Here is a 49,915-nt window from a genome sequence, read left to right as displayed (position 1 = left end):
AAATCGTCGGAGGGTGCGGGACAGGGTGGACACGGCCGGGGTCTTGCCACGTTTGAAACCCAAGGCATGGGCCAGGGGCACGCCGTGCTGCCGGCCGAAACGGGCGATGCCAATCAGGCTGGTGCGGCCCATCAGCATGGCCAGGGCGACCAGTCCGATCACCGCGGGCAGCGGATGAATCTGTCCGCGAGGACTGCGAGGATCGGGCAATTCCGAGAGGGCTTCCAACAGCGTGCAAGAACTCATGGCCACCGACCGGGTAATTTGGAAGATCACCTCCTCTACCCAAGCAAGCCCAAATCCACAACCTCAAACTGGGAATGGCCCTGTCGACTGTTCCAAATTCGGCCCCATCGCCGCCCGCATTTGTAACAATGCCACTTGGGGCTGTCTTCAGTGATGACGCAACCACCCAACGGGCTAGGGGGCGGGTTCACTTTGTATAGTCCGTAGAAGATTAATCCGATTTTCTCCCGCTCACCACATCGCGGGCAGTGATCGTCAGGCTCGGCCGCCGCCCGCTGCCGGTTATCAGGCAGGAGCATCACGCCGACGGTTATCGATGTCACGACGTATGCGATGCCCGTCGCAAGCGCCCAACGACGTGTGACCATTGGAAAACTTCCCTTTGTTTGGCGCATCAGCTTGCCGCAATTGCGAAGCATTGCCGCTGTTTACGGCTCGCCGGACAGCGTTTCACCACCGGCGAGGGTGACAATTGCCGCCATGACGTTGATGGAGATGGTTTCGCGGAGGAACTTCACCCGGCCGTCCGCGAAGACGGCGTTGGCCCCGCCGGTGTGGAAGGCGTAGACCTCGTGGCCGTTGTTGCAATTGATCGCGCAGGGGCCGAATTCATCAACACCGTCGGGGCTGTAACCATCCAGATTGATCGGCGTCCGGTTATTGACGCTGGCCCAACCGGCCTCGTCGGTGGTTCCGATTTTCACGCCCTTGCGCCACAGTTCGGGCCGGCCGGCGTCTTCGGTGATGAGAAGGGTTTGGGAGGTGCCGTCGGTGATGTCCGCGATGCGATACCCCACGCCGTCAGCCAGCACGCCGGAGGGGTTCCCCTGCCACGGCGCCAGCAGGCCGGTGGCGATCAGGTTGGTGTCGACACCGGTGATCGGGGTGTAGTCGCTGGCCCCGTAAAACTGGACCCCGGAAACGCCGGTCCGGCTTGACGGCGTCGAGGGGCAAATGAACACCGGAACATTGACCGACACCACCGGTTGGTTGGCCGGATCATCCCACGACTTGCTCCAGACATACCGGTCGGCGAGCGGCCCTTGTTCCAGATACGGCAGCACAAAAATCGCCCACGAATGGATGGCGGGGGAGTGGCTGCCGTCGATGGCGGGGGGAAAGCGGTCGTTGGTGTCGTGGTAATGGTGCAGGGCCAGGCCGATTTGCTTGAGGTTGTTCTGGCACTTCATCCGATGGGCGGCCTCGCGCACCTTTTGCACGGCCGGCAGCAACATCCCGATCAGGATGGCGATGATGGCGATGACCACCAGTTGTTCGAGCAGAGAGAACCCGAAACGCCTGTTCATGGCCCATTGTCCTTCGGCGATCCTCATCGACGCCGCCGACCGCGCCCGTCAAGGACAAACGCTGTTGCCCCCGGTTTCGTTGGCGGAATATTTGTTTTGACGAGTGGATTCACGGGCGACACCGCCAGTGACAACGAGCCTGCCACCATCCCACGGTAATGGCCGGTTCGGGGGGAAGCAAGAAAAATCAGCGGCCGGATGAGTCGTTTGGGTTCTCAAGGTTTGTCTTGATCTTGACGAGCCGAGCTCCGTGAGGAGCCGGGTGGCTTCCGGCAGGGAAGGGGCTTCAGCCACGGGTTTAAAGTCCGGCTGAGTAAAGGGGAGGCGGCTCGACCACCGGAAGCCACCCGGCTCCTGACGGAGCTCGGCTCGCCAAGACCAAGAACAAAACTTGAAACCAAGCCTCAAGAAATCGCAACATCAAAACCGCGAGTCAGGCGAAGGCTTCGCATTGTTGGTTCACGACGCCGACTTATTTGCCGACGGCGGCCGGGGTTGGCCATCAACGAAATGATGGTTTTGGCCACCGGCGGGACGAACCCCTTGGCGGCCAAAACCATCAATGAAAACACTCGCGAAGCCGGGCGCCGGCCCGTCGGGTGTTTCGCTTACTCCGTCTCGGCTTCTCTCTTCTGGTTCTTGATGAACTCCTCGTTCTCCGTCAGCTTGGCCTCGGCCCGCAGACGGAGAATGGCGTCCCGCACTTCCTTCTGGCGTTCGTCGCTCAGGGCGTATTGACTGTAAAGCGGGTTTTGCGAGGCCCCGGTGGCGTTGCTCTTGTTGAACACATCCCGGAACTGATCCACCGTGCGTTCGTTTTTCGACATCAGGACGGCCACGTAATATTTTGACCGCGGCGCGTCATGCAGGACGATTGTCGTGCCGAGCGGTTTGTTCCGCTGGTCGATGAGCTTTTCCACGAAGTCCGGCGTCGGGTTGGCGACTTGCTCCTTGGTCAGTTTCGGCGTTTCGTAGTTCATGCTGGCCTGCGTGGCGCCGTGCTGGAACTTCAGTTTGGCGAGGCCCTCCACCGGGAACTGTTTGTACGGGAGTTCGGTGAATTGCTTTTCAACACCCGGCTTGTTCGACTCAATGGCCTTGGCGATGGTCTTCACCTGTTCGGCCACTTTGTCCGCTTCCTTTTGGGCCAGGGCCTTTGCCTTGTCCAGCTTCCAGGCGGCGTCCACCAGCTTGGTCATCTCGCCTTTGGTTTCCTTGTTGGCGATGTCGAAACTGTTGTAGGCCACCGGGGGCAACTCGTCGGTCAGCCACACCATCAGGGTCGGCTTGTCGAGGTCTTCGCCGCTCGCGCGGGCGTTCGGGAAGAACTCCGGGTCGAATTTCATCGTTTGCATCATCGGTGGCATGCGCGGATCTTGCTGCGGGAACATGTCAAAGAACTTCTTCACCAAAGAACTGGCCGGTTCGGCGGGATCTTTGGCGAGGTCCTTCTCGGCGGCTTCCACCAGCGGCTTCAACGCCGGGTCGGTCAGGATGGTCGTCTTGGTGACGGCTTCCTTGTTCCCGCCGATGGTCAGGCCGCGGGCGGCCGCCCAATCGGCGGCGAACTTGTTGGCGGCCTTCTGAGCGGCCTCCGACTTCGCCTTGTCCGGGGCGGGCCCGAACATGTCGCGTGCGGCTTCCAGCATCTTGTTCTGGAATTCATCGGTGTCCTTTTTGAACAGCGAATGAATCTGGTCTTTCTTGAGTTGGGCGACGATGTCCTTCAAATACAAGGCATCGTGAATCGGCTTCGGGTTGTGAGCATAAGCCAGGGCCGGCCAGCCGAAAGCGTTCGCGGCCGACAGATTGAACGGAGCCAGCCACGATTGCAGCACCACGGGCGCCATCGTCTTCAAGTGTTCGATTTCGATGTTCCGCACGGCCAGCGTTTGGGCGGCGTGGAATTTGGCGAAGTCCGGGTGGCCGGAAAGCGAGCCAAGCAGGCTGGCAATCGGCTCGGGGCGGAAGATGCTCGTGTCGCGAGGCCGGAAGAAGAATTGCTCGCCGGGGGCGATGCGGTTGTTCGCCAGCGCGCGACGGTCGTCCAAGTCTCTCTTCACGGGCAGCGTTTCCGCAAGGTGCGGTTGGGCGGCTTGCGTCAGGGCGGCGATGCCGTTGCCACCGACCGACATCGGGCCGGCGATGCCGCTGAGGAACACGCTCGCGGCCGTGACCGGCTTGACGGCGTCGGCAACGCGCTTGGCTTTGGCATCCACCGTCACAAATTCAATCTTCACCTTGCGGGATTCCTTGAAACCGGGCGTGTCCCGGTTCGGGTCCGCTTCCTCGTTGCGATACTTCATGAACAGGAGATTGCGGTCTTTCGCGGTCGGTTCTTCCTTCACCTGCGACACCAGCGAGGCGGTGGGAATTTCAAACAGGGTGTAATTCAACTCCCGGCAGCGATCCTGATAGAACTTGTAAAATTCGTAAGGCGTGACGGCACCGGGGCCGCTGCTCAGCGTGGCCGATTCTCCCTTGGCGAACCGGCCGCCGCCGGAGGACATATTCCCTTGAAGAGTGACCATCACCGCGCGGGCGCGGTATTCGTTGGTCACGGCCTTCATCAGCCAGTCGCCGGAGAAGTTCGGGAATCGGCCGCTCTTGCGGAGCGTCTGTTCGATTTTCCCGTTGTCTGCCGAGGTGAGCCGACCGCCGGTGTCCTTGGTGACCAACTCCTTGATGGCGGCCGGAGAATAGGCGATGCCGAGTTTGTCGGCCTTCTTCAACAACAGGTCGTAATCAAGCAAATCCTTGGTCGTGTCGCCCATCACCGTGCGGAAGAACGGGGACGGCATCCGGGCGTTGATCAGGTCGTGGAAGAGAATGTCCTGCACGTTGTCGAGCGCCTTGACATCGTCCGAATCCGGTTTGGCCGAGGCGCGGGCCTTTTGGATCAACTGAGCCGGCGGGCCGCCGAACATCTGTTGCGTGTAGGTCATGTAGGCGTTAAAGTCTTCGCCGCTCCTGATGGAATCGACCTTGAGGCCGATGAAGCGGTCGATCGCGTCCTTGGTGTCCTTGGTCAGCCGATTGCCTTGCAGGTCTTTCTTCAAGTCCTTGGCGAGGTTCATGAACGAGGCCTCTTCGGCCATCGACATGAAACTATTGGCGGCGAGACGCTCGCGGCGAAGCTCGTCCAATTCGGTTGTGCTAATGTTGTCGCCGTATGCCTCGGCGACGACAGTTCCCCGCTGCGCCCGGCCGAACATATTACCCACCTGACCGAAAAAGTCGGTGGCCCCGCCGGTGCCGGCGGAGAGAACAAAGGTCAACATGACCACGATTCCGAGAACGGCGAAGATGCTCTTGCTACGTTTTCGGAATGATTCAAATGGGTTGAAAGCCATTGCCGCTCCTCGGTTTATGGCGATGATCGCCGCCGGAATCCGTTTACCGACCCTTGACGCCGGACGACGCGGTGTACTATTTGGAAGGGGATGACGGTTCTCCCGAATGACAGATTCTATCGGGTGTGTCCGGAACGGACAGAGTGGCGCGGTGTCACAAGAAGAACTGGGGTTATCAGGGGTTTTTTCAAGTAACATCCGGCAAATGACCGCCGGTGTTCACTCAAACAAGAGCCCCACTGCGTCAGCGGTGGGGGTTGCCCAACACAACAAGAAACCCCCACCGCTGACGCAGTGGGGCTCTTGAGAAACAAGGCGAGTTCTGGTGGAAAAGCATTGGCCTCGCGTGAGCAAGTTCAAAACCCCCTTGAATCGTTTGCCGACCCCGCGCCCTCCTTATTAATGTTGGCGATTGCGAGTTGCGAGTTGTGATCGGTTGTTCGTTCTCCGCCCCCTACCGACCTTGCCGGGTTCGATAAGGTGGTAACAATCGGTTGGTGAGTGAAGATCTTCCACGGAAACAGTTATGCCGAGCAAGAAGCCAGAATCGTCCTCTCCGAAAAAGCCTGCGGCCAAAAAGCCGGCGGCTCCGAAGAAGGCGGCCGCGCCGAAGAAGCCGGCCGCCCTGCGGAAGCCCAAGGCGGCCGAGACCACGGCGGTCACCGCCAAGCCAATGCGCGAGCCGTACACCGGGCCGCGTTCGGGGACGCTCGTCATTGTGGAATCCCCCGCGAAGGCCAAGACCATCGAGAAGTATCTCGGTGGCGGGTATCGGGTTCGGGCGAGCTACGGCCACGTCCGCGATCTCCCCGTCAGCGGCAAGTTGCGCGGCGAAGAAGTTGTCGGCATCACCATTGGCGACGACTGGCGGATGCGTTATCAGGTGATCGAACGCACGGACAAAGGGGGCAAAGGCCGCCGGTCCACACAGGACATCATCGACGAACTTCGCCGCGAATCGGACAAGGCCGAGATGATCTATCTGGCGACTGACCCCGACCGTGAAGGGGAGTCCATCGCCTGGCACATTGAGGAAGAACTTCAACTCGAACCGGAACGCACCCGGCGGATCACGTTCAACGAAATCACGAAAAAAGCGGTGCAAGACGCCATTCGCGGCGCCCGCTCCATCGACCAGCATTTGGTGGACGCCCAGGAAGCCCGCCGGGCGATGGACCGGATCGTCGGTTATCCCCTCAGCAACCTGTTGAGCAAGAAGATCACCCGCGGCCTGAGCGCCGGCCGGGTGCAATCGGTGGCTGTGCGTGTGGTGGTGGACCGCGAACGCGAAATCGAGGCGTTCAAGACCGAGGAATACTGGCGCATCACCGCCCTGCTGGCCGTGCCGACCGGGCCAAAATCCCTCGCTGGATTTGTGTTCCCGACCAAGGTATTGGCCAAGAAAAAAGGGGCGCCCACCGCGAATGCCAAAAAGCTGACCGACGAGCAACAAGCGGACGACCCGGAAGGTGCCGACACCAGCGAACCAGCCGAGGGGGAAACCCCGGAAGCCGCTGAAAAAGCGGAGAAAACCGCCGCCCCGAAGATCCCGACTGGAAGTTTTGTCGCCGAATTGGCCCAATGGCAGGGGAAGGAATTCAACGCCGCCACGGAAGCGGCGACCGATGCCGTGTATGCCGATCTCGACAAGGCTTCGTACACGATCACGAAGGTCGAGCAGAAGGACCGGAACGACCACGCCCCGCCGCCGTTCACCACGTCCAGCCTGCAACAACAAGCCAGCATCCGCCTGCGGATGTCGGCCCAGCGGACGATGCAAACGGCCCAGAAACTTTACGAAGGGGTGACCCTCGGCGCGGACGGCATCACCGCCCTCATCACTTACATGCGTACCGACAGCACCCGTGTGTCGGACGACGCCTTGAAGATGGTGCGGACGCACATTGATGACGTCCACGGAACGAAGTATTTGCCGGAAAAGCCGAACTTCTTCAAGTCCGGCAAGAGCGCCCAAGAAGCCCACGAAGCGGTTCGGCCGACGGATCTGACGTTCACCCCGCAACGGGTGGCCAGCTATCTCGACACCGACCAACTTCGCTTGTACACGCTGATTTACAACCGGTTTGTTGCCAGCCAGATGAAGCCCGCCATCGTGGCCGTCACCTCCGTGGAAATTCAGGCCGGGGAGGGCTTGTTCAAGGCCAAGGGGTCGATTGAAAAGTTCGACGGTTACCGCAAAGTGTGGGCCGCCGGCAAGCAAGAAGACGTGATGTTGCCGATCCTCGCGGAAAAGATGCTGCTCACGAAACTTGGCCTCTCCGCGAGCCAGCACTTCACGCAGCCGCCGAGCCGGTACAACGAAGCCTCGCTGGTGAAGATGCTCGAAAAAGAAGGCATCGGCCGGCCGTCCACGTATGCGACGATCATCTCGACGATCACCAAAAAGGGATACGTCGATTCGGACAATCGCCGATTCAAGGCGACCGAGTTGGGCAAGACCGTCACCGATTTGCTGGTGAAAGGCTTCCCGAGCGTGCTGGATGTGAAGTTCACCTCGCACTTCGAGGAGGAACTGGACGAAATCGCCAACGGCAAGATGAAGTCCGATGCCGTGCTGAACGAGTTTTGGGTTCCCTTCAAGGAAGCCCTCTCCCACGCGGACACGGCATTGCCCAAGGCCAAGGGCCGCGAAACCGGCGAACCCTGCCCCCGTTGCGGCCGGCCGCTGGTGGAGATGTACAGCGCCAAGCTGAAGGGAAGCTTCGTTGGCTGTTCCGGCTGGAACGCGAAGGAAGAGCCATGCAGCTACATCAAGCCCAAGGAAGGCGAGCCGGAGCCTGTTGACATCAAAGTCAATTGCCCGACCTGCGGCCTGCCGATGGTGCAACGCTCCAGCCGATGGGGTGCGTTCCTCAGTTGTACCGGCTACAAAGCCGACGGCACGGGCTGCAACACGATCTGCAATCTCGGCGAAAACAACGAGGTGATTATCACCTGCAAGAAGACGGAATTCCCCTGCCCGAAGTGCGGCAAGCCGTTGCTGTGGCGCAAGGGGAAGAGCGCCCCGTACTTCACCTGTAGCGACTCCACTTGCAAGACGACCTTGGAAGCCGACAAAACCGGCCTCGCCCCGCAACCCCCGATTGAGACGGGAGTGGTGTGCGACAAGTGCGGCTCCGCGATGGTCATCAAGAAAGGCTGGCGCGGTCCGTTCCTTTCGTGCGTCGGCTATCCGAAGTGTCGCAACGCGAAGCCGCTGACGAAGGAATTGAAGGAAAAATTCAAGGACATCCTCCCGCCGCCGCCCGCGAAGAAGCAACTTCCGGCGGTGGAAATCAAGGAAGAATGCCCCGAATGCGGCTCCCCCTTGAAGCTCTGCGAAGCAAGAGGCCGCTACTTCCTCGGCTGCTCGGCTTGGGCCGAGACGAAGTGCAAGGGAACGAAACCGATCTCGCCGGAATTGATGGAGAAGATTAAGGCGGCGAGCCCGCCCCCGGCCGGCGGGTGATGAGACTCGTAAGCATTCGGCGAGGGAGATCACATGGCCAAGTCGAAGGGGACGGGAAAACGAGCCACGAAGAAAGAGGCCACGCCGGAGGCGCCCCCGCCCAAGGAAGCCGCACCCGTGGCTTACAACGATGAGGATGCCGAACGGGAGTTTATTGGCTTGCCGGGGCGGATCGACGAGACAATGGCGGTGGTTCGGTACACTGGCCGCAAACGCGCCTATATCCATTACGGGCGGGCCGGGGACGGGCTGGCGTTCTGGTATCTCATCCGATCGGACGGTCCCCGCCTGCTGAAAGTCTACCCGCCGCATCTGGCCAACGAATGCTATACCAGTTTGCTGGAAATGATGGCCGGCTGGCGGGCAAGCGTTGATTCCAGCCCGATGTCGGATAGCTACTGCGAGATATGCCCGGATGAGTCCGTCGTCGAACTGGTGATCCGGTCCCGCTATCTGACTGATTTCGCGTGAGGCGGCCGGAGAGATCAACCCGTCGAAGAAGGCTTGCCAAAGACCAAGACGGACAAGGGCAAACACCCCTCTTGAACCATTTCCGGTCGATGATCATAATCACATTCGATCTCGCAAACGCCGGAAGCCACACCAGAATTGAGACCATTCAATGCCCGATCAATGGCGCCACCAAACCCATGTCTATGTTCGCGGCCGGGTCGTTTACGGGTGTCCGGGGTGCGGCGCGAGGCGGGGAATCGAGTTCGAGCGGAACATTCGCCTTCAGCCCGGCGTTGACATGACGGACGACTACGTGGCCAAATACGCCCTCGCTGGCCCGGCGGGCGTTCCGCCCGTTTCCCCCTGTCCCCGGTGCGGGGCGAGGCTCCCGCGAGCCATCGGCCAGACCCGGCATTGGTGGGATCAGTGGGCGGCCATCTTCCCCCCGTTCGTTGTGGCGTTTGCCTCGGGGGCGGCCTATGGGGTCAGACAGCCGTGGGCTTATTGGCTGCTCATCATGATCGGCCCGGTGATCGTGACAGCGCAACTGTGGTGGTTCTGTCGGGTCGGCCGGCGGGTGCCATCGTCGGCCGGGTGGCGCGGGCCGGACGGCGAGCCGGCTTTGGCCGATCCGGCCCCGTCGCGGCGATGGGGTTATGCGTTTGCGGCCGTGGCGCTTCTGGCCCTGCTCGCACCCCCGGTTCGCCGGATGGTCTTGCAAACTCCGCTGAATGAGGAATGCGAATACGCGGTGGTGTCGCCCGGCCTGAAAGTCCGGGTCTATCTGGCCAACGATCTGCAGGCCATCAAGGGCGAATGGGGCGGAACCGGCCGGGCGGTTGCCCTCAATGCCGATGAGTTGGGGATTCCCCCGGAACTGCCCGTGGAGACGCCGACTCTGACGAAGACGGACGAGATTTATTTGAAAAAAGACGAGGGCCACAAAACGCCGGACACCCATGTGGCCATCACCCTGCCCGACGACCCCGCCCTCGCCGGAAAGACACTTCGGCTGCGAACAGACTTGACGTTGACCTATCCGAAATCGACGGAACGGAATTTTTTTGAATACCACACGGCCAATCTCTCCGAAGAACGCAACCTCGTCTTGGTGACCGAATCTGAACGGAAAACGGACCTGATCGTTTCGGTGGCGGGCGCCCTGACGGGCTTGTTCTTCTCGTTTTTGGGAGGAGCCCTCATCCTATGGTCCGACCGGCGCCTGCGACTGTCCGGCGCGGAACCCCGAGTGGAGATTGAGGAGATTGAGGAGTGATCGTATCGTTGATTGGCCGCCCGGATTGCCGTGATCGCCCTGACGCGACATCAGGTTCAAAGTCGCCTCCATCGACGTTTTGAAGTGGCGTTTTTGGGTTTTCAATGTTGGTGTTGATGAGTCGGGCTATAAATTGGGCGAGTTCCCTTTCTCAATTTCATCTCCGGGAGACAGCAATGGAAGAACTCATCACGATGGTGGCCCAGAAAACCGGCATCCCGCCGGAGCAAGCCAAGGCCGCTGTCGAAACAGTGCTGGGCTACGTCAAAGGAAAACTTCCTCCGGCCGTCGGCGGGCAGATTGACCAATTCCTGAGCGGAGGAAACGGTACTCTTGACGATCTCAAAAGCAAAATTGGCGGCTTGTTTGGAAAGTGAGTTGGCGGCCACTCCTTCGACATGCGGGCCGATCTGTTTAATGGCGGGGAGTCGCCGCTTATCCCTTGATGGTCATCAGCGGGGTGAGTTCGGCGACCGGCCTCGCAATGCCCGCGTCGGCCAGCGTGTTCACCACCGGGCCGATGCCCTTGTAGGCAAACGGGGCTTCCTGTTTGATTTCTTCCAGTTTCTTTTCCAAGATGTCCGGGCGTTGACGAACATCGGGCCTTCGCAAATCAGTCGGGGTCACGACCCGGAATTCCTCCATGAATTTGCGAAACTCGTCGTCGAAGCCGCGCATGGACTCGCCCCGGCTCAAAAGACGGCCGGCGCCGTGGCTGGCGCTGGCCATCGACTCGGCGTTGCCCTGACCGACCATCACAAAGCTGCTGGCCCCCATCGAACCGGGCACCAACACCGGCTCGCCGTAATAGGCGAACGGCGTTCCGGCCATCGCTTCAAACCCGCGTGCCGGGGTCGCCCCCTTGCGATGGAGAATCACCTCTTCGCCATCCACTTCGTCCCGCCACATAAAATTGTGCGGGGCATCGTAGACGAGATCGCAGCCGACGTGGTCGCCGAACACCCGCCGCATCCCGGCCACCGCCATCACCGCCAAAAACATGCGGTTGGCGTAGGCAAAGTTCGCGGCATTGTGCAGCGCGTCCCAAAATGACTCGGCATGAGATCGGTGGCGGTCACCCTCGGGCAAAACAAAAACGCCGTTCGCCGGGTGCTTGAGTTTGTCCGGGTGGATCTTGCGCACCACGTCCCGGTAGTGGCTGCCGCACAGGTGCCCGATACCCACCGAGCCGGTATGCACCATGACGGTGACTACTCCGGGCTTCAGCCCCCAGGCATGCGCCACGGCCCCGTCGAAGACCTTTTCCACCCGCTGAATTTCAACGAAGTGATTTCCCCCGCCGATGCTGCCAATCTGCCCGTCGCGGCTAAGCCGCCCTTCTTCTCCCATGAAGTCAGACAGCCCGAAGACACGGCCCGCGGGGAGGCTGCCCCGCCGTTCCACGCGGTCCAGTTGGTCCGCGACCCCCAGTTCCCGCACAAGGGGCCATAACCCCTCGTTCAAGTCGGCCGTCGCATCGAGCATTCCCTCCAAGCCGGCGGTGAACATCGCGTGCCGCTGGCCACGGGTCATGGGGATGTCCCGGCCCCCCTCGAAGAATATGCGACGGAACGCGGTGTCAAGGTCATCGACGCGCGAGGCCACTTCCTCCGGCTTGAGAGTCGTGGTGTGCAGCCGCATGCCGCAGTTGATGTCACTGCCGATGGCCTGCGGGACCATGAATCCGCGAGTGGCCAGCACCGTTCCGACGGGGATGCCACGGGCTTTGTGAAAGTCCGGGGTCACCGCCACCCGGCTGATCTCGGGCGGACGGTCGAAGCTGTCAGGGGCCGCCTCGGCGAATTGCCGGGCCGTGGTTTGCAGATCAAGCAATTCAATCAATTCCGTCACGGCGACTGATTCCACCGGCACCTGTTCGCTGGCAAACAACGTGGTCTCAATGCCGTGCGGGTTGTTGATCCGCACACGGGTTTCGTCAAGTCGGGTCAGTCGCGAGTCGGTCTGCAAAGTTGGCTCCGGGATTTTGTCATGGGGTGACGTTTCAAACGGCGGCAAGGTTCGCGCGATCCTTGCCCAAGCGATTGACAAACGCGCTTATTGCCACTTGAGTTTGCTCTGGATTCACAACATTGCGGATCTGCTCCCGTCTTCCCCATTTCGGACAAATCATCACATGGTTTTCAAATCATCCCAATCGGAATAATCGGCGCAATCCTCAAGTCTGATGTCTGCGAAAGCCGATGTAAGAAGCTGAGACATTCCCGTGATCGCCGTGGGGAAAGGATTCGCCATGCGAAGCCCGGTGCTGATTGCCGAAACACCATTCTCGGGAGGCCACGGGCCGCGGTTCCTCGCGCCTCCGGGCCGCGAGATGAACGCCGCCATCGCCCAACATTACCTGGACCATACCCGCGACGAAGAACCGGAGTTCAACGAGATCGAGGGGGAAGACTTCCTCGCCGTTCGCCAGACCCGGACGGACGAACACACCCACGAGCAAGGCGTCGAAACGCTGGTGCTGGCCGGGATTGATGTCGATCAACTCGGCGACGAGGAACGGGATGAAATCATTCTGCAATTGCGGGAACGCCTGGAAGTGCTTCCCGATGCGGTGGCCGCCGTGGATTGGGAGGCGAAAAGCTCCGAGTCCCTGACGGAAATCGCGGAACTCGACGAATGGCACGAAGCCAGTTGGGACACCCTTCCCCGCATGGGCATGTGGGCCACCCTCCCGCGCGGGATCGGCGCCATCGTCAAAACCCCGGCTGAGGAAACGCCCGCGCCGGAACCCGAACCGGTCGCCATCAAACCAGAACCAAAGCCGGAACCAAAACCCGAGCCGAAGCCAGAACCCGTCGTTGTTGCCAAGCCGGAGCCGAAACCCGAGCCGAAGCCGGAACCAATCGTCGTCACGGTCAAGCACGAACCGAAACCGGAGCCGAAGCTCGAGCCGATTGTCATCACCATCAAACACGAACCGGAACCCAAGCCGGAACCGGTGACGATCACCATCAAGCATGAGCCGACGCCCGAGCCGGTGAAGATCGATTTGAAGGCGACGGCTTCAAATCCCACGCCGTCTGTCGTGTTGGAAATCAACAAGCCAAAAGCGCCCGAGCCGAAGCCGGAACCCAAACCGGAGCCGAAGCCCGTCGCCAAGAAGCCGGAGCCGAAACCCGAGCCGAAGGTGGTCATCAAGCCGGTCGAAAAGATCGTCGTCGAACCGGCCGCCGCGCTGGCCCCGGTGGTGAAAACCGAACCGGCGGCGAAGGTCGAACCTGCCAAAACGGAACCGGCTTCGGTGAAAGTCGAGTCGGTGAAACTCGACCCGGTGAAAGTGACCGCTTCTGTCGATCAGGGCCGGTCCCTCACGGAAGTTCCGGTCAACAGCCTCATTACTCCTTCGGAAAACGTCCCCGTGCCGATGGCCCCGCCGCGTCGGCATCGGTCGTATTTTCCGTGGGTCATCATTTGCCTGATGGTTGCCGCCCGCCTTTGGTATCACACGCAAGTGGACACGACGTGGGATCAGCATGTGCGGGAAGTTTACACCGCCCGCCCGGCCGGTGACGACACCCCGCAGATTGTTGAAAAGATCCTTGAGGTTCCCGTCGAGAAGGTGGTCGAAAAGATCGTCGAAAAGCCGGTCGAAAAGATTGTCTACGTGGACAAGCCGGTCGAAAAGATCGTTGAGAAAATTGTCGAAAAGCCGGTGGAGAAGATCGTCGAGAAGGTGGTTGAAAAGCCGGTGGCTGTCGCCGGCGACACCTCGAAGGCCGATCAATGGACGTCGTTCGCCGCCGAATATCGCGCCCGCATGGGCCGGGCCGATGTCGGCGCCGCCGGGGATTGGCTGCAAGGCTGGTCGAACCAACTCAAGGCTTGGAACCCCGCCGAACCGCCGGGCCTTGCCGAACTGCGGGCTGACTTTCGCAAGAATGCCGAGCCGAAGCTGCGGGAATGGACCCTCGCCCGGATCGGGGAACGCCGCTTCACCCAGGCGGAAGACGGTCTGACCCAATTCGGCAACTCGGCCCCGGCGAAGGCCCTGCTTGCCCCGGCCACGCCGGAACAACTGACGGCGAAGAACCGCCAAGATGTTCGGCAGGCCGAGGATGAATTCCGATACGCCCGTCTGCGGGATGCCGTCGCCACATCGACGACCCCGCCGGAAGTGATCGACCGGCATATCGCCGCGTATCTGTCCCTCAACGAACCGCCGGGCAAGATGGCCAGGGAAGTTCACCAACTCGCGGAATACCGCCGATGGGTGCGGGAAGGTTCCCCGGCCAAGGCCGTCGTCAGCGTGCGTTGGGGGGATCGCACCCCCGCGAAGGATCACGAAGTAGAAATGACCCTTGGCCAGCGGCCCGGCCCGGATTCCATCAAGCACAAGACCACCGTTCCCGCCCGGCCCGGCCAGACGTGGACGGAGAGTTTCGCCATCACCGTCGCCGACCTCGCCCCCGGCCTCGCGCTGCCGTACCGCATCAAGACCACGCGGGAAACCTCCCCGGTGGAAGAACTGGCCGAATCAATCCGCGTCAAGAGCGACTTGTTCGTCTGGGAACGCGGACAATCAAAACCGCTGGTGGTCGCCTCCGAACCGGAGAGCGGCACGACGGTGCTGGTGGAAGTCCGGGGGCTTGTTGAACGCCCGACCCTCCCGGCGTGGGGCGGGGCTGTTCCCGCCACGCCTGTTTCGCTGCCAAAGGTGGGACCGTGAACAAAGCATATGTGTTGATGACCGCCGCCGCGCTTGCCATGCTCGGGGTGACCGGTTGGTTCGCCAGCCAGTTGATTCTGGCCAAGCCCTCGTCCGTGCCAACCACTCCGGTTTCCACAGACGTGCGGTCTGAATACGATCTTTGGGCGGCCTCGCTCAAGGTCGATGAAAAGGAAATCCGCGCCGAATTGAACGACCTGATCGCCGGCGCCAAGATCAAATTGGACGAACCCGACAGCGCCCGCGTCGGCAAGCTCACGTTCACTTGTGACGATGCCAACACCTTGCTGGCCATCGGCCATGTGGCGAATTTCGTCAAGACGGCTGCCAACGGGAAAGCGAGGGCCTATGCCTTCGTGACCGCTGAAGAGCGGGCGATACTGGAAGTCTACGCCGGGGAAAATCCCTCCGCGACGAGTGTGCTGAGGCTCCGCAAATCACTGGCGGAACTGGCCGCCGAGTTTGAGGTGCTTCGCCAAAAGCCGGACTGGAGTGTCGAGGTGACCGGCGAGGAAAAAGTGGCCATGCCGATGCTGGACATGCTCCGCGAGGGATACGAGTTCATGCCGTTTTCCAAGCATCCGGCTCTGCGGAAAAACCCGCTGATCCCGGCGTTCGCCTCCGCCGATGCCGAGTTGCTGGCCCAATTGAAAGTCTACTTCAACGGCGCCCGCGCCAAGGCGGCGTTCCCGGTCGCGAAGTTCTCAAACGCCTACGTGAAGGGGGAATTGCCCGCCATCCCCGTCGGCTTGGACCCGTATCGCAAGACGGCCCAAACCGCCATCGACGGAGAGAAAAAGATGCTTCTCCCCGGAGACAAGGAACCACCGGCCGAGGCTGTCGAAGCGGTGGACGACGTGTATCGAAAGCTGGAACGCTTTCTGGATGTGGTGGGGAAGTTCGGGAAGTGAAACCCCGCGAGGTTTTCCGGTCCGTCGGGCAAACGGCGGCCGGAAAACCTTGGTTACTTCAACCCGCTTACTTCTTCTCGGAAATGCAATAAACCCCCGACACGGTGCGGATGTAGATGCAGCCGTTGGCCAGCGCCGGGGTGCCCATGATTTCTTCCTTCAAATCGTTGGTGGCCAGCACGCGGGCTGTGTCGCCGGCTTTTAACACGGTGCAAATCCCCGCGTCATCGAAGGTATAAATCTTGCCGTCCCCGGCGATGGGGGAGGCCCAGAAAGTTCCCTTCCCCTTGCTCACCCGTTCGCTCCAAAGTTCCTTGCCGTCGGACATGTTGGCGGCCAGCAGCGTGCCGGCGCGGCCGACGCTGTAGACTTTGCCGTCGTACACCAATGGCGAGGCATTGCCGGGAGAAAGCTTCTGGGATTTCCAGAGTTCCTTCATCGCCCCCTGTTCGCCGGGTTGCAGACAGACAAGGTTGCCACGGGAGGGAAGCAACACCTTTTCCCCCGAAGTGACGGCCGTCGGGATGCCGCCGCTTTCACCGGCGACGCTCCATGATTTCTTGCCGTCGGTCACGGTATAGGCGATGGTTTCCTTCGGCGTGGCGAAGATCAGTTCGGCCACCTTGCCAACGACTCGCAAGGTTGGCGTCACCCAGTTGATATCCTTCGGCCGATCAATCTTCCAGACGTTCTTGCCATAGGTCGTGTCCACGGCCGCGAGGAACGAATCCCCGGCGGTGTCCATCGGCACAATCAGAAAGTCCTTGTACAACACGGGCGAAGAGGCCATGCCCACCTGATTGGCGATGTTCGGGTAATCCTCTGCCAGCGACCGATACCACTTGAGGTTCCCGTCGAGGTCGTAAGCGACGAGATCGGCGGTGGCGAACAGACAATAAACCCCCTCTGCGTTCACGCACGGGCTGGGGGCGGCCATCGACGACTTGGGATGATGCCCCGTGTTGCCGGTGGCCGCGAGCTGGCGGTGCCAGAGCAGCTTGCCGGTGTCGGCGTCAATGCACTGCACATGAAGCCGGTCGTTGCGAACGCCAGACGACGACGTGACAAACACCTTCTTGCCAAACACGACCGGCGAAGCCACGCTGCGGCCAGGCGTTTCAATCTTCCACTTCACGTTCTCGGTCGGCCCCCAAGTGGTCGGAAGCCCTTTTTCATCGGAAACGCCGGAGGCGTTCGGCCCGCGAAACTGCGGCCAGTCCCCGGCCCCGGCGACGCCGACCGAAAACATCACGGCAAACAGAGCCAGACGCGCGTTCATGCGAAACCCCATCCCTTGGTTGACGGCCACAAGACATCCGAGAAATGATAGGCCGTCAACCAAATAAAGTCTTGCGCCGCGCCAAGTCAGCCCGAATGGCATCCCCAACATCCGCCGGGTATGATGACGAGACCCCGAAGGAGAAAGCGATGAGCATCACCCCCCCCGAGAAATGATGGTTTTTCTATCCTGATCCTCTATTCAGCAACAAGAATTTGGAATCAACGATGACTCGCCGCTGTCAGTATTCTGTGCTGGCTCTCCTGCCAATCGCTCTTATTTGGCCGGCAAACATTCATGCTGCTCCTCGAGAGAAGCCGACCGCTCCGGTTCTTTCGTTTGGAAGTTCTTTATTCCGGCATTCTTCCGCAATCAATTATGCCGCCATGTCAGCGGACGGAACAACCTTCCACACTCTTTCGAGTGCCGGGGTATATTCTTGGAATTTGGACACTGGCGAATCGCAATTTTTGTTCACTGATGGCCGAATTCGCAATTCCCTGAGTCTTTCGCCCGATGGCAAGCACCTGCTTTCGATTTCAAAGGATGAGGTCGCCTGTTGGGATGCGAAGACAGGCAAAGAAGTTCGGCGTTATGAGGACACTTACTTGACCGGCTTTGCCGGGTTTAATGCGAACGGCTCCGGAATCATCATTTTTGGAAATGGCGAAATCACGCACCTTGGCCGAGAAAAAGATCCGGTGAGCATTGGCAAAACGGCAAGATTTACCAATCCGGTGTTCTCGCCTGATCGCAGGTGGTTCATCACCCTTGTTGATGAAGAAGGCAAGAAAGAGTTCGTTATTTATGATGCCGAATCATTTAAAGTACGGGGGACTTTGAAAGCGGGGCCGAGAACGGTCGGGCCATCTCCGAATGACATGGCGATGGTTATCGCCGGTTTCTCGCCCGATGGAAAATTGCTTGCCATCCCAACCGAGAAGGGGGGCATTCGTCTCTGGGACATCAACGCCGCGAAAGAAAGCAAAGACCTTGAATCAGGGGTGAAGAAACTCAAACTGCCCGAAGAGTATTTTTCGATTCTTCGCTTTTCTGATGACGGCAATCAGTTGTTCGCCGGAACATACGGAGGGACAATCCGGCGTTGGGCAATCGAATCGGGGAAGGAACTTGAGCCGTTGCGCGGCCACAAACTTCCCGTTAGTTCATTAAACCTTCGTTTGAAGGGCAGGCAACTTGTTTCTACTTGTCTTGATGGAGTGATTTGCCGCTGGGATACCTTGACGGGCAAAGAAATTGAGCCGCTGAACCATTACACCGGACCGGTGATTTCTTCCGTCTCCGACGACGGCAAATCCGTTGCGATTCTCGATTCTGTTGGCAAGATCGATGTCTGGGATCTTGCCTCGGGGAAAATCAAAGCAAGAAATTTGATTCCCGACCGGGCCAGTGGTGAATCACATCTTAGTTATCCCTTCTTTGGCTTTATGCCGGGCGGGAAAAATCTTTATCTAGCCGAACTGCGCGGACGCATCACGATCTTCGACGCCACATCCGGCGCCATCTCATCCACAATTGAATTGAAGAACTATTCTGACATGAGGGGATTTCAGTTGCTAAGTTGCCTGCCCGCCAAAGACGGGTGCTCTTTCCTTGTTAATCGCAACGGTGCTCGGGGAATGGCGCTGGTTGATGCGACGGAGGGCAAGGAAATTTGGAAGACCACCGATCTCCCGAAAGGCGCATTATGCTCCCCGCCGGTGTTTTCACCGGGCGGCAAGACGATTTCTCTCGGCATTTGGGGAATTGAAGGCGAACCTGACTCCGAAGATCAAAGCCCTTTGGCGGTTGCTCGCTTGGATGCAAGAAATGGCAAGATGATTGACAAATCCAGCATCAAGACCAATTCTCAGGGCAATCTGCAGATGCTTCAGACCTCCCGTGTCAGTCGGGATGGCAAACGATTAATTATCGAGGAACTGGGCGATGAAATGTCTGTGCTCGATGGCCTGATGAATAAAGTTCTGGCCCAGCACCGAATCATCTCTTTTGGTTATGATGTTTCTCCGGACGGCAAATGGATCATTAGCCCGGACATGGAGGACTTGCGAATTTACGACGCCTCTTCCGGTACGTCGATGCACCGATTCTTTCTGGGCCGACACTCAATCAAGGATGTGCATGTCCTGCCGGACGGACAACATGTTTTCCTCTCCGGTCAGGGAATCGCCGGAATATGGAGCCTGAAGCCTGTGTCAAAGGGAGACAAGTTTGATTCCCAAGCAATATGGAAGGACTTAAATGGGACCGAATCCAGTTCGTACCGCGCGATTTGGCGGTTGATTGACGAACCAGCCAGCGCGATCAAATTGCTGTCTGAAAATATCAAGCCTGAGTCGGCGTCAAAAGAACTGGCCTCGCGGGTAACACAGGTTCTTGAACTCATCAACTCGGTCGAATCGCGTCAGTTATTGAAGACATGGGCCGGGCGTGATGCCAACAGTCCTCTTGCGGACGAATCGAAGGCATCCTTAAACCGTCTGGAAGAACCACGCTCGAAAGAGCAGCCTCCTCGAAAGTGAATTCACGGCTGACGGGCGTGCGAATTTCGCATATGCCCCGCCCATCAGCCGTGAATTCATTTCAACGTCAGCGTCTCCACCCCCGCTGTTTCAATCTCTTCAACCGTGAACGGAATAGCGATGCCTTCGCCGATTTGCCATTTCTCAAACAAATCCGTGTAGTGGGGCGAAAACGGGTTGCCGGATTGGCCGCCGGCGAGCTGCCAGCGGCTGGCAGACCAGTTGCCGACGTCGATGATGGCCCGGAGGTTGGGCAGGCTTTTCACCGGGCCGAGCGGGTCGAGGGGCATTGCGGAGGCGTGGTTGGGCGTATGTTCGTCCCCGCCGACGGGGACCGGGCCAACGTCGAACGCCTTTCGCAGCGGCCCCCGGCCCATCATGGTGTGGCTGAGCGTCAGCGGCCGGACCGTGCCCCATTTCCATTCGTAAAGGTCCGGTCCGAGGGCGGCTTGATGGTTGATGATGGTTGCCGTCAACGTATCCGCGATCATCTTCGGCCAGTCGCCGCCGAACCATCCGGCGGGTTGCTCCTTCATCAACTTGATTGCGTGGCCCCAACGGCGGAAGCCGAAAAAGTTGTACGGGTTCAGGACCGCCGGGCCTTCACCCAGCGCCCACTTCCAGGACTTGGGGGCCTTCTCTTTGGCGATTCGGCCGGCGGCCTCAGCCATGAAAAGCTGGAGGATGGTCGCGGCCGGGGAATCGGCGGTGAGGTTTCCGTCCCACTTCCCCAAGATGTCGAGGGCGGTTTTCACGGCCGGTTCAGTTGTTGTCACCTTGAGAATGGTTTCCCGCAGTTCCCGCCACGGGATTGAGCGGACGCTGAGTTGAATCAGGCCGCAATCGGCGAGGTTGATCTTCGGCTTCGCGGCCAAGTCTTCGGTGATGACATCGTGCCGATAGCGGTCGAGCCAGTCGGCGCCGAGGAAGGCCCCGTTCGCTTCGGCTCGCGGGCGGTTGTTGGCCGTCGCCACGAATCCTTGCGATGGGTTCTCCACCCACGGCAGGTCTTCATATGGCAGGCGGTCCGGTTTCCAGTCGGTTCCGGCTTCCCAGCCGGGTTTCGGAAGGAGGCCGTGACCCTTGGAACGGACGGGCAAATTGCCGGTGAACTGCCAGCCAGTGGCGCCGCCGATGTCCGCGTAGACGAGGTTCATCGGGAAGCCGGGCCAGTGTCGGAAGGCTTCCCGGAACTCGGCGAACGATTTCACCTTGGTGGCCCCGAGCCAGCCGTTGACCGGGGCGGGGTCAAGCCAGATGGCCCGCAGGCTCAGGGCTTCCGGCGTGTCCTTTAAGATGGAACTGATGACCGGCCCGCGCGGGGTGGCGACCACTTCCTCGATCACGTCGACGGCTTTCTTCACGCGGATGGTTTCTTTTCGCACCTCGCACGGAAGCCATGAATCGCCTTGGCGATATTCCCAGACGCCGTTGGTCTGGCGAATCTGTTCGAGGAACAAATCCGCGTTGTCCGAGAGACCGGCCGTCACGCCCCAAGCCGAATGGCCGTTGTGCCCGCACGGGAAGGACGGCGAACCGACGAACGAGGCCCCGGTGATCGTCAGCGTCGGGGTGCGGAGGGTGGCGAAATACCACGGGGCCGGAATGGTCGCCCCGAGGTGCGGGTCGTTGCAGAGAATCGGCCGGCCCGTCTCCGAGTGCGACGGGGACACCACCCAATTGTTGGACCCGCCCGCCGGGGGCATCAGCCCGTTCAGCGCCGCCATGTCTTCCTTCAGACGGTCCAGCATGGAGACCGAGCCGGGGGATGGCGTGCCCAGATTGGGGATGGTTTCGCCCGTCACCTCCGCAAGAGCCGGATCAAGCGCCAGCAACGCCTCCGGGCCGTCGGCCAGCAACACCCGCAAACGGGCCAATTCCGAATCCCAATTCGAGGACATGAACCAAGGTTGCAGTTTCAGATACGCCAGCACATCGGCCGGTTCCCACGGGGTCGGCGCTGTCCCGAGGGCGACAAACTCATGCGGCCGCTTTGCCAGCCCGTGGGCGTACCCGGCGTTGATCCCGGCGGTGTAAGCTTTCAGAAGCAGTTTCCCCTCGGCTGACACGACATCCACTTGCTGCTCGGCCGCCCGGCGAAAGCCGACTTTGCGGCAAAGCCGGTCCACCGGCAACGCCATCGGGCCGACGATTTCGCACAGTGCTCCTCGGCCGATGCGCAGCAGAATTTCAAGCTGGGCCGGCCGGTCTTGGGCGTGGCAAAAGCCGAGGGCGAACCAAGCGTCGTGATCGGTGCGGGCCGTGATGACGGGGATGCCGTGCTTGTCCCGCCGGATGGTGACTGGGGCATCAAGGCCGGGTACGGTGAGTTCCCCGGAAGTGGCCGGCAACCGTTTGCCCAGCAATCCCCGGAGGGCGAGACGGAGAAGGTTCATGGTGGAACTCGAACAGAAGAAAGAGTTTCACGCAAAGTACGCAAAGAAGCAAAGTTCGCCAAGGATCGTTGAACAGGAGCATCAATCACCCGAGGCGATCAATCCCGTTGTTCAACGGCCCTTGGCGAACTTTGCTTCTTTGCGTACTTTGCGTGAAACTCTTTCCGGGTTCAATCCACGTACAAGAACTCGTTGCTCGCCAGCAACGCCTGATAGTAACGATCCTTGCGGCTGAGCTTGTTCTTGCCCGCTTCTTCCTTGGATTCGGTCATCGTCAGGTATTTTAGGCCAATATCCACTTCTTCCGGCAGGGCGGGGCGGCCGAAGAGGATCTCATAGGCCCGGCGAATGCGGGCGTCTTCGGTCGGGGCTTCCTTCTCCAGTCGGCCGGAGAGAGCGCGGGCCTGGTTCACCATGAACGGGCTGTTCATCACGAACAGTTGTTGTTGCGGCACCGTTGTTTCCACGCGGCGTTCGCTGGTGATGTTGGCATCCGGGAAGTCGAACAACCGAAGCAGGCCGTTGAGTTCATGGCGGCTGATGCGGGCGTACACCGTGCGGCGGGCGTTCTCGGGCGTGTCGAGGTTGGTGGTCGGGCCGCCAAGTTTCGGATCGAGTTTGCCGGAGGCGGCGAGGAGGGCGTCCCGCCATGATTCCACCGTGAGGCGACGACGGTTGGACCGCCAGAGGAAACGGTTGTCCGCGTCCTTTTGCATGTTCGCCTCGTCCGGCACGCTGGCCCGGCGATAGGTTTCGGAGAGCAAGATTTCGCGGTGCAGTTTCTTCACGCTCCAGCCGTTTTCGATGAAACTTGCGGCCAGATAATCGAGCAGTTCCGGGTGCGTCGGCCGTTCACCCATCGAGCCAAAATTGCTCGGCGTGCCGACGATGCCCCGGCCGAAGTGTTGCTGCCAGACGCGATTGACGAACACGCGGGCCGTCAGCGGATTCTTCGGGTCGGCGACCGCATCAGCCAGTTCCTTGCGGCCGCTGCCTTGCTTGAACTTCACCGGGTCGTCCCCGGCGATGATCTTCAGGAAGCGGCGCGGGGCCAGTTCGCCTTGCTTGGCCGGGTTGCCGCGAATGTAAACTTTGAGGTCAACCGGGTTGGTTTCGCTGATGCCGTGAACCATCGACGGCGTCGGCGGGGCTTCCTTCACCAGTTTGGCGTGTTCGGTTTTCAGCCCGTCGTATTTGGTCTTTTCCTCTGGCGGCATGATGCTCACCGCGTCCCCTTCGGCGAGGATGAAGACCCCCTTGTCGCCGAAGAGGGCATTCATCACTTCGTTGCGGTTCTTGTGTTTGGCATCGGCCATCACGGTTTTCACCGTGTCCCGCCAGGCGGCCGCTAGCGCTTGCACGGTGTCGGGCACATTTTTGTCTCCCTTTTTGGGGAGGTTCTTGGCCCAGTCGGCGAGGCCGGGCATGTTGGCGCCTTTGTTCTTCAACATCTTGCTCATCCGGTCGAGCGTCGGGCCGTCGAGTTTCTCGGCCTTGGCGATCTCGTTGGCCGGGGCGTCGTTTTTCTCCATGCGACGGGCTTCGAGCTTCCACGCGGCCAGCAGATAGGCCGAGAGTTCCTCGGCCTTCTTCACGGCCAGTTTGTCCTTCGCCGTTTGAAGCAGAGCCTTCACCAGTTTGTCCGCTTCCTGGATCTTCTTCTGGGAGGCGGCGATCTTCTCCATCTCGGCCTTCGGGGCAAGCGGAACCTTGTCCAGCTTGGTGCTGGTGAAGATGCCGGCGAGGGAATAGTAATCCTGCGTCGGGATCGGATCGAACTTGTGGTCGTGGCAGCGGGCGCAACTGACGGTGAGGCCGAGAAAGCCGCGGGTCAGCGTGTCCACACGGTCGTCGAGTTCATCGGCGGCGGCCTTGGCGGCATCCGAGTTCTTGTAATACACAGCGCCGAGGCCGAAGAAGCCGAGGGCGGCCCGGTGCTTAATTTCGTCCGGCGTGTCCCCGGTCAGGAAGTCGGCGGCGATCTGCAATTTGGCGAAGCGGTCAAACCGCATGTCTTCGTTGAAAGCGTCAATCACCCAATCACGATAGCGCCAGGCATCCGTGCTGGGGGCGACGCCGAAGGTGTGGGCTTGGTCCTCGGCATAGCGGGCCACGTCCAGCCAGTGCCGGGCTTGGGTTTCGCCATAGGCCGGAGAGTTCAACAGCCGGTCAATCAGTTTCGCATCCGCATCCGGGGAAGAATCGGCCAGATAAGCGGCCACTTCCTCCGGGGTCGGCGGCAGGCCGGTGAGGTCGAAGGTGATCCGGCGGATCAGCATCCGCTTGTCGGCAATCGCCACGGGCTTCAACCCTTGCGCGGCCAGTTTCGCATTGATGAATCGATCAATCGGCGTCGCTCCGGCGACGGCGGGAACGGCCGGTTTCACCACCGGCTGAAACGACCAAAACTTCCGGCCCTTGGCCCAGTCGATGCTGCTCGCCGCTTGGGCGGTCCCGTCCCGCGGATCAACGGCCCCGGTTTCCACCCATTTTGTGAGGTCGGCCACCACGCTCGCGGGGAGCTTCCCCTTGGGCGGCATCTTCAATTCGCCATCTTGCTTGATGGCCTTGATCATCAGGCTCTCAGTCGGTTTCCCTGCGATCAGAGCCGGGCCGGTGTCGCCCCCCTTCAGCACGGCTTGCTTGGTGTCGAGCCGCAAACCGCCGGCTTGCTTTTTCTCTCCGTGGCAGGAGAGGCATTGCTCGACCAGCACGGGCCGAATCTTGTTCTCGAAGAACTCGACATTCGGATCGGCGGCCAGTCCGGCGAACGGAAACAGACCGAGACAACAGAGGGCCAAGCGGGGATTCATGGGAAGAATCGCCTCCGTGCGGGAGGTTAAGGTTCGGCGGGTGGCAACGTGTGGCGGGCGGTTACGGCGGGAGAGACATGTTTATGGTAACACGGACTTGTAAGAGGACAAGGGGACAAGGGGACAAGGGGAAAAGGGGACAAAATCCTTTGAATGGAATCTCGTTCCCCTATCTCCTTGTCTCCCTGTCTCCCCGTCATCTTCCAGAAGGCAACACCAACACCGGGCGGCAGAAGGCTCCCGTGTGCCCCTTTAGATTGATCGGCAGGCACATGAGCTGGCAGGGGTTGGGGGCGGCAAAGGCTTCCGGGGGGAAGCGGAGTTCTTCGACGATCCAGATGCCGGCCGCGAGCAGGGCGGTGTGGGTGGCCGGGTTCACCGGGTCGGTGATGCCGCCGATGGAATAGTGGTCGATGCCCACGCCGCGAACCTCGGCTTCCGCCAGCCACTTGGCCCCGTCAGGTGTGAGGTACGGAGATTCGTAAAGCCATTCTTGGGTTTTGGCCCGCTTCTCTCCCCAGCCGGTGCAGAGGAGCACGATTTCGTCCCGCTCCAATTCCGGCAGTTTCTCCTCCAGCATGTCCGGGGTGATGCCGGTGTTGGCGGCGATGCCCCGCAGATCGGCGATTCTCGCCATGCCGGTGAAGCGGCTCAGCGGAATGTCGTCCAGACTGGCGCCGCTGGCGATCTTGTGCAACGGGGCGTCCACATGCGAACCAGTGTGGTTCGAGAGCGTGAGGAGTTCCACCCGCCAGCCGGCCTCCGGGTGATCGCGGAGCAGAACCGACGACACCGGCGGATGCACCGGACAATTCGGGGCGTCATGATAAACGGGTTGGGAGAGGTCGATGAGTTTCATGGTCATTTGGCGGTTGAGTGTTTGCGAGAGACGAAGACCGGAAGATTGACCGTCACTTCCGTTTCAAAATCCACTCCGTCACCATGTCCAGCACCACCGGGGCGATGGTTTCCTCGATCTGGCCGTATTCGTTGACCATGCCGGTTTTGGCGGTCTGGAACAGGTGGTTCAGTTTCGGGAGTTCCTTGATCGTCACGTCCGGATTGTTGCCGGCTTTCAGGGCTTTTTCGATCTCGGTGAGGTTTTCCTTGGGGATCACCTGAATATCCAGTTCGCCGTTGAAGGCCAGCACCGGGCACTTCACCTGTTGCAGCGTCGGCCGGGGATCGTATTTGATGAACGCCCGGAACCACGGGGTCGTCACCTGGTTCATCCGGGCGACACCACCGATGTTTTTGAATTCCTTTTGTTCCTTCTCCGGGAGGGATTTAACGTATTCATCGACCACCGCCAGCACTTCTTTCTCCTCGGCGTCCTTTTTGATCATCGCAAACATTTTGGTTTGCAATTCCTTTGTTTGGGGGCCGGCCTTCTCCATTTTGGCTCCCTTCAAAATGGCGGCGCTTTGCGCAATGAGTATTTCATCCCCCGGCAGACCCGGCCCGGCCATCATAATGATGAAGCCGATCTCGGGATTTTTGGCCGCCACAATTGGGGCAATCAGGCCCCCTTCGCTGTGACCCATCAGGCCGATCTTGCCAATTTCTTTGCGGGTTTTGAGGAAGGCGACCGCCCCGGCGGCATCCTCGGCGAAGTCCATGCTGGTGGCCTTGGAGTGGTCGCCGGTGGATTTGCCGACGCCCCGGTCGTCGAACCGCAGCACGGCGATGCCCTTGCGGGTGAGGTGGTCGGCGATCACCAAAAACGGCTTGTGCCCCATCAGGGTTTCATCCCGGTCCTGCGGGCCGGACCCGGTGATCATCACCACGGCGGGGAAAGGGCCGTCTCCCTTTGGGGTGGTCAGGGTACCCCCGAGTTTCACCCCGGCGGCCTTGCTGTCGAAGGCTACTTCGGTTTCGTCATACGGGTAGGGCTTCTTCGGGTTCTGCGGCCGGAGAAGGGAGGGCATTTTCTCCACCCGCTTGAGTTCCATCGGTATCTTCAGCCCCTGCTCGAAATCCCCTTTGATGGTCTCGTTGTCCGGTTGCAATTCGCCGGTGTAACCGATCTTGAAGGGAGGCAGTTTCAATGTGAGGACGTTCTTCTCGAACGTGACCGTTTCGACCGGCAGATTCATCGCCCCTTGGTCGAAACTATCCATCTTGGCCGTCAACTTGCCGTCTTTGTCGCTGGTGATGCGGAACCCGAGCCGAAGCTCGATGGGGCCGAATTTCACGGTTCCCAGCCAGTTCCCGATGATTGGATTAGTCGATTCCTTCTTGGGGGCTTCCTTCTTGGGTTCCTCGGCAAACCCCGGAGCAGCCAGCAACAGCAGGCACAAGAACAGACGGCGACATGGCATGAGTGCGACTCGCGGAACGACTTGGGGATGATTGGGTGAACAATCATCTTATTCCGCGACGGAGTATCAGACATGGCGGGCAATCAGACTGCCCGCCGGGGAGTTCATCGAATGATTTCTCGAATCCTACTTTCGCCGGTCGAGCCAGATGAATATCCCAATGACGGCGACAACGATCATCAACCCAACCACCATCAATCCGATCGTGCCGTATTGGGCGTCAACATACCGAAAAGCCCGGCCCGGCAGGGCCACAATATCATCCATTGCCTCGCTCCAAACAATACCCGACGGGTGAAACGGGCATTGAATCATGGATTATTTATGCCAGATGTGCAAATTATTCGGATGAGGAAGACTGATCTGCGTGGGTAATCCCGGCTGTCAGGTTTCCCGGAAGATATGGGGATCCGGCCGTTGGCGCGGCCGAAAATCCAACGTAAGTTCTTGGAGATGAACGCATGTTGACCGTCATCGGACGTTTGTTTTTCGCTTCAACCAGATGCTATTGATGACGATTGTCGACATGGAACCGTTGATGGTTCTCGAACGAGGGATGTTCTGTGACCGCCTATCGAATCGCTTTCGCCCTGATCGTGTCGGCCTGCTTGGGCGGTTCCGCCTTGGCCCGGCCGACGCTGTTTGACGGTCCCTTTGTCGATCTGGACCGCCTGAACCGTTCGCTGCACGGCCGGGTGGACGAATACACCCACAATCACGGGCGCGACAACCGGATTTGCTCGAAGGCTCTGGGCGAGAAGCGGGATTTGTACGTCTATGTTCCCCCTGGCTATGATCCGGAAAAACGCTACCCCATCGTCTATTGGCTGCATGGCTTCGCGCAGGACGAAAAGACTTTTCTGGATCTGATCGAGACGTTTGATTGCATGATTTGGAAGGGCAGGTTCCCCAAATGCGTGCTGGTCTCCGCCGATGGCAGTTCCAAGGGGCGGGCCTCGTACTTCGATGTGGGAACCTTCTACCTGAACTCCCCGCTGGGCAGGTATGAAGATTACATGGTGAATGACATCTGGAACTTCGTTGTGACGCGATACAGCATCCGGGTTGAACGCGAGGCCCATGTGCTGGCCGGCGGTTCGATGGGGGGCTTCGGGGCGTATAACCTCGGCTTCAAGCACCGGGAGCAATTCGGCGTGTTGATCGGCATCATGCCCGCCCTGAACATCCGCTACGCCGACTGTCACGGCCGGACCGACCGGAACTTCGATCCCAACTGCATGGGCTTCGCCACCGAATACCGCCCCCGAGACACGATCGCCAATTTCGCGGGCGGGTTAATCAAGGTCAAGCAACAGCAGGTGATTGCCCCGGTGTTTGGCGAAGGACCGGACACCATCAAGAAAGTGTCGGCCGAGAACCCGGCCGAAATGCTCTTCACCCACGACATCAAACCGGGCGAATTCCAAATGTTCGCCGGATACGGCTCCGACGATGAATTCAACTTCGACGCCGGCGTGCAAAGCTTCGCCTATCTGGCCAAACAGCGCGGCATCGACGTGACCACCTACGAAGTCAAAGGCGGCCGCCACAACCGGGAAACCGGCTACAAGATGATGCAACCGTTCGCCGATTGGGTTCTGCCACGGTTGGGGAAGTACGCCCCGGATTGAGTGTTTCCTTGATGAATCTATTGTGACAAGATTCGGACGGGGCTCAGAAGTGTGAGCCTCATCCGAATCTTGGCGGTTTGCAACTCTTCACAATTAAAATTCTCGACCAACCAAACGCAGTCAGGCTTCGCGTGTTTTGGTGTCATGGCCGAGATTTGCACGATAACTATGCTCATCACACGTGGATGGCGTCGCGATTTTACCGTTGATTTCTCGGCGATCCAGGAGGGTGTTCAATGAGAATACAAATGATGATCCGATGTGTGCCGATGCTATTGATCGGTATTTTCGCCAGCACGGCCTCCGGTCGATTGATTCCAGGCTGGCCTTACGAAAGGCTATTCAAGGAAGCCGATCTGGTTGTCATTGCAGTCCCGGTAAGCGAAAAGAAAACGAATGATCGGTTTGGCGAACCACAGGAAGAACACCTTCAATTGAAAGTCGAAGGAGTTCAAACAAAGTTTGAGGTCCGGCACATCCTCAAAGGAAAGGCAGACGGAAAGCATATCAAAATGTTGCATTTCCAGTTCGCCAAGCCAGAAAAGAATGAAATCGTCGTCATAGAAGACGGCCCAATGTTCGTGGCAATCCGTCTCAAGGGCCTGACGGTGCAAGAAAACAAAGATACCCTTTATCTGCCGCCACCGGAATATCTATTGTTCCTTCGTCGGCAGAAAGACGGGCGGTATGAGCCGGTGTCTGGCAGATACGATCCTGAATTCGCCGTTCGAGAGGTCGCCAAACCTCTTGATGATACGTTTGGGAAACGCAGATAATGTAAACGACCGCCTAACGTTTCAAGCCTCCGGCTTTTTCCCTTCCCGACGTTGAGCCAGCATAAAGTCATACAACCGTTTCGTGGCTGGCTCCCATTCTCCCCGTTTGGTTCTGGCGATCACATCCATCAGGAATACAAACGCTGGTTTCGGCAGCAGCCCCTTTTCAAAATAGCCCTTCAGCCGTTCCTCGCATTGGGTGACCCGTGACGGGTTCTCGCTTCGCACGGCCGTGTACAGGGCGTCCACTGTCTGGAACACCTTGTCGTCCACGCCCATTTGCGGCGGTCGGCGCCACCACGACACCAGCAACACAATGATGACAAGCCCGGCCAACCCGGCCAGCGCCAGCCAAGCGATCCGGTCGCGGGGATTGGCTTGGGTGTCAGTTGCCATTGGTTTCCCCTCCGTCGCGGGTGGAGAGGGCCACCCATGTCAGCGGTTTGGTGAACGTCGAGGCAAACCGGACGGAACCGTCCCCCATGAGGATGTTGCAGCCGTTGCCGTGTTCGCCCCACATTTCATCGGTGTGGCCGAACGGGTCGTTCGGGGCATGGATGATGACCTCCGGGTGGTCGTGGGTGTCCGGCCCGCTGTGGACGCCGACGAGGCAACCGGCCGCGTTGTTTTCGGAGGGCCACGGCCGCAGATCGAGCCTCGGCGGGGTGACCGCTCCGGGAACCACACCCACCCATGTTTTGTTGCTCAGGATTGAACTGTGTTCGCCAAGAAAGACGGTGTTGGAAAGCCCGTCCGTCACGGCAGCCACGGAGGTCTTGGAGTTGCGGTAAAAAGGGCCGTCGATCCGGGCGAGTTTGTTGCCGTTCTCGGGAATCGGTTCCGGGATGTCGAAATCGAACGAGTAAGCCGGTTGCCGCCCCCACGGCTGATGCACCCCGGCGTTGGTGACATAGTGGCTGTGGGCAAACACCACCCGGTTTCCATTCGAGAGGGTAATCGGCACACCGTGTCGAACGTCGGCCCCTTCTTTCTGGACTTCAAAACCGTCGCTGCCGCCGGTCGCGGAGGGGCAGAGGAACGCGGCCACCTTGGTCTTCACGGCATCGGCATTTTGCGGCGCCCAGCACCCGGCGTTCATGTCGAAACGGCGAAAGAGATTGTCCTGTTCCAGATGCGGCAACAACAGCGTGCCCCACCCCCAACCGGGGAGGCCGTTACCGTTGTCGTCCGGGTAAGAGACGCCAAACGCTGATCCGACGGCCCTCGTGTCCGTGGTCTGGTACGCGGGGGGGAATTGGCCGTTGATTCCCTCGTAATTGTGAAGGGCCAGCCCGAGTTGCTTGAGATTGTTGGAGCACTTCATCCGGTTGGCCGACTCCCGGATTTTTTGCACGGCGGGGAGAAGCAGGCCGATGAGAATGGCGATGATCGCGATCACCACCAAGAGTTCAATGAGGGTAAATCCGTTACGCTTCGGCATAGTGAACCATGTGGTTAGTTATCGGCAATAGTTTTATTAGGTTAAGCTAATTGATTTGTTTGTCAAGACTCATAATTCGAGAGATGGTGAGCCGAAAATGCGGAAACGGGAAATTGCCCGGAACCGAACTGTAGTCGTTACGCACATCGGATCACCAAGTTAGTAAGCTGATTTCAGCCAACATCCCCGACGGTTTGCGAGTATCCCATGTCCGACGTGGCGGCCCTGGCCGGCAAAATCATCTCGAACATCGAGAAGGTCATCATCGGCAAGCGGCCGCAGTTGACGCTCGCCTTGGCGGCGTATCTCTGCGAGGGGCACATCCTCCTCGAAGACGTGCCCGGTGTGGCCAAGACGATGTTTGCGCGGGCGCTGGCCGTCACGGTCGGCTGCACCTTCAAGCGGTTGCAATGCACGCCGGACTTGCTGCCGACGGACATCACCGGCGTTTCCATCTTCAACCAGAAGACCACCGAGTTCGAGTTCCGGCCCGGCCCTCTCTTTGCCCAGACCATCCTCACGGACGAAATCAACCGGGCCACCCCCCGCACCCAATCGGCCTTGCTGGAGGCGATGGCCGAACGCCGGGTGAGCGTTGACGGAAAGACCTACACCCTCAAAGCCCCGTTCATGGTGATTGCCACGCAAAACCCCGTCGATCAGGAGGGCACCTTCCCGCTTCCCGAGGCCCAGTTGGACCGTTTTCTGGTGCGGCTCAGTCTTGGCTATCCGACCTTGGAAGAAGAGGCGAAGATGCTCACCCGAATGCGGACCGGCCATCCCATCGACGACCTGCAAGCCGTGGTGAAGGCCGAAGACATCCTCGCGGCCCAATCGGCCATCCGCGAGATTCATGTTGATGACAAAGTGCGAAACTACATCCTGCAAGTGGTTCACGCGACCCGTTCGCATGAAGATGTGCTGCTCGGCGGCAGCCCGCGGGCGTCAATCGCCCTGTACCGCACCGCCCAGGCGATGGCGGCCATCGGCGGCCGTGATTTCGTCCTGCCGGACGATGTGAAACGGATGGCCCAACCGGTGCTGGCCCACCGCGTGATCCTCAAGCCCGAAAGCCGCCTGAGAAAACGAACCCCTTCCTCGGTCGTCACCGAGATCCTCGGCGACACCTCCGTGCCTGTTTTGAAGGAAGCGGAAGCCCTGAAAAAAGATTATTTTTGAGAAGAAGCGAAGAAAGAGAACAAATCAGGGCAGCGGGCCGTGACCGAAGATTAATGTCGAAGATTGGCCGGGATGCTCTGTCAATTCCCGGCCTTGAATTGCTTGAGAACCATCACGCGCGTTCCGTTGCCGGAGGACATCTTCACCAAGCCCGCCGTCGGGGCGAACCAGAGCGTGGTGAGGCTGTCTTTGTCCGCCCCGATTTCCACGCGGATCGTCTTGAACTTTCCCGCCGGAACTGTCACTTCCTCTTCCTTGACGATGGTGTGGGAAGTCTTGCCGTTACCGGACATCACGTCCCACGTCACCCCGGCCTTGGCCGGCAGTTTCAACAGCAACACGGGTTCGGCCAATGTCTCCGGTCCGAGGGCGACCCGGAACAGGCCGTCTTCCCTCACGGCAATGGTGGTCACGAACGGTTCCGATGATTCGTGGTGGCGTTCAACGGTGACCAGCGTAGCCCTCTCCTTCTTCTCCACTTTCGTCACGCGATCCGTGAATTCATTGGTCGCCTTCCCGTCAACCTGCGTCTCGTAAACGCGGGTGTCCCCCATGACCGTGGGAAAGTAAACCGCCGGGTTGTTTTTGGGCGCCGGCGCGGCATAACCGGTGGTCGCCAGCAGCAGAACAAACATGGTGAGGCGCATGATGGCTCCCGAGGGAAAGGGCGGGGATCATCATACCCGAGTGAGAGGAGACATGCGACCTGCTCCGGCAAATTGAACAGAACAAGAGCGGATCGCCCGGCCACGACATGACGTCGTTGGTCAGATACAATTTCAACAGACAACTTGGGGCGAGACCCACTGTGAACACGGGAACGGACCAGTTCATCGGCAACGGAATGTATACCGTCGCGGAAGCGGCGTTGTATGCTGGTGTCCGCACGCGCCATTTGAATCGCTGGATCTTCGGGGACGGCCAGAGCGAGGCCATCCTTCGCCCGCAATTCGATGGCAAACAAAAGTATGTCAGCTTTCTCGATTTCATCCAGGCGCTGGCCATCAAGGAGATCCGGCTTCAGCGAAAGATCCATCCTCGCAAGTTTCGGCAGGCCATCGAACTGGCCGCGAGCCGGGGGGTTGAATATCCGTTCGCCCGAAAGCACTTTACCTATCTGTTTGGGGATGATCTGTTGCTCAAGTTCCCGAATGACGGGATCATCGAAGCATCCGGCCAGAGAATGTTGACGTTTGTTGAAGCCTACATGCACGACCTGAGTTTCGGGCCGGACGGGCTGGCCAACAAATTCATGATTCACGAAAGCAATGGCGTGAAGATCGTGATGGCCCCGGAGGTCCGGTTCGGCGAACCCTTGCTTCCGAGCGGATATTCCGCCCGGACAATTTGGGATTCGATCAAGGCCGAGGGGGGCATCAACGAAGCGGCGCGGGAATACGGGATTCCCGCCGCCGAGGCGCTGGCGGCTTACAAATTCTTCTCGCAACGACTCGGGGCGATTGCGTGAACGCTCCGCCTCGCTTCCTGTTTGACGAGTGCGTCGGCAAGCCACTGATGCTCGCGTTGGAACGGGAGGTTGGCAGTCAATTCGAGTTCGTTCATCTCTGCGATTATTTTCGGGCAGGCATCCCCGACAACGAATGGATTCCCCAGGCGGCCGGCGGGAATTGGATTGTGGTCACCGGCGATTCGGGCAAACACTCGGGCAAGGGAAAGAAACTTCCCGATCTTTGCCGAAATCACTCCATCACGCACATCATTCTCGGACCGAAACTGCATCATCAATCGGGGATGACCAAGCGGATTGTCATTGCCGATTTGTGGCCGCTGATTGAAACGCTGCCGGGGGAGCCCGCCGGATCAAGATACCGAATCGTTTTGCGGACGGTGGCAGGAGTGTCCGGGTATCGATTGGTTCATGAAGTGGCTTGATCTGCGCGAATCAGACGGACGATTGATAACAAAAACATTGAGGTCACTTTCCCGCCTTGAACTCCTTGAGCGCCAACGTGTGCGACCCTTTTAAGGCGGACATTTTCACCATCCCCACCGCCGGGGCGAACCAAAACGTTGAGGGGTCGTCCCGCTCTGTCACCATTTCCACCCGGATCGCCTTGAATTTGCCTGCGGGAACCGTCACCTCCTCTTCCCGGATAACGGTGAATGTTATCTTGGTGGTTTCGGTCTTCCATTCCCAAGTCGTTCCTTCCTTGGGCGGCAGTTTCAGGATGGGCGACGCACTGGTCAGCGAATTCTCGCGGGAAACAACTTGGAACAGGCCGGAGTCCGCCACGGCGATCGTTCTCCTAAATCCTTCCGTTTCTGGATAAATGCGTTGGATGGTGACATAGATGACACCGTCTTTCTTTTCCACGTCCATCACGCGATCTGTGACGTCGCCATATTCCTCTTTGCCGTCGGTCAGCCTCTCGTAAACAAGTTTGTCCCCGACGACGGTGGGGAAATAAGGGGCTGGCTTGTCTTTTGGCGGCGGCGCGGCGACGCTGACGGTCGCCAGCAACAGAACGAGCATGGTGTGGCGCATGGTGTCTCCCAAGAATTGGATGACGTCATCATACCCCGGCGGGCCGGCAAACGCATGCGAGATCACACCCCCGCGTTTCGGTGGCTGATCTCCGGGACGGTCAAAAAGCCCCATTTGAGTTCTTGGTCTTGCGTGTAGTTCTTGCCGAGAGTCAATGCGGTCACGGCCTTGCAGAGTTCGTAGCCGAGGTAGAAGGAGTGAGCGGGGTCGAGCTTGGAGTCGGCCGCCAGCATCTTCTCGAACAACTCGAAGGGGTCGGCGCCGCGAACGTAGATGTCGCCGTTCATGACGTGCAGTTCGCCCCGCTCGGCGAAGAGGCGGTAGTTGCGGTCCTTGATCGTGCTGGCCAAATGCGTCAGGGTTTCCTCGCCTTGCTCGGTTAGCTTGGCTTCACGCAGGATGGTCAGGCCGGCGTCCACGTGTTTCGGGAGCGTCTTTTCGGTCACGGCGTGGTGCATCAATCGGCGGGCCAAATCGAATTCGCGCACAGCCGTGCGGCACCAATTAATCACTTGCGTCGTCAGGATGCTGCGGATGCCGGTCTCCTGACAGAAGCCGGCGAGGAGGGTGTTGATCCCGGCCGAATCGACTTCGGTCAGTTCCGTCAGGTTGCCGACGCCCATCATGATTTCCGTGTCCGGCCAGCGTTTTCTCGCCTCAAGATAGCGGCCTAGCGAGGCGGCGAAGCCGTGGCCGATCGGTTCGAGGATGGGGTCGATGCGGTGAGGCAGGCCGTGCGATTTCAGGAAGCTCACGGTTTCCGCGAGAGATTCGGTGTCCGTCGGCTGGTCGGGGATGGCCACCACTTCGGACCCGTGGCGTTCGTGCCAGCCGATGGCCAGTTCCCGGTTGGAACTGTTCACGCTCAACACCAACTCGGCCCCGGCGGCGAGGGCGGCTTCCACTTCCACCGGGTTGAAACTGTCCACCGAGACGCGATGACCGGCTTCCCGTAGTTTGGCGACGGCGTGGCCGATGTCCGTCCAAGTGGTTCCGGGATCGCAGCCGAGGTCAATGAGGTCGGCCCCGTCCCGACGATAGTCGGCGGCGATGGCGAGCAGCTTTTCCGGGGAGAGTGTCGGGGCGTGGTTGATTTCGGCAAGGATGTCGATGTTGTGTTTCCCGTAGTCGGCCGGGCGTTTTCGGCGTTTGCCAAAGAACTCCGGCAAGTCCCGCAGGTCGCGCGGCCCCCGTTCGATGCTCGTCTCGGCGGGGAGAGATATCTTCCCCAACTCTCCCCGGCAATAGCCCGGCAGAATCACGCGGTTGGTGTTGTCGGCCACATGCAGACGGCGGCCGACCCAATCGGTCGTCAGCAATGCCGCCACCGTGATTGGCATCACCGCCACTTCGGCCTCAAAACCAACCGCCGGGGCGAGATCAGCCAGCACCTTCCGCAAAGAGGCTTCCGCAAGTTTGCCGGTGACAAACAGAATTTTCGGCATGAGTTAGAGAGAAGAAAATATCAAATTCATTGATCGAAAAGTTCTTATGTTTGCCGAAATTTCATGGCAAAAAGGCCGGGCAAAATTGGACACATTGGACACACTAAAAGAAAAAGAAAGCCTCGTTTGGGCGTTTTCACGGCGGGCCAGATGGCCGACGATGTCTTTTTATTCACAATCCGGGCGGGCAAAGGTGGTTTCTCGGATGAACAGTGCCCTGATTCAGCCATCCGCTGATCGCTTGATAAATGCTTCCCCGTTCTTAAACTCATCAATGATGGGGATGGGGTTCCCCCGATAACCGCTTTTTGAAGCTGATGACTCCTACCATTCACAAGTCGTCGCCGCGAAGGCGTCGGCCAATGGGGGAGCTTGCCGTGAATTTCACAACTTGCTTGCTGGTGGCGCTGGGCGGGGCAATCGGGACATTGGCCCGATATGGCGTGGCGTCGTGGGCCTTGCCCGTCAGCAAAGAGTTTCCGTTCGGAACCCTGATTATCAATGTCGCCGGTTCTTTCATCATCGGGTTTTTCGGAACCCTGACGCTGGCTGTCGGCAAGTTCCCGGTCTCGGAAAACACCCGCCTGTTCGTCATGGTGGGGATTTGCGGCGGCTTCACCACCTTCTCCTCGTTCAGCCTGCAAACCCTCGATTTGCTGCGCGGCGGCTCTCCTGTAAAGGCGATACTGAACGCGGTTCTTTCCGTCGTCCTCTGTCTGGGGGCTGTCGCCATCGGCCACTGGTTGGCCACGCGGCTGAACGGCGACACGCCCCAGATTGCTCAATTGGAGATTGAAGAAGAGGCGTGATTAATGCAAAAATCAAACAGCAACATTTGCAAATGATTTCAAGAGCCCCACTGCGTCAGCAGTGGGGGTGGCCGTCACACTCGGAAAACAACCCCCACCGCTGACGCAGTGGGGCTCTTGATGATCTCACACAAGTTGCTCGTTGATTTTGCATTAGGGAGTGTTGGCGGCCTTTGCCTTCAAAATCCGGCCACTGGCGGGTATCCCAACACCTCCGCCTCCACCGCGTCGTCGCCGGTTCCGGCGGTGAGTTTTAGGCCGGTGTCTTGATGGCCCCGGCGCAAATAGCCGATGGCCACGGGGGCTTTCAATCGGGGGGAGATCACCGAACTGGTGACCAAGCCGACTTCCTGCGTGTCGCGGTAGAGCTTGGTTCCGGCGGGGAGGGGGTGGACGCCGTCGGTTTTCACGCCGAAGAAACTGCGGTTCACGAAGCCGGCGCGGTCGCGGGCCATCACGATTGGTTCTTGGCCGAGATAGCAACCCTTCTCATAGCTGACGGCCCGCAGAGGGCGGGGGACTTCCATCACGAAGCGGTCTTCGCCGATGTCGATGCCGTAAACCGGCGTGCCGGCTTCCACGCGGAGGATTTCGTAAGCCTCGTCGCTCGCGGCGGCGGCCCCCGAGTGAAGAAGCAACGTCTTCATCTCTTCGGCCTTTTCCAATGGAAGCACGATGTCGAAGCCCGGCAGGCCAAGCGGGTCGTGACGGCGGATTTGGGCAGTCACGCCATTGGGGAACGTGCGCTCCATGTGCATGAATTCCCCAATGTCCGGCACCGGGGAGCCGAGGGCTTTCCCCAGCACGGCGGCAGCGGTTGGCCCGGCGAGATGGAACTGGGCGAAGTTTTCCGTGTGGTCCATCAGTTCGACGGCCTCGGAAATCAGGTGCTTGTCGAGATGCTCGAACAGCTTGCGGTTGAACCCGGCCGTCACGTCCAGCCAGAAGGCATGTTTGCCGTTCACCAGCACATGATAGATGAAAGCGTGGGCGAGCACCTTGGCAGTGGCCGAGCAGAAATAGGCTTCGCAACCACCGCCGAGGGGAAGATTTTTGATGTCGTTGGTGGACAGGTTGTGGAGGAAACTCGGGGCATCCTTCCCGGTCAGTTCGATCTTGCCCTGCGTGGAGCGATCAAACAGCACGGCGGCCGCGAGGGCGGTTTCGTATTCGGCGGCAAACTTGGTCATGACTGGCTTTCTTCCGTCTTGGGAATCGTGACCCAATTAAGCTGGGCGTCCGGCAGGTGAACGATCTTGCCCGGTTGATCGAGCAATGCTTGAAGTTCCTTCGGGCCGGGCAACGGCGTGGCAAAAACCTGGCTGACGGTATCCGGCCGGATTTCGGAGGCGAGAAACAACTTCGCCCGGCTCGCGGCCATCGCCCAGCCAAGGGCGGCCTGCATGTCAGCGGGCTTTTCTTTGGTCAGCCGTTTGATGGCGTCCACAGAGTGATCGCTTTCCCGCAACAGGAGGAAACCCGGCCCGAGTTCCGGGTCGGCATCGCTGAGAATCACCACCCGGCCGCCGGGTTTTGCCACTCTGGCCCCGGCCATCGCGGCGCGGGCCAGATCCTCGAAGGTGTGCTTCAGCGGGTCGCCGCTCAGGGTGGCGATCACCGTGTCGGCCCGTTCGGGGATTTCACTTCGCCAGAGCGATTCCACCCGTTGGCCGCATTCCACCATCGAATTTGGCAAGCCGGCCGACACTTCCAGCAGGCATTCGCCCGGCCCCTCGAACACATGAATAAACAATGGCAAGCCGAGCAGCCAAATCACTTCCGTGGCGGTCTTGTCCCCGACGTATTCTCCTTGAAGGGCGGCGGCGCTGACGGCCCCTCGGCTGGCTTTCTGATTGTCATCGTCGGACAGGGCGGGATACACCAATCCCTCGGCCCCGGTGATGCCCAACAGCGGATGTTCCCGGCGGGCCGAGAGGACGATCACCTGATCGGCATCCACCAGCGTGCGGTTCATGTATAACCGCCGGCCGTTTTCGGATGTGGCGAGGTAGCTGAGCTTTTTCCGGTCGTCCGGTTGATGGATTTCCGCTTGCAGATCGGCGAATTCATCCCCCAGATGATCGACCCAATCTTGGGCGGACCCGGCCGGGGAAATGACAGTGACCGCTTCCGGGGGAATCCCGGCCGAGGCCAGGTATTTAAGCGTCCCCTGAATCAACTTCGCCAGATCGGGAAGCCGTTCGTCAACGACGAGGGCGATCTTGTCGTCCGGCGTCATCGCGCGCCGCAGCGGCTCAAACTTGATGGGGTGATCCATCGCCCGATAAACAGCCGCCTCCGCATCATTCAGGGGAGCGGCCGTTGGGCCGGGGCGGGTGACGAAATCCGGCTCGCGGACTTCGACATTCCAATGATTCGATCCAATCGGCAATTCCAGGTGCATCGTGCGAAACTCTCGTCCTCTCCGGCTGTAACCGGTAATTTATTGATTGTATCTTTTGAAGACGCACGGGGAACAACCGGGCGAAAGATGACCTGCTCTCTTGAAAGGCAACCTCACCCCCCTCTCCTGACAGCTGACGACCCGACACTTTTTTGAGGAGAGGAAACGAAGGGGCACTCATGAGTTTGTAGACCGGCTTTGCCACAAGTCTGTCCGCGAGGATCTCATGAGTGCCTTCGACGTTTTGCAGGATTGGCGGCGATGTGTCGGGAGCGGGCTGCTGCCCGGTTTTCATGCTCGGCGCACGCCTGACACGGGCCGGGGAGCGGCGACGATTCGATCCCCACCGTCGGCGACGACTCAGTTTCTTCCAACTCGGCCTCATGATGCTCCGGGGCGCCCTCGCCCAGGCACGCTATCATGAACTCCGACTGGACCGGCTCTTCCTCTATCCCACCTAGACACCGAAAAAGTGTCGGGTCCTCAGCTCCTGACAGAGAGGGGGAGCAAGAGGGTGGAAATTTCTGTCAAAGGCTTCCGGTCTTCCCCGGCCGGTTTGGTTCCCCCTCTCCGCGCCGGAGAGGGGGTTAGGGGGTGAGGTTTACGACGGGCACCCCACGCACGCCATCCCATTCCAAACTCCGCTCTCAAACCACCCGCTTTTGACAATCCTTGAAAACTCAATCCCCTGCGGCGCAACTTCAAAACTTGCGCCGCAGGGGATCATCGGTGTGAAAGCGAGGGGGTCACTGAAAGCACGGACTCGAAAACCTCACCAGCGAAACTCCAGGCCCGCGTTGATGCCATGTGCCCAGAACGAGGTGGTTTGGATGTCGGCGCGAGGCACGCCGCTGTTGGCGCCCGGAGAGAAGGTGATATCGCGGAAACTCTGCGCGGCGGGGAGGCGATTGTCGAGCTGGCTGGCGGCGCGAGCCACCGAGCTGACGTAGAGGTAATTATATCCCACCGTGGCTCGCATCCATCTGGTGACGTTGTAGCCCGCCTTGATCTCGACATCGGGGATCACGCAAAACTTGTCCTGGGAGCGGACGCCGCTGTTGGTCGGCCCTGCGAAATACCCGCGGGACAGGGAGGAATCCGGCAGGACCGCCCGGTCGAAGTTGCTGAAGCCGCTGCTCTCGACACGTTGGTGCATGTCGCCCATCGCCAGTTTCCCGGACAGCGCCAAACTCCAGTCGCCGGACACATATTGTCCGCGCAAACCGGCCTGGCCGCCGTAAAACTGGTTGCGAGCGGTGAAACTGTCCGTGGTGGTGAGCCGGTCCGTGGCCGTGAATCCCAAGCTGGATGGGAAGAACGGACCAACGGCGCCAAATCCCGTCGAGGACGTGGTCAGATCAAAAGTGTCCCGCAGATCGAGGTAGCGGAAGCCCGCGAGAGCCTCCAGGCGAAAATTGTCCTCGCGCAAGAGGCTGGCCACGGCGTTGCTCTCCGCGCCCCACAACTGGCTGGCGAACCTCATGTGAATGGAGCCGGTTTCGCCCCCGGTGACCGGACCTCCGGGGATACCCGTGGGAATGGCGATCACGGCCAACTGCCGGGCGCCCGTGCCATCAATGAACGGGATGCCCAGAAGGGGGGAGCCGGCCGAATTGCTGGAGTAATTTTGCGACCGCGTGGCGGTGTCGAACAGAAAGGCGGAGACTTCCACGCCGAAGGTCCGGTCACGGTCCAGCCAGGCGCCTGCCGTCAACCGGAGGCCGGACACCCCGGTAATGCCCGACGATCCCGAACCCGGAATCGTCCGCACCGAGGAGGAGGGCACGAAGTCGTCGTTAAACGTTCCGACCCCGTTCGCGGTCGCCACCACCGGAACATTGGTCTGCTGGCCCTTCATCCACCAGTGCAGGTAATCCGCGCCGACCCAGATTTGATCGAAGTCGCAAGCCCCTCCGCCCGCCCCCAATGCGGACCAATCCGCCGCCGGTTCCTCGCAAGCCCCGACCTTGGTCGAAACAACCTCGGGAGTCTTGGCCGGAACTGTCTCGGGAGCCGGGGAATCAACCGTCGAAGAGACGGGCTGAACCGACCGGGCCGGAGCGGATTCCGAAGGCGGCGAATCACCCAATGAAGGCCCGGACTGGGCTTTCCCGGCGTTGGCCAGAGACAGCATCACACAGGCGGATGCGAAGGACCGTTTGAACATGGAAGCTTCCTTGTTTCCATTTGTTGCGAAATCCCCGTGAGCGGGAGGGTTGTGAATCTATCGTGTGAAGCCGACGGGACATTGACGGCCGAAGGAATCCGGCGGGTAACTACCCGCCGCCGCTATCCTTTTAACCGCCACATGCCATCGAACCCTCACGCGGCGTCGCCTGCGCAACCGGCGGAATACAAATGATTGGAAAATACAGAATTGGCGACAGGGTGATGGGCGCCGGTTAGACGAAGCCGGCCTTCATCGGCGGATCACAAAGCGAAGGCCGCGACACAGTGGATGCCAAAGACAACAAAGCCCAACATATTAATCTGTCCCGCACATTTGGGGTACTTCTCGCGCCAAGCATAGTAGAGCGATGAACTGAGGATCACTGCGGCAAAAGGAATGGCCAGAAAAAGCAAGAACCACAGGAACAGGGAAAGGCCCCTCAAGCCGGGATCTTTGGCTTCGGGGGGTTCGTCGTCGCCCCGTCGTTCTCGGGCAAGGAGACAACCGCACTTCGGGCACGAGATCGCATGTTCCGGTACTTTGTGTCCGCATTCCGGGCATTTAATCAGTGTCATGAATAAGAACCTTCCCTGCCCGCAGCCCGCAAGGACAAAAAATCCGCGAGGATGTCGGATGGTTGATAAAGATACCCCGCTCGGCTCATCCGTGCCCGGATTGACAGGGTTTCAACGGACGATGATTCCGACAACAAACCGGCCGCGGGTTTCGCATCCGGCAATCGGCGAAGATGAGACGGCAGGGTAACGGGCATGATGAAATGCCCGGAGGATGCGGGGTATTTTAGGGGGCCGGCGAGCCGAACAGTGTAATCTGTCTTCATGCCGGCTTCAAAGCCGTTGCCGGTCAAAGGATTTTGACCGGGCAATTCCAAGAATAACGAGAAGTGTCTTGTTCCACGTTGGAATTGTGATTGTCAAACCGGCTCCCGATGTTTTGAAATCAAGTATCCGGTAACAGGTCAATTCCATCAAGACATCCTTGCAAGGATAATTTGGTTAGAGAATCTGGGTGATTTGGTTCGCCGAGTCCGCGCGAAACTCAAAATCAAATGCCGGCCAAAGGATGCCGACTCGATTGAACAACATCTGAACGAGCGCGGTCCGATCAGACAAAATCGACACTTGGAGGTTATACTCCTTTCCGTCATCACCATTCACCAAAATGTCAAAATCTGTCCCGCTGTCCGAATTGTTGATGACAGTGAGTCTATAGCCGGCGCATGTGATGGATGAATCACCGGCCGCCTGTCTTCTCTTGGCCATTTTCATGATCTCCTGAAAAAGTTATCGACGGATCGGATTCGGCAGGTTACGCAGATAGTTCAAGTCGGCCTTGATGCGGTGAAGCGTTTTTGGCGCGGGCACCGGAGCGTCAGGTGGAAAATCGTTTGAGTAGAGCCGAACCTTGGCCCCGACCAAATCAAGTTCGGTGTAACCCGTCGCCGCCGGACTCCACGGGCGAGTGCTGAAGGCAGTTGTCGGTTCCCCGTCAGGCACATTGACTTTCTTCCCGTCTTCATCAATCCGGGTGGGGATCCGTTTGAGAAAGACGCGAATTGTCCTGCCATCCGTAAGCTTCGCCACCATTGTCGCATCACCACTTGGCACGGGCATGGACAAGTTGAGTTGGGCGGTTGTCAGGTCCCCCGGTAATGTCGGAATGATTGGCATGCCATCTTTGAGATTCGTTTTCACAACCGAGGTGACGGACAGGATTGTTCCTTCGTAAGCGCCAGGCGGAGCTGCCTCCGGCCCTCGAAGAAAGGTTGTTGTCATGGCTAGGTTAAAAAATTCTTGCGATGCCTCCTTGGGCACCCAATAATATTTTTTACATTGCTTGCGAACAATATGAGCGGCGCATCCCGGATCGTCATCCGAAACCATAAAGAGAGTCGGATCACAGGCGAATTTAATGTAGGCCTCATAGACGTCATTCTGGTCAGTCACCGGATTGGCGACAAAGCTCATGGTCCGTGATCGTGTGGCACTTCCTCCCGGCGAGAACATGGTGGCATATGTTCTCTGGATTGGATCAAACAATTGCTCGGTCAGTGATTGGCTGCCGCCAAGAGTAGCCCCGAGTTGATCATTGTCTTGCACGGTGATGTCGGCGTAGGCGACTTGGACGAACGGTAATTTGTCATGAGCACGGATCAAATTTTCCATGATCTGCTCGGTGTACATTTCATCAACCGCTTGCCGCAAGTTATTCCCGTCTTGGGCAACTTGTCGACTCAGGCAACCGCTCCCAAACGAAGAGACAATCGCCATCAAAACGGTGAAAATTCGTGTGGCAAGCGACATAAGCCTGTGCCCTCATGATTCTACAGTAATTTGTCAGAATAACTTGCGAGTGATGAAAGCGACTGATAATCGCTGGTCCTGTGGCTTGTATCGACTTCAACGACGGCAGACTTTATCAGGCATTGGAATGTTTTGATTTGTTGTTTGCCCGCTTTTGAGGTCAATCGTGAGCACTTTTCGTCCCGCTACCCACGGGCTTGCCGTTGGATCACCGGATTTTGTTGTGGAACTCTCGACAAACTTCTGAAAGGATTTCAGCCTCAGCGGCCATCCGTCGGATCATCCAACACATATTCCACCTGATGCGCCTCCGCGAGCGTTGGCACTTCCAGCTTGTCGAACAACCGTTCCCATACTCCCACGGGGACGGTTTTTTCCCGTTCGCGATTCTGCCGCCGGATCACCGGGATGGGGGGCTCGACATAGATGATTCGCGTGCGCGCCTTATAGTCGGCACACAGATCAATCAACCGGTTCCGCATTCGCCGGGTGATGTTGGTCGCGTTCCACACGAATGGTTGTTTCTTGCGGAGGTGTTGCCGGGCAAGATCGTAAGCCTTCGCGATCACCGCGCTTTGGTCGTCCCGTGGATCAACATCCAGTTCTTCGCGGATCTCGTCCAACGAAATGGCATCCAAGCCTTTGCCGGTGGTTGTCAGCCATGTGCTTTTGCCGCTGCCCGGTAGGCCGGCCAGCAGGGTTACTTCGCCGGCGGTGTCGTCGTACAACTCGGCCATCGGCGAGTTGTTCTCGTTGCGGAAATACATGAACCGGCTGTGATCGTTCGCAAACGGATACGGGCCATCCCAACATCCGGTCTCCCGGCAAAAATCGGGGAAGAGGCCGATGCGGGTCATCGTGTCGTCGTTGGGGGTCAGACAAATCCGGCCCCGGTGATCGGCTTCCGCAAGGATGGCCAGCAGGTCGAGCCGGGCGGTCATCCCGCCTTGAATGACTTTGCGTTCCGGCCGGGGATGATTGAGGAAATTGGCCGGGAGACCATGATAACGCACTTGGGCCAGGATCTGTTCCCGGATCGCAAACGACGGCGAATGGAAAGCCGGATCATCAACCAGCAACCGCCGGGCCTTGTGAACCCCCTTTACTGAATGTCCCGGTGACCGCACCCGGCCATCTTCGATGAAGGTGCATTCCGGCTTGGCGATGTCGTGCAGGATCGTCCCGGCGAACACGATGTGCCGATCTTGCTCCGGCAATTCCCGGAACGCGGGCAATTGGGCGAGTTCCCCAAGGACCATGCCCAGGTGCGTCAGCACATCCCCCTCCGCATGGAAGATGCTGTCCTGCGGGCACTCGGCCAGCGGCTCAAGCCACGGCAACTCCGCAACCAGAGCGGCCATGTCAAACTTCCAGTCCGGCCCTGCCGGGCATCCGGGGCATTTCCACACGCCGTCCACGACTGATCTCCTTAAAAGGCAACCTCACCCCCTAACCCCCTCTCCTGAAAGAGAGGGGGAACCAAACCGGCTAGCGAAGACTGGAAACCTTTGACAGAGATTTCCGCCCTCTTGCTCCCCTCTCTTTTAGGAGAGGGGCCGGGAGTGAGGTTGCCTTTTTCACCCGAACAAATCCACATCATCGGCCAGCCGGTTGGGGATCAACGGGCGATCCTGCCAGTGGCCTTCTTCCGTCAGCTTTTGGATGAAGTCTCGTCGGACCCATTTGAAGCGGTCCCGCACGATGCCGTCTTCTTCGATCTTGATGTACAAGCCTTCCATCAGATCCGTCGGGTCGGTTTGCCGGAGGGCGGTTTCGACATCCCACCCGGCCGCTTGTACATCTTCGATGAGGCGTTCGCGGGCGTGGGCGGTGCGAAACGCGGATTCGGCGACCATCTCGATCAGGGCCTCTTCCCCTGGAAATTCGCCGGAGTAAAGAACCCGCACGGGGACGACGGCCAAGCCATCCAGCAACTCGGCCCGCCGGGGAGTGTCGAGAAATTCGCCCGTCTCGGTGTCGAGGATGTCGAACTCCATCCAGTAATGGGGCAGGGCATCGTACCAGACGGTATGCTTGGCGTAGAGCCATTCGCCGTAGGCGATGTGTCTTGTGCCGAGCCGTTCAAAAAGCGGCTCGCTCCGGACGGCCGCCCATTGCTTGAAGAGGTTGAACTGCCGTTCCCTCGGCCCGCCGGTGAGATAATGTCCCCGGCTTTGCAGCCATACCCGCCCGGTGTCGTCAAAGGAAAGACCGGAGTTGGCTCCGTCCATCTTCTCCTCAATGACGACATGCCGCCCCGCCAGTTCGGACATGGCCACGGCTTCCAAATCCTCGTCCCCGGCTTGAAGCCGCGAACCAACAAGATGCCGGGTCCGGGGATACTTGCGAATCGGTTTCATGGAAAAGCCTCCCCCGCAACGGCGACGAATCAACCGGGGAAGACACGGATCGGCGAAGAAGGTTCAAGGAGAACGATCAAGTGGTGACGGTGAAAAATGCCGCGACATGGAGTATTCGCGGCTCACACCAATGGAAATGATCCGAGATTCAAGTGATTGATGTTTCGGCTGATGTTCCCGGCTTGATCTCCCGCACCCCTCCATTCGGGCGCCTCATCAACATCGCCGCCGCCCAATAAATGAATTCGACGCCCCACGCCACACATGCGGCGTAGAAACCGGCCACATAAGCGGTCTGGTCTGGTTGCGGGAGGCGGTCTTTGAAGATCAGCCAGTCGGCCAGATTCCCCCAGGCGGTGATGAATGCGAGGATGACCGACATCATGAAGCCCGCGAACGGATGGCGGTTTCTCCAGACAATGCCCAGCAGGAAATTGGCGATCAGCGGCGACGCATAGAACGCGAGGTTGCCCAGATTGGCCGGGCGAATGGCGTTGTCAAAGCGGGTTTGGTCGAGGATTTCTTGCTTGTTCATGCTCTGGAAAGCCAGAATGCTCGCCAGACCGACCAGAGTGATGAAAAACGCGGGAACGAGGAAAAATCGCATGGATTGTGCGGTGACTGGTTCTCACCACGCCTTTTCGTAAACGCCCTGTAATTCCGGTTCGCCGACGGTGCGGGGATTGAACCGGGCCGTCCATTGCTCGTTGGCTTCAAGGGCCAGCAGCGGCAAAATCGTGTCGCTCACCCCCACGTCCCGCAGCCGGGTGGGGAGGCCGGCCAGTTGCACCAGTTCTTGAATCCGCCGGGCCACCATCTCGGAAACAGGCTCGCCGTTGAGCGTCACCCCGACCGGCGGCAGTTCTTGGTACAGGTGATCCACGGCCATCGCGTTGAAGCGAACCACATGCGGCAGCAACATGCCGATGGCCGTGCCGTGGATGACGCCGTAATGGGCGGTCAGCGGGTTGGCGCAGGAATGGGCGATGCCCAGCATGGCGTTCTCGATGGCCACCCCGGCGAAGTGCGCCCCCACCTGCATCGCCCCGCGGGCGGTGAGGTTGTGCGGCTCCCGGAGGACCGTCTCCAGGTTGGGTTCGAGGTATTGCCAGGCCGCCAGCGAATAAAGTTGCGAAATCGGGTTCCGCCGGGTGCAGACATACGATTCCACCGCGTGGGCGATGGCGTCGATGCCGGTGACGGCCGTCACGCCCCTTGGCTGGGAAAGCGTCAATTCCGGGTCGAGGATGGCCACCCGGAAGGCGGCTTTCTTGTCCCCGCAGGCCATCTTCATGTGCGAGGATTCATCGGTGATGAGGGCGAAGCTCTGGGCTTCGCTCCCCGTCCCGGAGGTCGTGGGGACGCCGATGGAGGGGAGCATCGGCTTGGTGGCCTTGCCGTGCCCTTTGTAGTCGGCCATCCGGCCGCCGTTGGTGTAAATGAAATTCACACCTTTGGCGCAGTCCATCGAACTGCCGCCGCCGATGGCGACGAGAAAATCGACCTGGTGTTTGCGGGCGAACTCCACGCCGACGGCCACGTCCTTCGTGGTCGGATTTTCCTTCACCGCGTCGAACAGGAAGACTTCCAGCCCGGCTTCCCGGAGCAGTTGCTCGGCCCGCTGCGGATGACCGGCTTTTGCCAGCCCCGGATCGGTGACAAGCATGATCCGGCGGCCGCCATGCTCGCGGGTCAGTTCCCCAAGGCGAGTGATGGTTCCGGGGCCGAAGACGGCCCGGTTCAGTGGTTGAAAATCAAACGGAGGAGGCACGACGGCCGGCCTGTTGGAATGCCCGCTGGCGGTAAAGATGTGTGAAGAGGTTCCCTTCATGCGGTTGATCCCAAGTCAGCCGTGTTGTCGGAGCGGGGCCGATGTTCAGCCGCTCGATCAACGGGCAATCCAAAAGACTACGAATGAAGACCGGGTCCTCGGTCAGGGCCATGACCGCGAGGGAGTACCCGACTCGTTTTAGCATATCGGCCTGCGGACATTCCACCACGCTGGCGTAGGGGAAAAGAAACTCTTTGTTCGTCAGCGGGTGATCGACGCTTTGCGTGTGAACAATCGTCGGCAGCACCCAGGCGCAACGCCCTTCCCGCACCAGCCGGGGCGTGCCGCGAATCCGCTCGGTCACGTCCTCGGCGCCCGGCGTTTTCAACCCTTCGTCCACCATGCCGGAAAGGGCCACGCCCACGTCCGGATTGCCGAAGGCGGCGATTTCCGCCTTGGGGTCGTCCCACGCACGAGCCTCGACCTTCGCCAACCGGGCGGCGACGGCCTCGGCAATCGCCTTGCCGTGCCGGGGGGTCCAGATCGCGGAGATGTTGATGCAGGAACGCCCGCCGTTCGCGGAGACGCATTCGACCATTTCGTCGATGTAGTCCGCGTAATTGTCGGCCATGTCCTCGCCAATGAGGATTTTGCTGTAGCCCGGCCCGTGCAATTCGACGCGGTGATCGTTCTTGTAACTGTCCGTCGTCCGGGCGTCCCCGAAGAGCATCGAGCGGCCCGTGGCCCGGAGAATGTCGCCGGCTCCGGCGTGATCGGTCGGCAGGAAGTTGATGGCGCTGGCGGGCACCCCGGCCTTGAGGAAGGCTTGCAACACCCGGTGCGGCGTCCACGGTTCTTCCCGGCCCGGCTTCAACACCAGCGGCGTTTTGAGGGCGATGGCGGGAACCCACAGCGAATGCACGCCTGGGGAATTGCTCGGCAGGATGGCCCCGAAGGAGTCGGTCGTCGGGTAGAAAGCGGCCATCCGGCCCCCTTGCATCCCGAAACCGTTGTCAATAATCGAGAGGTCCAGCCCGCGAGTCAGCCCGCCGAGAACCTCTTCGACATTCCGCAACACGTATTCCACTTTGGCCGCGTTGCGACGGCAAAACACCATCGGCGAACCGGTCGTGGACGACAAACAGCGGATGTAATCATCATACGTTTGTTGTTGGTCGCCGATCGGCAGCGTGTCGTTGGCGAAGTAGTCGGCCGCCTTGGCGTACATGGCGATCAAATCCCGGATGGGAATCTTCGCCAGTTCCTTTTTGGCGCGGGCCATCGTCGAGAGATCGCGGTTGATGGCGATGCTGCTCAACTGGCTCACCTCGGCAATCGGTTCCCCCGTCGCATGGTGGACCAGTGTGGTCTTCTCAAAACTGACGTAAGGCTTGCCCAGACGCAACGCGGGAATGTGCAGCATGATTTCGATGAGGTAAGTTACGGTTCGGCGTAAACGCAGGCGACACGGTTTATGTATAGTCGGCGGGCGGCCGGAGGGCACACCGGGATTTTAGACGCTCGGGCAAGCGGACGCATTCGGAATGCGGAATCAGCCCCGTGAACGGCGGATGGAGACACGAAAGACACCAACCACAAAGACGCAAAGATCACACAAAGTTTCACAAAGAACAAAGCAGATCAGAAGCAAAGTAAAGAGCAAACCTGTCGAGTAAAACCAAAAAGAATTGTTTTCTTTTTTTGCTTGATGTCCTTCTGTTTTCACATTGTTCAGGGGCTTTCCCTGTGAAACTTTGTGTGATCTTTGCGTCTTTGTGGTTGGTGTCTTTCGCCTCTCAATCCTCACCCCGTCGGTTTCAAAGCGAGTTCCAATCGATGAAGCGTGGCCAGAAGGGTTTGCAACTCGGGGCCGGTCCGCTTTTGGAAGCCAAAGCGTTCTTCATAATAAGCCTCCACCAACACGACCGGCACATCGGCGGCGGACGCGGTTGCGGAGTTCCGTTGAAGCCGGTCGGAGACGGTCAGGGCGAATTCCATCGGGGTTTCGGAGGGGTTTCGCTCCATCTGATGGATGGCCAGCAAAT

The 49,915-nt window shown here is 59.5% G+C and carries 41 protein-coding genes and 1 riboswitch; of the genes, 14 read left to right on the top strand and 27 right to left on the bottom strand.

Annotation, left to right across the window (positions count from 1 at the left end; genetic code table 11):
- The 4 genes from BGIM_RS0114885 to BGIM_RS0114870 all read right to left on the bottom strand — a co-directional run.
- Positions 1-276 (bottom strand): transposase family protein (locus BGIM_RS0114885; RefSeq protein ID WP_029630062.1); only part of this gene is annotated, 276 nt, incomplete at its 3' end.
- 5 nt (positions 277-281) lie between these two features.
- Complete coding sequence (locus tag BGIM_RS62900) at positions 282-614, bottom strand: hypothetical protein (protein ID WP_157369006.1); 333 nt, start codon at positions 612-614, stop codon at positions 282-284.
- A gap of 60 nt (positions 615-674) precedes the next feature.
- Positions 675-1,553, bottom strand: a complete 879-nt coding sequence (locus tag BGIM_RS0114880) for a DUF1559 domain-containing protein (RefSeq protein ID WP_020470558.1) — start codon at positions 1,551-1,553, stop codon at positions 675-677.
- A 608-nt stretch (positions 1,554-2,161) separates the two neighbouring features.
- Positions 2,162-4,834, bottom strand: coding sequence for a hypothetical protein (locus BGIM_RS0114870; RefSeq protein ID WP_157369004.1), 2,673 nt, complete (start codon positions 4,832-4,834; stop codon positions 2,162-2,164).
- A 598-nt stretch (positions 4,835-5,432) separates the two neighbouring features.
- Between BGIM_RS0114870 and topA the strand changes: the two genes are divergently transcribed.
- The 4 genes from topA to BGIM_RS0114850 all read left to right on the top strand — a co-directional run bounded on the left by topA (position 5,433) and on the right by BGIM_RS0114850 (position 10,481).
- Complete coding sequence (gene topA, locus BGIM_RS57495) at positions 5,433-8,375, top strand: type I DNA topoisomerase (protein WP_020470554.1); 2,943 nt, start codon at positions 5,433-5,435, stop codon at positions 8,373-8,375.
- A 33-nt stretch (positions 8,376-8,408) separates the two neighbouring features.
- Positions 8,409-8,846 (top strand): hypothetical protein, encoded by a 438-nt coding sequence (locus BGIM_RS0114860; RefSeq protein ID WP_020470553.1) that lies wholly within the window; start codon positions 8,409-8,411, stop codon positions 8,844-8,846.
- 151 nt (positions 8,847-8,997) lie between these two features.
- Entirely contained in the window at positions 8,998-10,104 is a 1,107-nt protein-coding gene (locus tag BGIM_RS0114855) for a hypothetical protein (protein WP_020470552.1), read from the top strand.
- A 176-nt stretch (positions 10,105-10,280) separates the two neighbouring features.
- A complete protein-coding gene (locus tag BGIM_RS0114850) occupies positions 10,281-10,481 on the top strand; it encodes a DUF2267 domain-containing protein (RefSeq protein WP_020470551.1) in 201 nt (66 codons plus the stop codon).
- 58 nt (positions 10,482-10,539) lie between these two features.
- On the opposite strand, the gene BGIM_RS0114845 is transcribed toward BGIM_RS0114850, so the two are convergent.
- On the bottom strand, positions 10,540-12,072 hold the full coding sequence (locus BGIM_RS0114845) for an RtcB family protein (RefSeq protein ID WP_157369002.1): 1,533 nt from the start codon (positions 12,070-12,072) through the stop codon (positions 10,540-10,542).
- A 283-nt stretch (positions 12,073-12,355) separates the two neighbouring features.
- Between BGIM_RS0114845 and BGIM_RS66505 the strand changes: the two genes are divergently transcribed.
- Entirely contained in the window at positions 12,356-14,791 is a 2,436-nt protein-coding gene (locus BGIM_RS66505) for an IMCp domain-containing protein (protein WP_020470547.1), read from the top strand.
- Entirely contained in the window at positions 14,788-15,702 is a 915-nt protein-coding gene (locus BGIM_RS0114825) for a hypothetical protein (RefSeq protein WP_020470546.1), read from the top strand. Before BGIM_RS66505 ends, BGIM_RS0114825 begins: the two co-directional genes overlap by 4 nt.
- Positions 15,703-15,769: 67 nt before the next feature.
- Here BGIM_RS0114825 and BGIM_RS0114820 read toward each other — a convergent pair whose 3' ends face one another.
- A complete protein-coding gene (locus BGIM_RS0114820) occupies positions 15,770-16,981 on the bottom strand; it encodes an outer membrane protein assembly factor BamB family protein (protein ID WP_040889166.1) in 1,212 nt (403 codons plus the stop codon).
- A 1,139-nt stretch (positions 16,982-18,120) separates the two neighbouring features.
- Here BGIM_RS0114820 and BGIM_RS0114815 point away from each other — a divergent pair.
- Positions 18,121-19,524: a WD40 repeat domain-containing protein gene (locus BGIM_RS0114815; protein WP_238537633.1), complete on the top strand. Its 1,404-nt coding sequence runs from the start codon at positions 18,121-18,123 to the stop codon at positions 19,522-19,524.
- Positions 19,525-19,580: 56 nt separating this feature from the next.
- On the opposite strand, the gene BGIM_RS0114810 is transcribed toward BGIM_RS0114815, so the two are convergent.
- From BGIM_RS0114810 to BGIM_RS62895, 5 genes are all read right to left on the bottom strand, one after another.
- Positions 19,581-21,920, bottom strand: a complete 2,340-nt coding sequence (locus BGIM_RS0114810) for a penicillin acylase family protein (protein WP_020470543.1) — start codon at positions 21,918-21,920, stop codon at positions 19,581-19,583.
- 170 nt (positions 21,921-22,090) lie between these two features.
- On the bottom strand, positions 22,091-24,733 hold the full coding sequence (locus BGIM_RS0114805; protein WP_020470542.1) for a PSD1 and planctomycete cytochrome C domain-containing protein: 2,643 nt from the start codon (positions 24,731-24,733) through the stop codon (positions 22,091-22,093).
- Positions 24,734-24,929: 196 nt separating this feature from the next.
- Positions 24,930-25,592, bottom strand: coding sequence for a cyclase family protein (locus BGIM_RS0114800; RefSeq protein ID WP_020470541.1), 663 nt, complete (start codon positions 25,590-25,592; stop codon positions 24,930-24,932).
- A 52-nt stretch (positions 25,593-25,644) separates the two neighbouring features.
- Positions 25,645-27,054, bottom strand: coding sequence for an alpha/beta hydrolase family protein (locus BGIM_RS0114795; protein WP_020470540.1), 1,410 nt, complete (start codon positions 27,052-27,054; stop codon positions 25,645-25,647).
- Between the two features lie 126 nt (positions 27,055-27,180).
- Positions 27,181-27,321 carry a hypothetical protein gene (locus BGIM_RS62895; protein ID WP_020470539.1) on the bottom strand — a complete coding sequence of 47 codons (141 nt, stop codon included), beginning with the start codon at positions 27,319-27,321 and terminating at the stop codon, positions 27,181-27,183.
- Positions 27,322-27,617: 296 nt separating this feature from the next.
- On the opposite strand from BGIM_RS62895, the gene BGIM_RS50400 reads away from it, so the two are divergent.
- Positions 27,618-28,685, top strand: coding sequence for an alpha/beta hydrolase (locus BGIM_RS50400; RefSeq protein WP_020470538.1), 1,068 nt, complete (start codon positions 27,618-27,620; stop codon positions 28,683-28,685).
- A gap of 248 nt (positions 28,686-28,933) precedes the next feature.
- Entirely contained in the window at positions 28,934-29,461 is a 528-nt protein-coding gene (locus BGIM_RS0114780; RefSeq protein WP_020470537.1) for a hypothetical protein, read from the top strand.
- Between the two features lie 21 nt (positions 29,462-29,482).
- Here BGIM_RS0114780 and BGIM_RS0114775 read toward each other — a convergent pair whose 3' ends face one another.
- Positions 29,483-29,857 carry a hypothetical protein gene (locus BGIM_RS0114775; RefSeq protein ID WP_020470536.1) on the bottom strand — a complete coding sequence of 125 codons (375 nt, stop codon included), beginning with the start codon at positions 29,855-29,857 and terminating at the stop codon, positions 29,483-29,485.
- Positions 29,847-30,902 carry a DUF1559 domain-containing protein gene (locus tag BGIM_RS0114770; protein ID WP_020470535.1) on the bottom strand — a complete coding sequence of 352 codons (1,056 nt, stop codon included), beginning with the start codon at positions 30,900-30,902 and terminating at the stop codon, positions 29,847-29,849. The genes BGIM_RS0114775 and BGIM_RS0114770 overlap by 11 nt, the downstream gene beginning before the upstream one ends.
- A gap of 207 nt (positions 30,903-31,109) precedes the next feature.
- On the opposite strand from BGIM_RS0114770, the gene BGIM_RS0114765 reads away from it, so the two are divergent.
- A complete protein-coding gene (locus BGIM_RS0114765) occupies positions 31,110-32,081 on the top strand; it encodes an AAA family ATPase (protein WP_020470534.1) in 972 nt (323 codons plus the stop codon).
- An 80-nt stretch (positions 32,082-32,161) separates the two neighbouring features.
- Here the strand turns inward: BGIM_RS0114765 and BGIM_RS0114760 are convergent, their stop codons facing one another.
- Positions 32,162-32,728 (bottom strand): hypothetical protein, encoded by a 567-nt coding sequence (locus tag BGIM_RS0114760; RefSeq protein ID WP_020470533.1) that lies wholly within the window; start codon positions 32,726-32,728, stop codon positions 32,162-32,164.
- Positions 32,729-32,889: 161 nt separating this feature from the next.
- Between BGIM_RS0114760 and BGIM_RS0114755 the strand changes: the two genes are divergently transcribed.
- Both BGIM_RS0114755 and BGIM_RS0114750 read left to right on the top strand, forming a co-directional pair.
- On the top strand, positions 32,890-33,549 hold the full coding sequence (locus BGIM_RS0114755) for a hypothetical protein (protein WP_020470532.1): 660 nt from the start codon (positions 32,890-32,892) through the stop codon (positions 33,547-33,549).
- Complete coding sequence (locus tag BGIM_RS0114750; RefSeq protein WP_020470531.1) at positions 33,546-33,974, top strand: PIN-like domain-containing protein; 429 nt, start codon at positions 33,546-33,548, stop codon at positions 33,972-33,974. The genes BGIM_RS0114755 and BGIM_RS0114750 overlap by 4 nt, the downstream gene beginning before the upstream one ends.
- A gap of 43 nt (positions 33,975-34,017) precedes the next feature.
- Here BGIM_RS0114750 and BGIM_RS0114745 read toward each other — a convergent pair whose 3' ends face one another.
- Entirely contained in the window at positions 34,018-34,587 is a 570-nt protein-coding gene (locus tag BGIM_RS0114745) for a hypothetical protein (RefSeq protein ID WP_157368997.1), read from the bottom strand.
- Between the two features lie 62 nt (positions 34,588-34,649).
- The gene (locus BGIM_RS0114740) at positions 34,650-36,032 is read right to left on the bottom strand and encodes a DUF6513 domain-containing protein (RefSeq protein WP_020470529.1); all 1,383 of its coding nucleotides are present in this window, start codon (positions 36,030-36,032) and stop codon (positions 34,650-34,652) included.
- Between the two features lie 270 nt (positions 36,033-36,302).
- Positions 36,303-36,366, top strand: a riboswitch (Fluoride riboswitch).
- 43 nt (positions 36,367-36,409) lie between these two features.
- On the opposite strand from BGIM_RS0114740, the gene crcB reads away from it, so the two are divergent.
- Positions 36,410-36,841 carry a fluoride efflux transporter CrcB gene (gene crcB / locus BGIM_RS0114730; RefSeq protein ID WP_029630057.1) on the top strand — a complete coding sequence of 144 codons (432 nt, stop codon included), beginning with the start codon at positions 36,410-36,412 and terminating at the stop codon, positions 36,839-36,841.
- A 179-nt stretch (positions 36,842-37,020) separates the two neighbouring features.
- Here the strand turns inward: crcB and BGIM_RS0114725 are convergent, their stop codons facing one another.
- Together BGIM_RS0114725 and BGIM_RS0114720 are read right to left on the bottom strand one after the other, a co-directional pair.
- Positions 37,021-38,031 carry a YgfZ/GcvT domain-containing protein gene (locus BGIM_RS0114725; protein ID WP_020470526.1) on the bottom strand — a complete coding sequence of 337 codons (1,011 nt, stop codon included), beginning with the start codon at positions 38,029-38,031 and terminating at the stop codon, positions 37,021-37,023.
- A complete protein-coding gene (locus BGIM_RS0114720; protein WP_020470525.1) occupies positions 38,028-39,245 on the bottom strand; it encodes a lactate racemase domain-containing protein in 1,218 nt (405 codons plus the stop codon). Before BGIM_RS0114720 ends, BGIM_RS0114725 begins: the two co-directional genes overlap by 4 nt.
- A 230-nt stretch (positions 39,246-39,475) precedes the next feature.
- Between BGIM_RS0114720 and BGIM_RS62890 the strand changes: the two genes are divergently transcribed.
- Entirely contained in the window at positions 39,476-39,706 is a 231-nt protein-coding gene (locus BGIM_RS62890; RefSeq protein WP_157368995.1) for a hypothetical protein, read from the top strand.
- A gap of 311 nt (positions 39,707-40,017) precedes the next feature.
- Here the strand turns inward: BGIM_RS62890 and BGIM_RS0114710 are convergent, their stop codons facing one another.
- The 9 genes from BGIM_RS0114710 to BGIM_RS65810 form a co-directional block, all read right to left on the bottom strand.
- A complete protein-coding gene (locus tag BGIM_RS0114710; protein ID WP_020470524.1) occupies positions 40,018-41,412 on the bottom strand; it encodes a BBP7 family outer membrane beta-barrel protein in 1,395 nt (464 codons plus the stop codon).
- A 263-nt stretch (positions 41,413-41,675) separates the two neighbouring features.
- Positions 41,676-41,990 (bottom strand): zinc-ribbon domain-containing protein, encoded by a 315-nt coding sequence (locus tag BGIM_RS68305; protein ID WP_020470523.1) that lies wholly within the window; start codon positions 41,988-41,990, stop codon positions 41,676-41,678.
- A 729-nt stretch (positions 41,991-42,719) separates the two neighbouring features.
- Positions 42,720-43,601, bottom strand: a complete 882-nt coding sequence (locus BGIM_RS0114690; RefSeq protein WP_157368993.1) for a hypothetical protein — start codon at positions 43,599-43,601, stop codon at positions 42,720-42,722.
- Between the two features lie 398 nt (positions 43,602-43,999).
- Positions 44,000-45,100, bottom strand: a complete 1,101-nt coding sequence (locus tag BGIM_RS0114685; protein ID WP_238537631.1) for an AAA family ATPase — start codon at positions 45,098-45,100, stop codon at positions 44,000-44,002.
- 216 nt (positions 45,101-45,316) lie between these two features.
- Positions 45,317-46,099 (bottom strand): RNA ligase family protein, encoded by a 783-nt coding sequence (locus BGIM_RS0114680; protein ID WP_020470518.1) that lies wholly within the window; start codon positions 46,097-46,099, stop codon positions 45,317-45,319.
- 148 nt (positions 46,100-46,247) lie between these two features.
- The gene (locus tag BGIM_RS0114675) at positions 46,248-46,706 is read right to left on the bottom strand and encodes a hypothetical protein (protein WP_020470517.1); all 459 of its coding nucleotides are present in this window, start codon (positions 46,704-46,706) and stop codon (positions 46,248-46,250) included.
- A gap of 21 nt (positions 46,707-46,727) precedes the next feature.
- Positions 46,728-47,870, bottom strand: a complete 1,143-nt coding sequence (locus BGIM_RS0114670) for an iron-containing alcohol dehydrogenase (RefSeq protein WP_020470516.1) — start codon at positions 47,868-47,870, stop codon at positions 46,728-46,730.
- Positions 47,854-49,293, bottom strand: a complete 1,440-nt coding sequence (locus BGIM_RS0114665) for an aldehyde dehydrogenase family protein (protein ID WP_020470515.1) — start codon at positions 49,291-49,293, stop codon at positions 47,854-47,856. The genes BGIM_RS0114670 and BGIM_RS0114665 overlap by 17 nt, the downstream gene beginning before the upstream one ends.
- Positions 49,294-49,673: 380 nt before the next feature.
- A partial coding sequence (locus BGIM_RS65810; RefSeq protein ID WP_193788980.1) for a DUF4129 domain-containing protein occupies positions 49,674-49,915 on the bottom strand: 242 nt, incomplete at its 5' end.

The sequence above is a fragment of the Zavarzinella formosa DSM 19928 genome, assembly GCF_000255705.1.
Classification (GTDB): domain Bacteria; phylum Planctomycetota; class Planctomycetia; order Gemmatales; family Gemmataceae; genus Zavarzinella; species Zavarzinella formosa.
This window is presented reverse-complemented; position numbering and strand designations above follow the sequence as displayed.

Coding starts and splice junctions, on each gene's coding strand:
- BGIM_RS0114675 (WP_020470517.1), bottom strand. CDS start 46,706: ATGCGATTTTTCCTCGTTCCCGCGTTTTTCATCACTCTGGTCGGTCTG.
- BGIM_RS0114880 (WP_020470558.1), bottom strand. CDS start 1,553: ATGAACAGGCGTTTCGGGTTCTCTCTGCTCGAACAACTGGTGGTCATC.
- BGIM_RS0114780 (WP_020470537.1), top strand. CDS start 28,934: ATGATGATCCGATGTGTGCCGATGCTATTGATCGGTATTTTCGCCAGC.
- BGIM_RS66505 (WP_020470547.1), top strand. CDS start 12,356: ATGCGAAGCCCGGTGCTGATTGCCGAAACACCATTCTCGGGAGGCCAC.
- BGIM_RS0114860 (WP_020470553.1), top strand. CDS start 8,409: ATGGCCAAGTCGAAGGGGACGGGAAAACGAGCCACGAAGAAAGAGGCC.
- BGIM_RS0114725 (WP_020470526.1), bottom strand. CDS start 38,031: ATGACCAAGTTTGCCGCCGAATACGAAACCGCCCTCGCGGCCGCCGTG.
- BGIM_RS0114770 (WP_020470535.1), bottom strand. CDS start 30,902: ATGCCGAAGCGTAACGGATTTACCCTCATTGAACTCTTGGTGGTGATC.
- BGIM_RS0114765 (WP_020470534.1), top strand. CDS start 31,110: ATGTCCGACGTGGCGGCCCTGGCCGGCAAAATCATCTCGAACATCGAG.
- topA (WP_020470554.1), top strand. CDS start 5,433: ATGCCGAGCAAGAAGCCAGAATCGTCCTCTCCGAAAAAGCCTGCGGCC.
- BGIM_RS0114870 (WP_157369004.1), bottom strand. CDS start 4,834: ATGTTGACCTTTGTTCTCTCCGCCGGCACCGGCGGGGCCACCGACTTT.
- BGIM_RS0114680 (WP_020470518.1), bottom strand. CDS start 46,099: ATGAAACCGATTCGCAAGTATCCCCGGACCCGGCATCTTGTTGGTTCG.
- BGIM_RS62895 (WP_020470539.1), bottom strand. CDS start 27,321: ATGGATGATATTGTGGCCCTGCCGGGCCGGGCTTTTCGGTATGTTGAC.
- BGIM_RS0114710 (WP_020470524.1), bottom strand. CDS start 41,412: ATGTTCAAACGGTCCTTCGCATCCGCCTGTGTGATGCTGTCTCTGGCC.
- BGIM_RS0114685 (WP_238537631.1), bottom strand. CDS start 45,100: ATGGCCGCTCTGGTTGCGGAGTTGCCGTGGCTTGAGCCGCTGGCCGAG.
- BGIM_RS0114805 (WP_020470542.1), bottom strand. CDS start 24,733: ATGAATCCCCGCTTGGCCCTCTGTTGTCTCGGTCTGTTTCCGTTCGCC.
- BGIM_RS0114850 (WP_020470551.1), top strand. CDS start 10,281: ATGGAAGAACTCATCACGATGGTGGCCCAGAAAACCGGCATCCCGCCG.
- BGIM_RS0114740 (WP_020470529.1), bottom strand. CDS start 36,032: ATGCCGAAAATTCTGTTTGTCACCGGCAAACTTGCGGAAGCCTCTTTG.
- BGIM_RS0114745 (WP_157368997.1), bottom strand. CDS start 34,587: ATGCGCCACACCATGCTCGTTCTGTTGCTGGCGACCGTCAGCGTCGCC.
- BGIM_RS62900 (WP_157369006.1), bottom strand. CDS start 614: ATGGTCACACGTCGTTGGGCGCTTGCGACGGGCATCGCATACGTCGTG.
- BGIM_RS0114665 (WP_020470515.1), bottom strand. CDS start 49,293: ATGCTGCACATTCCCGCGTTGCGTCTGGGCAAGCCTTACGTCAGTTTT.
- BGIM_RS0114690 (WP_157368993.1), bottom strand. CDS start 43,601: ATGGAAAATTTGATCCGTGCTCATGACAAATTACCGTTCGTCCAAGTC.
- BGIM_RS0114800 (WP_020470541.1), bottom strand. CDS start 25,592: ATGAAACTCATCGACCTCTCCCAACCCGTTTATCATGACGCCCCGAAT.
- BGIM_RS0114720 (WP_020470525.1), bottom strand. CDS start 39,245: ATGCACCTGGAATTGCCGATTGGATCGAATCATTGGAATGTCGAAGTC.
- BGIM_RS0114855 (WP_020470552.1), top strand. CDS start 8,998: ATGCCCGATCAATGGCGCCACCAAACCCATGTCTATGTTCGCGGCCGG.
- BGIM_RS68305 (WP_020470523.1), bottom strand. CDS start 41,990: ATGACACTGATTAAATGCCCGGAATGCGGACACAAAGTACCGGAACAT.
- BGIM_RS0114810 (WP_020470543.1), bottom strand. CDS start 21,920: ATGAACCTTCTCCGTCTCGCCCTCCGGGGATTGCTGGGCAAACGGTTG.
- BGIM_RS0114820 (WP_040889166.1), bottom strand. CDS start 16,981: ATGAACGCGCGTCTGGCTCTGTTTGCCGTGATGTTTTCGGTCGGCGTC.
- BGIM_RS0114795 (WP_020470540.1), bottom strand. CDS start 27,054: ATGCCATGTCGCCGTCTGTTCTTGTGCCTGCTGTTGCTGGCTGCTCCG.
- BGIM_RS0114775 (WP_020470536.1), bottom strand. CDS start 29,857: ATGGCAACTGACACCCAAGCCAATCCCCGCGACCGGATCGCTTGGCTG.
- BGIM_RS0114760 (WP_020470533.1), bottom strand. CDS start 32,728: ATGCGCCTCACCATGTTTGTTCTGCTGCTGGCGACCACCGGTTATGCC.